General features: G+C 65.4%; 51 protein-coding genes, 2 tRNA genes and 4 pseudogenes (2 of these 57 only partly in view). 39 read left to right on the top strand and 18 right to left on the bottom strand.

Annotated features, from left to right (window positions below; all coding sequences use genetic code 11):
- Together QM741_RS02970 and QM741_RS02965 are read right to left on the bottom strand one after the other, a co-directional pair.
- On the bottom strand, window positions 1-4 hold the 5' end (the start) of the coding sequence (locus tag QM741_RS02970) for a peroxiredoxin (protein ID WP_415206248.1). The gene continues 461 nt to the left of window position 1, outside the view; 4 of the gene's 465 nt are visible here — the first part of the coding sequence; the start codon lies at window positions 2-4; its stop codon lies beyond the left edge, outside the window.
- A 15-nt stretch (window positions 5-19) separates the two neighbouring features.
- Window positions 20-586, bottom strand: coding sequence for a glycine cleavage system protein R (locus QM741_RS02965; protein ID WP_415209068.1), 567 nt, complete (start codon window positions 584-586; stop codon window positions 20-22).
- Between the two features lie 112 nt (window positions 587-698).
- Here QM741_RS02965 and dapA point away from each other — a divergent pair, with 112 nt between their 5' ends.
- Entirely contained in the window at window positions 699-1,616 is a 918-nt protein-coding gene (gene dapA, locus QM741_RS02960) for a 4-hydroxy-tetrahydrodipicolinate synthase (RefSeq protein WP_415206247.1), read from the top strand.
- A gap of 31 nt (window positions 1,617-1,647) precedes the next feature.
- Complete coding sequence (locus tag QM741_RS02955) at window positions 1,648-2,280, top strand: hypothetical protein (protein ID WP_415206246.1); 633 nt, start codon at window positions 1,648-1,650, stop codon at window positions 2,278-2,280.
- A gap of 96 nt (window positions 2,281-2,376) precedes the next feature.
- On the opposite strand, the gene fdxA is transcribed toward QM741_RS02955, so the two are convergent.
- Window positions 2,377-2,700 carry a ferredoxin FdxA gene (gene fdxA, locus QM741_RS02950; protein ID WP_415206245.1) on the bottom strand — a complete coding sequence of 108 codons (324 nt, stop codon included), beginning with the start codon at window positions 2,698-2,700 and terminating at the stop codon, window positions 2,377-2,379.
- Between the two features lie 263 nt (window positions 2,701-2,963).
- A tRNA-Glu gene (locus QM741_RS02945) sits at window positions 2,964-3,039 on the bottom strand.
- A 103-nt stretch (window positions 3,040-3,142) separates the two neighbouring features.
- Here QM741_RS02945 and pcnB point away from each other — a divergent pair.
- From pcnB to panD, 5 genes are all read left to right on the top strand, one after another.
- Window positions 3,143-4,531 (top strand): polynucleotide adenylyltransferase PcnB, encoded by a 1,389-nt coding sequence (gene pcnB / locus QM741_RS02940; protein WP_415206244.1) that lies wholly within the window; start codon window positions 3,143-3,145, stop codon window positions 4,529-4,531.
- Between the two features lie 10 nt (window positions 4,532-4,541).
- Window positions 4,542-5,033, top strand: a complete 492-nt coding sequence (folK, locus tag QM741_RS02935) for a 2-amino-4-hydroxy-6-hydroxymethyldihydropteridine diphosphokinase (RefSeq protein ID WP_415206243.1) — start codon at window positions 4,542-4,544, stop codon at window positions 5,031-5,033.
- Window positions 5,034-5,100: 67 nt separating this feature from the next.
- Complete coding sequence (panB, locus tag QM741_RS02930; RefSeq protein WP_415206242.1) at window positions 5,101-5,922, top strand: 3-methyl-2-oxobutanoate hydroxymethyltransferase; 822 nt, start codon at window positions 5,101-5,103, stop codon at window positions 5,920-5,922.
- A gap of 5 nt (window positions 5,923-5,927) precedes the next feature.
- Window positions 5,928-6,854, top strand: a complete 927-nt coding sequence (panC, locus tag QM741_RS02925) for a pantoate--beta-alanine ligase (RefSeq protein ID WP_415206241.1) — start codon at window positions 5,928-5,930, stop codon at window positions 6,852-6,854.
- Window positions 6,855-7,219: 365 nt separating this feature from the next.
- On the top strand, window positions 7,220-7,600 hold the full coding sequence (gene panD / locus QM741_RS02920; RefSeq protein WP_415206240.1) for an aspartate 1-decarboxylase: 381 nt from the start codon (window positions 7,220-7,222) through the stop codon (window positions 7,598-7,600).
- A gap of 132 nt (window positions 7,601-7,732) precedes the next feature.
- Here panD and QM741_RS02915 read toward each other — a convergent pair whose 3' ends face one another.
- Together QM741_RS02915 and queG are read right to left on the bottom strand one after the other, a co-directional pair.
- Entirely contained in the window at window positions 7,733-9,436 is a 1,704-nt protein-coding gene (locus QM741_RS02915) for a hypothetical protein (protein WP_415206239.1), read from the bottom strand.
- Between the two features lie 151 nt (window positions 9,437-9,587).
- Window positions 9,588-10,676 carry a tRNA epoxyqueuosine(34) reductase QueG gene (gene queG, locus QM741_RS02910; protein ID WP_415206238.1) on the bottom strand — a complete coding sequence of 363 codons (1,089 nt, stop codon included), beginning with the start codon at window positions 10,674-10,676 and terminating at the stop codon, window positions 9,588-9,590.
- A gap of 21 nt (window positions 10,677-10,697) precedes the next feature.
- Between queG and QM741_RS02905 the strand changes: the two genes are divergently transcribed.
- The 5 genes from QM741_RS02905 to QM741_RS02885 all read left to right on the top strand — a co-directional run bounded on the left by QM741_RS02905 (window position 10,698) and on the right by QM741_RS02885 (window position 17,019).
- Window positions 10,698-12,179 (top strand): NAD(P)H-hydrate dehydratase, encoded by a 1,482-nt coding sequence (locus tag QM741_RS02905; RefSeq protein WP_415206237.1) that lies wholly within the window; start codon window positions 10,698-10,700, stop codon window positions 12,177-12,179.
- Window positions 12,176-12,649 (top strand): tRNA (adenosine(37)-N6)-threonylcarbamoyltransferase complex ATPase subunit type 1 TsaE, encoded by a 474-nt coding sequence (tsaE, locus tag QM741_RS02900; protein ID WP_415206236.1) that lies wholly within the window; start codon window positions 12,176-12,178, stop codon window positions 12,647-12,649. The genes QM741_RS02905 and tsaE overlap by 4 nt, the downstream gene beginning before the upstream one ends.
- 99 nt (window positions 12,650-12,748) lie before the next feature.
- Window positions 12,749-14,020 carry an N-acetylmuramoyl-L-alanine amidase gene (locus QM741_RS02895; protein ID WP_415206235.1) on the top strand — a complete coding sequence of 424 codons (1,272 nt, stop codon included), beginning with the start codon at window positions 12,749-12,751 and terminating at the stop codon, window positions 14,018-14,020.
- Between the two features lie 183 nt (window positions 14,021-14,203).
- Complete coding sequence (gene mutL, locus QM741_RS02890) at window positions 14,204-16,072, top strand: DNA mismatch repair endonuclease MutL (protein WP_415206234.1); 1,869 nt, start codon at window positions 14,204-14,206, stop codon at window positions 16,070-16,072.
- 41 nt (window positions 16,073-16,113) lie between these two features.
- Window positions 16,114-17,019 (top strand): DUF1684 domain-containing protein, encoded by a 906-nt coding sequence (locus QM741_RS02885; RefSeq protein ID WP_415206233.1) that lies wholly within the window; start codon window positions 16,114-16,116, stop codon window positions 17,017-17,019.
- Between the two features lie 153 nt (window positions 17,020-17,172).
- Here the strand turns inward: QM741_RS02885 and QM741_RS02880 are convergent, their stop codons facing one another.
- A complete protein-coding gene (locus tag QM741_RS02880; RefSeq protein ID WP_415206232.1) occupies window positions 17,173-17,955 on the bottom strand; it encodes an enoyl-CoA hydratase/isomerase family protein in 783 nt (260 codons plus the stop codon).
- Between QM741_RS02880 and QM741_RS02875 the strand changes: the two genes are divergently transcribed.
- The 4 genes and pseudogenes from QM741_RS02875 to QM741_RS02860 all read left to right on the top strand — a co-directional run bounded on the left by QM741_RS02875 (window position 17,954) and on the right by QM741_RS02860 (window position 20,854).
- Entirely contained in the window at window positions 17,954-18,184 is a 231-nt protein-coding gene (locus QM741_RS02875; RefSeq protein ID WP_415206231.1) for a hypothetical protein, read from the top strand. The genes QM741_RS02880 and QM741_RS02875 overlap by 2 nt on opposite strands.
- Before the next feature lie 113 nt (window positions 18,185-18,297).
- Window positions 18,298-19,044 (top strand): FKBP-type peptidyl-prolyl cis-trans isomerase, encoded by a 747-nt coding sequence (locus QM741_RS02870; protein ID WP_415206230.1) that lies wholly within the window; start codon window positions 18,298-18,300, stop codon window positions 19,042-19,044.
- A 135-nt stretch (window positions 19,045-19,179) separates the two neighbouring features.
- A pseudogene (locus QM741_RS02865) lies at window positions 19,180-20,009 on the top strand (CoA pyrophosphatase).
- Window positions 20,006-20,854, top strand: a complete 849-nt coding sequence (locus QM741_RS02860) for a sulfurtransferase (RefSeq protein ID WP_415206229.1) — start codon at window positions 20,006-20,008, stop codon at window positions 20,852-20,854. Before QM741_RS02865 ends, QM741_RS02860 begins: the two are co-directional and overlap by 4 nt.
- Window positions 20,855-20,902: 48 nt before the next feature.
- Here the strand turns inward: QM741_RS02860 and QM741_RS02855 are convergent, their stop codons facing one another.
- The gene (locus QM741_RS02855; protein ID WP_415206228.1) at window positions 20,903-21,679 is read right to left on the bottom strand and encodes an enoyl-CoA hydratase/isomerase family protein; all 777 of its coding nucleotides are present in this window, start codon (window positions 21,677-21,679) and stop codon (window positions 20,903-20,905) included.
- A gap of 41 nt (window positions 21,680-21,720) precedes the next feature.
- Between QM741_RS02855 and QM741_RS02850 the strand changes: the two genes are divergently transcribed.
- Complete coding sequence (locus QM741_RS02850; RefSeq protein WP_415206227.1) at window positions 21,721-22,152, top strand: copper chaperone PCu(A)C; 432 nt, start codon at window positions 21,721-21,723, stop codon at window positions 22,150-22,152.
- Window positions 22,153-22,298: 146 nt separating this feature from the next.
- Here the strand turns inward: QM741_RS02850 and QM741_RS02845 are convergent, their stop codons facing one another.
- Window positions 22,299-22,730, bottom strand: coding sequence for an acyl-CoA thioesterase (locus QM741_RS02845; RefSeq protein ID WP_415206226.1), 432 nt, complete (start codon window positions 22,728-22,730; stop codon window positions 22,299-22,301).
- Window positions 22,727-25,582, bottom strand: coding sequence for an excinuclease ABC subunit UvrA (uvrA, locus tag QM741_RS02840; protein ID WP_415206225.1), 2,856 nt, complete (start codon window positions 25,580-25,582; stop codon window positions 22,727-22,729). The genes QM741_RS02845 and uvrA overlap by 4 nt, the downstream gene beginning before the upstream one ends.
- Window positions 25,583-25,838: 256 nt before the next feature.
- Here uvrA and QM741_RS02835 point away from each other — a divergent pair, with 256 nt between their 5' ends.
- From QM741_RS02835 to cgtA, 4 genes are all read left to right on the top strand, one after another.
- Complete coding sequence (locus QM741_RS02835) at window positions 25,839-26,117, top strand: hypothetical protein (RefSeq protein ID WP_415206224.1); 279 nt, start codon at window positions 25,839-25,841, stop codon at window positions 26,115-26,117.
- 100 nt (window positions 26,118-26,217) lie between these two features.
- Complete coding sequence (gene rplU / locus QM741_RS02830) at window positions 26,218-26,529, top strand: 50S ribosomal protein L21 (RefSeq protein ID WP_415206223.1); 312 nt, start codon at window positions 26,218-26,220, stop codon at window positions 26,527-26,529.
- Window positions 26,530-26,544: 15 nt separating this feature from the next.
- Complete coding sequence (gene rpmA / locus QM741_RS02825; RefSeq protein WP_415206222.1) at window positions 26,545-26,802, top strand: 50S ribosomal protein L27; 258 nt, start codon at window positions 26,545-26,547, stop codon at window positions 26,800-26,802.
- Between the two features lie 177 nt (window positions 26,803-26,979).
- Window positions 26,980-28,029, top strand: a complete 1,050-nt coding sequence (cgtA, locus tag QM741_RS02820; protein ID WP_415206221.1) for an Obg family GTPase CgtA — start codon at window positions 26,980-26,982, stop codon at window positions 28,027-28,029.
- Between the two features lie 179 nt (window positions 28,030-28,208).
- Here cgtA and rpsT read toward each other — a convergent pair whose 3' ends face one another.
- Window positions 28,209-28,472, bottom strand: coding sequence for a 30S ribosomal protein S20 (gene rpsT / locus QM741_RS02815; RefSeq protein WP_415206220.1), 264 nt, complete (start codon window positions 28,470-28,472; stop codon window positions 28,209-28,211).
- 251 nt (window positions 28,473-28,723) lie between these two features.
- On the opposite strand from rpsT, the gene murJ reads away from it, so the two are divergent.
- The 12 genes and pseudogenes from murJ to rhuM all read left to right on the top strand — a co-directional run bounded on the left by murJ (window position 28,724) and on the right by rhuM (window position 47,269).
- Window positions 28,724-30,331, top strand: coding sequence for a murein biosynthesis integral membrane protein MurJ (murJ, locus tag QM741_RS02810; protein ID WP_415206219.1), 1,608 nt, complete (start codon window positions 28,724-28,726; stop codon window positions 30,329-30,331).
- A gap of 87 nt (window positions 30,332-30,418) precedes the next feature.
- Window positions 30,419-31,354, top strand: a complete 936-nt coding sequence (locus tag QM741_RS02805; protein ID WP_415206218.1) for a bifunctional riboflavin kinase/FAD synthetase — start codon at window positions 30,419-30,421, stop codon at window positions 31,352-31,354.
- A gap of 79 nt (window positions 31,355-31,433) precedes the next feature.
- A pseudogene (ileS, locus tag QM741_RS02800) lies at window positions 31,434-34,182 on the top strand (isoleucine--tRNA ligase); the annotation flags it as partial.
- Between the two features lie 41 nt (window positions 34,183-34,223).
- Window positions 34,224-34,415 (top strand): zinc finger domain-containing protein, encoded by a 192-nt coding sequence (locus tag QM741_RS02795; RefSeq protein ID WP_415209067.1) that lies wholly within the window; start codon window positions 34,224-34,226, stop codon window positions 34,413-34,415.
- Window positions 34,415-34,912 (top strand): signal peptidase II, encoded by a 498-nt coding sequence (lspA, locus tag QM741_RS02790; protein ID WP_415206217.1) that lies wholly within the window; start codon window positions 34,415-34,417, stop codon window positions 34,910-34,912. The genes QM741_RS02795 and lspA overlap by 1 nt, the downstream gene beginning before the upstream one ends.
- 164 nt (window positions 34,913-35,076) lie before the next feature.
- Complete coding sequence (gene ispH / locus QM741_RS02785; protein WP_415206216.1) at window positions 35,077-36,039, top strand: 4-hydroxy-3-methylbut-2-enyl diphosphate reductase; 963 nt, start codon at window positions 35,077-35,079, stop codon at window positions 36,037-36,039.
- A 66-nt stretch (window positions 36,040-36,105) separates the two neighbouring features.
- The gene (locus tag QM741_RS02780; RefSeq protein ID WP_415206215.1) at window positions 36,106-37,713 is read left to right on the top strand and encodes a carboxyl transferase domain-containing protein; all 1,608 of its coding nucleotides are present in this window, start codon (window positions 36,106-36,108) and stop codon (window positions 37,711-37,713) included.
- A 7-nt stretch (window positions 37,714-37,720) separates the two neighbouring features.
- Window positions 37,721-39,712: an acetyl/propionyl/methylcrotonyl-CoA carboxylase subunit alpha gene (locus tag QM741_RS02775; RefSeq protein ID WP_415206214.1), complete on the top strand. Its 1,992-nt coding sequence runs from the start codon at window positions 37,721-37,723 to the stop codon at window positions 39,710-39,712.
- A gap of 37 nt (window positions 39,713-39,749) precedes the next feature.
- A complete protein-coding gene (locus QM741_RS02770; protein ID WP_415206213.1) occupies window positions 39,750-43,361 on the top strand; it encodes a methylmalonyl-CoA mutase family protein in 3,612 nt (1,203 codons plus the stop codon).
- A gap of 3 nt (window positions 43,362-43,364) precedes the next feature.
- A complete protein-coding gene (locus tag QM741_RS02765; RefSeq protein ID WP_415206212.1) occupies window positions 43,365-44,060 on the top strand; it encodes a hypothetical protein in 696 nt (231 codons plus the stop codon).
- Between the two features lie 129 nt (window positions 44,061-44,189).
- On the top strand, window positions 44,190-45,206 hold the full coding sequence (locus QM741_RS02760; protein WP_415205730.1) for an IS110 family transposase: 1,017 nt from the start codon (window positions 44,190-44,192) through the stop codon (window positions 45,204-45,206).
- A 425-nt stretch (window positions 45,207-45,631) separates the two neighbouring features.
- On the top strand, window positions 45,632-47,269 hold the full coding sequence (gene rhuM / locus QM741_RS02755) for a RhuM family protein (protein WP_415206211.1): 1,638 nt from the start codon (window positions 45,632-45,634) through the stop codon (window positions 47,267-47,269).
- On the opposite strand, the gene QM741_RS02750 is transcribed toward rhuM, so the two are convergent.
- Together QM741_RS02750 and QM741_RS02745 are read right to left on the bottom strand one after the other, a co-directional pair.
- Window positions 47,222-47,524 carry a helix-turn-helix domain-containing protein gene (locus QM741_RS02750; protein ID WP_415206210.1) on the bottom strand — a complete coding sequence of 101 codons (303 nt, stop codon included), beginning with the start codon at window positions 47,522-47,524 and terminating at the stop codon, window positions 47,222-47,224. The genes rhuM and QM741_RS02750 overlap by 48 nt on opposite strands.
- 3 nt (window positions 47,525-47,527) lie before the next feature.
- Entirely contained in the window at window positions 47,528-47,854 is a 327-nt protein-coding gene (locus QM741_RS02745) for a type II toxin-antitoxin system RelE/ParE family toxin (protein WP_415206209.1), read from the bottom strand.
- A 41-nt stretch (window positions 47,855-47,895) separates the two neighbouring features.
- On the opposite strand from QM741_RS02745, the pseudogene QM741_RS02740 reads away from it, so the two are divergent.
- Window positions 47,896-48,309 (top strand): annotated as a pseudogene (locus QM741_RS02740) (integrase core domain-containing protein); the annotation flags it as partial.
- Window positions 48,310-48,821: 512 nt separating this feature from the next.
- On the opposite strand, the gene QM741_RS02735 reads toward QM741_RS02740, so the two are convergent.
- Together QM741_RS02735 and QM741_RS02730 are read right to left on the bottom strand one after the other, a co-directional pair.
- Window positions 48,822-49,838, bottom strand: a complete 1,017-nt coding sequence (locus tag QM741_RS02735; protein WP_415205730.1) for an IS110 family transposase — start codon at window positions 49,836-49,838, stop codon at window positions 48,822-48,824.
- Between the two features lie 84 nt (window positions 49,839-49,922).
- Entirely contained in the window at window positions 49,923-50,207 is a 285-nt protein-coding gene (locus QM741_RS02730) for a hypothetical protein (RefSeq protein WP_415206208.1), read from the bottom strand.
- Between QM741_RS02730 and QM741_RS02725 the strand changes: the two genes are divergently transcribed.
- The 5 genes from QM741_RS02725 (at window position 50,206) to QM741_RS02705 (ending at window position 54,082) form a co-directional block, all read left to right on the top strand.
- The gene (locus tag QM741_RS02725) at window positions 50,206-52,407 is read left to right on the top strand and encodes a M28 family metallopeptidase (RefSeq protein ID WP_415206207.1); all 2,202 of its coding nucleotides are present in this window, start codon (window positions 50,206-50,208) and stop codon (window positions 52,405-52,407) included. The two genes, QM741_RS02730 and QM741_RS02725, sit on opposite strands and share 2 nt — an antisense overlap.
- A 51-nt stretch (window positions 52,408-52,458) precedes the next feature.
- Window positions 52,459-52,806: a hypothetical protein gene (locus tag QM741_RS02720; protein WP_415206206.1), complete on the top strand. Its 348-nt coding sequence runs from the start codon at window positions 52,459-52,461 to the stop codon at window positions 52,804-52,806.
- Entirely contained in the window at window positions 52,785-53,075 is a 291-nt protein-coding gene (locus QM741_RS02715; RefSeq protein ID WP_415206205.1) for a hypothetical protein, read from the top strand. Before QM741_RS02720 ends, QM741_RS02715 begins: the two co-directional genes overlap by 22 nt.
- A gap of 166 nt (window positions 53,076-53,241) precedes the next feature.
- A complete protein-coding gene (locus tag QM741_RS02710; protein ID WP_415206204.1) occupies window positions 53,242-53,604 on the top strand; it encodes an ArsR/SmtB family transcription factor in 363 nt (120 codons plus the stop codon).
- A gap of 10 nt (window positions 53,605-53,614) precedes the next feature.
- Entirely contained in the window at window positions 53,615-54,082 is a 468-nt protein-coding gene (locus QM741_RS02705) for an SRPBCC family protein (RefSeq protein WP_415206203.1), read from the top strand.
- Between the two features lie 179 nt (window positions 54,083-54,261).
- Here the strand turns inward: QM741_RS02705 and QM741_RS02700 are convergent.
- From QM741_RS02700 to QM741_RS02690, 3 genes and pseudogenes are all read right to left on the bottom strand, one after another.
- Window positions 54,262-54,338: transfer RNA gene (locus tag QM741_RS02700), tRNA-Met, on the bottom strand.
- Window positions 54,339-54,350: 12 nt separating this feature from the next.
- Window positions 54,351-54,931 (bottom strand): annotated as a pseudogene (locus QM741_RS02695) (methylated-DNA--[protein]-cysteine S-methyltransferase).
- Window positions 54,932-54,945: 14 nt separating this feature from the next.
- On the bottom strand, window positions 54,946-55,727 hold the 3' portion of the coding sequence (locus tag QM741_RS02690) for a 3-deoxy-7-phosphoheptulonate synthase (protein ID WP_415206202.1). 298 nt of this gene lie beyond the right edge of the window; the window shows 782 of its 1,080 coding nt (coding positions 299-1,080); the start codon falls outside the window, past its right edge; it ends in the stop codon at window positions 54,946-54,948.

The following is a 55,727-nucleotide window of genomic DNA, read 5'->3' as shown; positions in this document are numbered from 1 at the left end:
TCATGCGTGGCCCATCACTTCAGAATTTCATCGGATCCATGATCGCGTCGAGGTTGAGCCCGTCGCAGAACTCGAGGAAATCGTCGCGCAGCCCGGCGATGTGCGTGTCGGACGGAATGCCGATCGTGATCTGCGCCGAGAACATGTCCGCGCCGGTCTGCATCGCGCGGTAACGCGTGGACTGCAACTGCTCGATGCTGATCTGGTGGCGCTGGAAGAACTCGGCGAGCTGGTAGAGAATGCCCGGCTTGTCCGCCGCCACGACCTCGACGACGTAGGGCAGCAGGTTCGTCTGCACCGGCTTGGCGCCGGTGCGCGAACAGGACAGGCGCATGCGCATGCGCTCGTCGCGTTCGAGGCGGGCGAGGGCGGATTCGAGCTTGGCGATGGCGTCCCACGGACCTTGCGCGAGTACGAGCACGGCGACCTCCTGGCCGAGCATCGCCACGCGCGATTCGGCGAGGGCGCAGTTGCTGTCGGCGATGCGTTTGGCGATGGCGACCAGCGGCGACTTGGCGTGCTCGGCGAACGCGCTGATCAACAGATGGTTTTCGTTCGCGGCGGGGCGTTGCGCAGTGTCGGTCAATGTCGACTCGGCGAGGAGGTTCCTGGGTGCCGCGAGAATACTTGCCACGCCCCGTACCCGCAAGTAACATCGCCCCTCCCCGAGAATGCCCCATTCTGGCAACGAGTTCGCCTTGAAGAATATCGCCGGCAGCATTTGCGCGCTCGCCACTCCGTTCCGCGGAGGAGGCGCGGTCGATTTCGAGGCGTTCGCGAGGCTGATCGATTTCCAGTTGGAAGGCGGTACCCAGGCGCTCGTCGTCGCCGGTTCGACCGGCGAGGCGCACGCACTCGAGCAGGCCGAATACGACCAACTCTTGCGCCACGCCGTCGCGCGCGTCGGCGGCCGCGTGACCGTGATCGCCGGCACCGGCACCGCGAATACGCGCAAGACGGTCGAGTTGACGAAACGCGCACAGGGTCTTGGCGCCGATGCGGCGCTCGTCGTCACGCCGTACTACGTGCGCCCGACCCAGGAAGGCCTGCTGCGCCACTACGTCGAAGTCGCCGATCACGGCGGCCTTCCGGTTGTGGTGTACAACGTGCCTGGCCGCACCGGTTGCGATCTCAAGCCGGAAACCGCGGCGAAGTTGGCCCTGCACGACCGCATCGTCGGCATCAAGGAGGCGGTCGGCGATCCCGCACGCGTAGCGGCGCTGGCCGCGCTGCAAGGTTCCGGTTTCGTTTTCCTGAGCGGAGACGATCCCACTGGCATGGCCGCGATGCTGGCCGGCGCCAAAGGGGTGGTATCGGTCGTCGCCAACGTCGCCCCGTTGCCGTTCCGTGCGCTGTGTGACGCGGCGCTTGCCGGTGACCATGCACAGGCGCAGGCCCTGCACGACGCGTTGATTCCGCTGTTCGACCTGGCCGGTGTCGAACCCAACCCGATTCCGGTCAAATGGTGTCTCGCCCGACTTGGCATCGGTTCGAGCGAATTGCGCCTGCCGCTGACCACGCTGTCGGCCCGGCATCGCGAGCACGCAGCCGCCGTGATCGACGCAGTGTCGCGGCTGGCCGCCTCGATTCAGCCGCGGCACAGCAGTGCCGCTTAGAATTCCTTTTCCCCATTTCAGGATCGCAACCGTGAAGCGCCATTTTCTCGTCCGTGGATTCGTTCCGACGCTGATCGTTGCCACCGCCTTGCTCAGCGGCTGCGGCTGGTTCCATCGCGATCGCACCGAGTACTACAAGGGCACGCAGGAAACCCGCCCGCTCGAAGTTCCACCCGACCTCGACACGCCGGTGACGACGCGCGAGCTTGTCGTTCCCGGTGCCACTGCCCCGGCTGGCGCGGCGGCGACCGCTGCCGGCGCTTCGCCTCCGTCCGCCGCCGTCGCGGAGTCGGGTCCGGTCGATCTGCACGTCGCCGACACGGTCGACAACACCTACCAGCGCGTCGGCCTCGCGCTCGAGCGCGCGCAACTCGGCAAGGTCGCGGGCAAGGACGATGCGGCGCACAGCTATTCCTACGATTTCGACGGCACGGTCACGACCCGGCCCGCTGCTCGGGAACATCACTGGTATTCGCGTGTCCTGCATCCGTTCGGTGGCGGTGACGACAAGGCGCAGACGCAGAACGTCAAGGCGGCGCTGCGCGTCAACGTCAGCGAGGACGCGGGCGGCGCACGCATCAGCATCATTCCGGCGCCGGGCGACAAGTCGGGCGCAGCGGCGGCGCAGCGCGTGATCGCGGCATTGCGCGAGCGCTTGTCGTAGACCAGGTACCCGGTTCGCGCATTTTGTGCGAAGACGAACGGGCTCGATGAATCGAGCCCGTATGCGACGGGCCCGTCAATGCCCGGGCTTGCCCGGTCAGCGTTCGAGCAACGGCAGCTTGTCCGGCTTGCCGTCCCATTCTTTCGCATCCGCCGGCGCGTCCTTGCGCACGGTCAACACCGGCCACGACTTCGAAAGCTCGGCGTTGAGCTGGACGAACTGTTCCTGACCCGCCGGCACGTCGTCCTCCGGATAGATCGCGTTGGCCGGGCACTCCGGCTCGCACAACGTGCAGTCGATGCACTCTTCCGGGTCGATCACGAGAAAGTTCGGTCCTTCGTGGAAACAATCCACCGGACACACTTCCACGCAGTCGGTGTACTTACACTTGATGCAGTTTTCGGTGACGACGAAGGGCATTGCGCACAGGCTCGCAGAACAGTTGGAAAAAGCCTCGTGTGAGACTGCCGAATGGAACTCGATTGTCGAAAAACGCTGCGGGAGCAGCGTATTTTCTTGAGAAGTGCGGCCACGGATGGCCGCTTTTTGATTCTCGCGATCAGGGATGATCGCACAGGTACATCGCACGGAGCGCAGGAACCGGAGTGTACTTGGGGTACATGAGGATTCCGAGCGCGGTACGCGCGTCATCCGTCGAGCGCAGCAGCTTTTCGCCGAAATACTGGCGCTCCCAAGGGGATTCGAACCCCTGTTTAGGCCTTGAGAGGGCCCCGTCCTAGGCCTCTAGACGATGGGAGCGGATTGGGCAAACGCCGCAAGCGCGTTAGTATATCGTTTTGGCCGGCCGCAACATAGATGCCGTAAGCGTCCGCGGCCGTCCGCTCCACGACTACAACAACGAATGACCGAAGCTGTCCCTAACGCCGCCAGCGCCGCCGTGTCGGTGAGCTTGCGCATCATCCCGCGCGAGCAGCACACGATTTCGCGCAAGAACATTTCCGCGGGCGCCTTGCGCGTGCTTTACCGTCTCAACGAAGCCGGTTTTTCCGCATTCCTCGTCGGTGGCGCGGTGCGCGACTTGTTGCTCGGAGGGCGCCCGAAGGATTTCGACGTCGCCACCAACGCCACGCCCGAGGACGTCAAGCGCCTGTTCCGCAATTGCCGCCTGATCGGCCGGCGCTTCCGCCTCGCCCACGTCGTGTTCGGCAACGAGATCGTCGAGGTCGCCACGTTCCGCGGTTCGAGCGACGACGGCAGCGGCGACCGCCACGTCGTCGACGGCCGCATCGTGCGCGACAACGTCTACGGCACGATCGAGGAAGACGCGGTGCGCCGCGACTTCACCGTCAACGCGCTCTATTACGACATCGCCGATTTCTCCGTGCGCGACTACGTCGGCGGCTACGAGGACTTGCAGCGGCGCGAACTGCGCCTGATCGGCGATCCGGTGCAGCGCTATCGCGAAGACCCGGTACGCATGCTGCGCGCGGTGCGCCTCGCGGCCAAACTCGACTTCAGGATCGCGGATGACGCGCGCGCGCCATTCGACGAACTGGGCGAACTGCTGCTGCAAGCGCCGCCGGCGCGGCTGTTCGACGAGTCGTTGAAAATGTTCATGGCCGGCAGCGGCCTCAAGAGTTTCCGCGCGCTCGACGCCTCCGGGCTGCTTGCCGACGTCTATCCGCTGACCGCGCGTGCGCTGGCGATCCGCAGCGGCGGCACATTCCGCGCGATGATCGAGCAGGGCATGGCGAACACCGACGCGCGCGTCGTCGAGGGCAAGCCGGTGACGCCGGCGTTCCTGTTCGCGATCCTGCTCTGGGGGCCGGTGCGCGCGCAGGTCGAGAAGGAAATCGCGCGCGGCACCGATATGAACCTGGCTTGGATTCGCATCGGCCATCTCGTGATGAACGAGCAGTCGAAGCATGTCGCCATACCGCGCCGGTTCGCGATCGTGATCCAGGAAATCTGGTCGCTGCAGCCGCGTTTCGAGCAGACGCAGAAGAAGCGCGTGTTTCGCCTGCTTGCGCATCCGCGTTTCCGCGCGGCCTACGATTTCCTGCTGCTGCGCGCGGGAGAAGGCACCGAAATCGCCGCAATCGGCGAACGGTGGACGCGGGCGCAGGGCGCATCGCACGACGAACTCGCAGCGCAGTTGAACACGGCGGCGGTGCCGGTAGCGGTTGCGCCCGTTGCCGCGGACGAATCCGGCGCCGTGGCGACGGCGCCGAAAAAGCGTCCGCGCCGTCGCCGCAAGCGAACGGCCGCCACGCCGACTTCCGCCGAGTAGATTGGCGGAAATGGTCGCCGCCTACGTCGGGCTCGGCAGCAATCTCGATGCGCCGGGCGAGCAGGTCGAGCGCGCGTTGCGCGAATTGCAGGCGTTGCCGCGCACTCGCCTCGCCGCACGCTCGCGCCTCTATCGCACGGCGCCGTGGGGCGGCATCGTGCAGCCCGACTTCATCAATGCGGTTGCGCGACTCGAAACCGGCCTTGCCGCGCACGACTTGATGCGCGCGCTGCTCGCGATCGAGCACCGCGCCGGTCGGCGCCGCGACGGCGAACGCAACGGTCCGCGCGTGCTCGACCTCGACCTTTTGCTCTACGGCGACGAACGTATCGCCGATTCCGGCCTGCACGTGCCGCATCCGCGCCTGCACGAGCGCGCCTTCGTGCTCGTGCCGCTGGCCGAGATCGCGCCCGATCTCGACGTGCCGGCGCGAGGGCCGGTGCGCGAACTGCTGGCACGAGCCGATGTCGGCGGCGTCGCCCTGGCCGATCCTTCGGCTTGAATTGCGGCGCCGCACCACGCGCTCGGACGATTGGATACACTACGCCGCCCGCATTCGCCGAGTTGTCATGCCTGCCTACCTCAAATCCGCCGCCAAGCCGCCCGTCACCGCGCCGCGACTCGTCGAAATGAAGGCCGCCGGCGAGAAGATCGTCGTGCTGACCGCCTATGACGCCGGCTTCGCCGCGCAGTGCGAAGCGGCGGGCGTCGACGTCGTGCTCGTCGGCGATTCGCTCGGCAATGTCGTGCAGGGGCGCGAGAGCACCTTGCCGGTGACGCTTGACGACATGGTCTACCACACGGCCGCCGTGAAGCGCGGGCTGGCCACGCCGCTGCTCATCGCGGACCTGCCGTTCATGACCTACCTCGACGTCGACACCGCGTTGCGCTCGTCCGCACGCCTCGTTGCCGAGGGCGGCGCGGCGATGGTCAAGCTCGAAGGCGCCGACTATGTGCTCGACGCGATTCATGCGCTCGATCGTCGCCAGGTGCCGGTGTGCGCGCATCTGGGCCTGACCCCGCAGTCGGTGCACAAGTTCGGCGGCTACCGCGTGCAAGGCAAGACCCGGTCGGCCGCGGAGCGCCTGCTTGCCGACGCGCACGCGGTCGAGGATGCGGGCGCGTCGCTGCTCGTGCTCGAATGCGTGCCGGCGGCGCTGGCCAAGGCGATCACGGCCGCGCTGCGCATCCCCACGATCGGCATCGGCGCCGGCGTGGCCTGCGACGGCCAGGTGCTCGTGCTCTACGACATGCTCGGCATCACGCCGGGCAAGCGACCGAAATTTTCGAAGAACTTCCTCGCCGGTCGCGGCTCGGTCGCGGCAGCGATCGCGGCCTACGCGGCCGACGTGCGCAACGGCGCATTTCCGGGCCCCGAGCATTCGTTCTGAGCGACATGGATATCGTAACGACCGCAGCGGAACTGCGTGCGCGCGTCGCCGCCTGGCGCCGTGACGGCGCGCGCGTCGGTTTCGTGCCGACGATGGGAAATTTACACAACGGGCATTTTTCTCTTATTACACTTTGTCGTAGCGCCATGGGCGGCCGCGCCGACCGCGTCGTCGCGAGCATTTTCGTCAACCCGACCCAGTTCGGGCCGAACGAGGATTACGCGCGCTATCCGCGCACGCCGGCACAGGACCAGGCGGGGCTCGCCGCGCACGGTTGCGACCTGCTGTTCGCGCCAGCGGTCGAGGAAATGTATCCGTTCGGCATCGGGCAGAGCGTGCGCGTCGAGGTGCCGATCGTGTCGGTGCCGCTCGAAGGCGAACATCGCCCCGGCCATTTCGTCGGCGTCGCCAGCGTGGTGACCAAGCTGTTCAACCTCGTCCAGCCCGACGTCGCCGTGTTCGGACGCAAGGACTATCAGCAACTGCTCGTCGTCGAACGCCTCCTGCGCGACCTGCGCCTGCCGATCGAGATCGTCGGCGCGCCGATCGTGCGCGAGGCGAACGGGCTGGCGATGAGTTCGCGCAATCAGTACCTGTCCCCAGCGGAGCGCGAGCGCGCCGGTCTGATCCACGTCGCGCTGCTCGCCATGCAGGATGGAGTCAATGCCGGGACGCCGTTCGCGGACGTTGAGCGGATCGCCGTGGCAATGCTCGAAAAAGCGCGCTTCGTCACGGATTATGCGGTCGTGCGTTCAGCGCAAACCCTGCTCGAGCCGGAGCCCGGGCAGCGCTGCGGTCTGATCGCGTTGATCGCGGCCAAGCTCGGTGGAACGCGTCTCATAGACAACCTTCCCATCGACGAAAATGCCGCGGTCCGGAGATTGTTTGAAACAAATCACGTTTCTTTTGCAAATCCGCTCACGAACCTGTAGCAAAAAAGTTTTTCGTGTGGTAAAGTCACCACCGTCATTGGGATTTTCGCAACGCGAGCTCGTTGCCCCAGTGCACGCAGGGCGCATGTTTGGTAATCGTCACTCTGACTTACAAACCCTCACTGGATTCAGTCGAGGGTTTTTTTTCGCCTCTGCCATAGTCGTATCCGGTTGAAAATATTGGGATCACCGGTGAATTGTTGCTATGCACCCAAATAGCGCGAGACAATTGGGGTTATTGCTGACGGGCTGCGCCTACAGCAATAACTGTCGGCGTTGAAGCTGACCGCTACGCGGCAGCTTGACGCCGACGAGCAGGCCGGCGAAGCCTACTAAATTTGTTGTTTTTTCGCGACGGTGATGTCATGCAGCTCAATATGCTCAAGGCGAAGATCCACCGGGCGACGGTGACGCACGCCGAACTGCACTATGAAGGATCTTGCGCGATCGACGGCCGTCTGCTCGACGTTTCCGGCATCCGTGAATACGAGCAGATCCACATCTACAACGTCAACAACGGCGAGCGCTTCTCGACCTACGCGATCCGCGCGGACGAGGGTTCGGGCATCATCTCGATCAACGGCGCCGCCGCGCACCGCGCCGCGCCCGGCGACATCATCATCATTTGCGCCTACGGCGTGCTGAGCGAAGCCGAAATGGCCAGCTTCAAGCCGACGCTGGTCTATGTCGACCGGCAGAACAAGCTCAGCCACACGAAGAATTCGATTCCGAAGCAGGCGGCGTAGCCCGCCGATGAAGCGTGTGCTCACGCAGCACGCTCGCCGAAGGATACCGGTATGTTGCAGCTTGTCGACAGGCCGTGGCTGCGCGGCTTACCATCTCGATGCAAGCGTGAGTGAATCGCGGTCGGCCCTTCCTCAGGTCTTCGTCGTCGCGCCTGCCGCGTGCGCACGCAGGTAGGCGCGCGCATGCGCGACATCGGTGCGTGAGGCGTCGGCGGTGCCGGTCTGATTCACGAATTGCGTGAAGTAGCCGCTCGCGCGAGGGCCATCGCCGGCCTGCTCGGCGGCAAGTCCCGCGCCGTACAGTCCGCGCAGGCGCGCCGGATAGATCTTGAGCGCCGCCTCGTAGGCTGTGAGTGCCTCGCGGGGCCGCTTCAGTTCCAGCAGCAACGCGCCGAGCTGCTCGCGCAGCGGCATGAGCGCGCCCGGCGATACCGGGTGCTTGCCGAGCGCGTCCTCGGTATCCGCACCTGCTTCGAGCTGCGCGAGCGCTTGCGCATCGTGGCCTTCGGCATGCGCGAGCCAAGCCTCCGCTGCTTGCGCTTGCACGTCGAGATGGCGGCGGAAATAGTCGAACTTCACGTCCGTGGTCGCTTCGCGCAGCGCGCGCATGCGCTCGATCGCGGTGCGTGCGCCGGCGAGGTCGCCGGTGTGGATGCGGCCGAGCGCGTGGGCATACTCGAACATCGCCTCGGTGAACGGATAGCGCGCCCACTGCGCGCGCGGCGGAATCGGCGCGGTCGCCGCCTCCCGCCAGGCTTCGCGCTCGAGCGCATAGCGTACAGGCACGGCGGCCAGCGAATAGACGCCGGCGAACTCCAGTGGCGGGAAGGTTTCCTTGACGTTGGCGATGCGGTCCAACACGGCGCGTGCGTCCGCGTCGCGGCCCTCCTGCAGGTACGAGTAGGCGAGGTAGTCGAGCGCGTGCAATTCTTCGCTCTCGGTCGCCGTGCGGCCGCGCTGCGCGGCATAGGCGCGCGAAGCCTGGGCGGATGCGAGGTTGCTGGACACCGAATCGTCCCACATGCCGAGCCGCGTGAAGATGTGCGACGGCATGTGCAGCGCATGCGGCACCCAAGGGGCAATCTTGGCATAGGCCCGCGCCGCCTCCAACGCGCGCGAGGCCAGCGGGGGATAGTCGTAGCTGTGGATGATGTAGTGCGCGACGCCGGGATGCCTCGGGTTCTGCTTCCACATCCGCTCGAGCAGCTCGCCCGCTTGCTTCTGTCGGGCCAGCGTCGTGTCGGCCGGCGTCGCATAGCCGACGGCGAGCACCGCGAGCGCGTGGAACGCCTGCACCTCGAAATCGTCGGGGTAGCGCTCGTGCAACGCGCGCATCGACGCCTCGTAGGCGACTACCCGCGCCGGCGTGCCGACCGGGCCGTGGCAGGACTGCCCGACCGGCGCGGCTGCCGGTGTCGTATCGGGCGTGACGAAGTAGGCGTGGATCGCCTCGATGAAGCCATGCTCGCGTGACGTCGCCTGCAGCGCCATGGCCTTGGCGGCCGCCGCTTCGCCGGCCGCGAACTCCTCGGGCAACGGCGGAGCCCAAATCGGATGCCACCAGGTCTGTGCGATGCCCCAGTACGCCATCGCGCAGCCCGGATCGTGCTCGGCGATCGAGGTAAAGAGTCGGCGCGACTCTTCGTAGAAGAACGAATGCAGCAGCGCGACCGCGCGGTTGAATTCGGGCTGTACCTCCGCTTCGCAGGAAATCGGGAACGATACCGCGCCCGCTGAGCGCAGATCACCCGGCGCGGGCGTTGCGGCGGCCAGAGCCGGGCCGGGATGCAGGCCGGGAGCGCAGAGCAGGACGACAAGCCAACGGCAGCGACGCATGAGGCACCTCTTCGAATTCTTCGAAGTTGCGATGCATATATCTACGCAGAACAGCGCAATCCTCCATCAGCGGGTCGGACGATGCAACCTGCGATGCTTTGGCGTACGTCGATGCAGAACCCGAAACGGGCCCGATCGACCACCCGAGCCGTCACATTGCGGCATTCACGTCGGAACGCTCGTTGCCTGCATGGCGTGCAAGCGCCCAGTGCACATGCTCGCGTACCAGTTCCGAGACATGTTCCGTTTGCGCCGAGAGCGCATCGATGACGTCCTGGCTGCGCGGCGCGTTGCCCAGCGCCACCGCGATGTTGCGCAGCCAGCATTCGTGGCCGATGCGGCGGATCGCCGAACCTTCGGTATTTTTCAGGAATTCCTCCTCGCTCCATGCGAACAGTTCGATCAGCGACGCGCTGTCGAGGCCGTGTCGCGCGACGAAGTCGGCCTCGGCGCTTTTCTTCGCGAACTTGTTCCACGGGCAGACGAGCTGGCAATCGTCGCAACCGTAGATGCGGTTGCCGATCGCGCGGCGGAATTCGATCGGAATGCTGCCGCGCAGCTCGATCGTCAGATACGAAATGCAGCGGCGCGCGTCGAGCTGGTTCGGCGCGACGATGGCCTGGGTCGGGCAGACGTCGATGCAGCGCGTGCAGGTGCCGCAGTGCTCGCTCGCGGGCGTGTCCGTCGGCAGCGGCAGGTCGGTGAACAGTTCGCCGAGGAAGAACCACGATCCCGTGCTCTTGTTGATCAGGTTGGTGTGCTTGCCGATCCAGCCGAGTCCCGCATTGCGCGCGAGGGCTTTCTCCATCACCGGCGCGGAGTCGACGAAGGCGCGATAACCAAACGGGCCGATCTCCAGGGCGATGCGCTCGGCGAGCCTTTGCAGGCGCGAGCGCAGCAGTTTGTGATAGTCGCGGCCGAGCGCATAGCGCGAGACGTAGGCGAGGGCGGGATCGTCGAGCACCTCCCACGCGTCGCGCGCCTGCGGCGGATCGTAGTCCATGCGCACCGAGATCACGCGCAGCGTGCCGGCGTGCAACTCGGCCGGGCGGCTGCGCTTGCTGCCGTGGCGTTGCATGTAGTCCATCTCGCCGTGGCGTTCCGCGGCCAGCCAGTCGAGCAGGTGGGCTTCGTCCGCGGCGAGATCGGTCGCGCTGATGCCGACCTGTTGGAAGCCGAGTTCCGCGCCCCAGCGCTTGATTTGCGCGGCGAGTTGCGAATAGTCGGGGAGGTGTTCCATGCCGCAAAGTATAATTGCGCGATGAACGGCAATTCGCTCTACAGCGTGGCGCAGGTGCGCGAGCTGGAACGCGCGGCGATCGAACGCTTGCGCATTCCCGGCGACGAACTGATGCGTCGCTCCGGCAGCGCGGCGTTCGCGTTGCTGCGCGCGCGCTGGCCCGATGCGCGGCGCGTCGTCGTGCTGTGCGGTGGCGGCAACAATGGCGGCGACGGCTATGTCCTCGCGAAGCTGGCGCGCGCAGCCGGGCTCGACGTTGCCGTGCTGGCCTCGAACCCGCCACGCGAGGGCAGCGAAGCCGCGCGTGCCGCCGCGGAGTGGTGTGCGGGGGGCGGCGAGGTGTTGCCCGCCGGCGGCGACTGGCCGCAGGCCGATGTCCGGGTCGATGCGTTGTTCGGCATCGGCCTGGCGCGCCCGCCCGAGGGCGGCGCGCGCGAAGCGATCGAAAGGCTGAATGCGACGGCACGCCCGGTGCTGGCGCTCGATGTGCCGTCGGGACTCGACGCCGACACGGGCTTCGCGCCGGGAGTCGTCGTGCGCGCCGACGCGACGCTCACGTTCATCGCCGACAAGCGCGGGCTGCACACCGGCACCGCGGCCGATTTCGCCGGCGAGGTTGCCGTCGATGCGCTCGGCCTGCCCGATGAAATTTATGCGAATACACTTTGCGACGCGCGGCTGCTCGACGCCGGCGAGATCGTCGCCCGGTTGCCGCGACGCGATCGCGACGGGCACAAGGGTCGCTACGGCCACGTACTCGCGATCGGCGGCGACTGCGGCATGGGCGGTGCGATCCGCATCGCGGGCGAAGCTGCGCTGCGCACCGGTGCGGGACTGGTCAGCGTCGCGACCCGGGCCGAGCACGTCATCGCCCTGAACGCGGCGCGTCCGGAGCTGATGGCGCATGCGGTGTCCGGCATCCAGGAGTTGCAGGCGTTGCTCGAACGCGCGAGCGTCATCGCGCTCGGACCCGGTCTCGGCCAGCGCGCCTGGGGGCACGCGCTGTGGCACGCGGCGATCGCGGCCGGCAAGCCGCTCGTTCTCGATGCCGACGGGCTCAATCTGCTGGCACGGGATACGATCGCGCTGCCGGCGCAGACGGTGTTGACCCCGCATCCGGGCGAGGCGGCGCGCCTGCTCGGCGTCGATACCGCGGCGGTCGCGCGCGATCGTTTCGCCGCGGCGCGCGAGCTGGCGCGGCGCCATCACGCCTGCGTCGCGCTCAAGGGCGCGGGCTCGCTGATCGCGAATCCGCACGGCGAAGTCGCCGTGTGCCCGTGGGGCAATCCCGGCATGGCGACGGGCGGCATGGGCGACCTGCTGACCGGCGTGATCGCGGCGCTGTTCGCGCAGGGTTTCGAAGCGTGGGATGCGGCGCGCTTCGGCGTCGCGCTGCACGCGCGCGCGGGCGACGCGGCGGCGCGCGAAGGCGAGGCCGGTCTCGTGGCGAGCGACCTGTTCGCGCCGCTGCGCCGCTTGCGCAACGATCCGGGCGCGAAATGAGCGTGCGGTTCGAAGCCGAGCTGGACGAAGCGAGCCTCGTCGCACTCGCGCGCAGGTCCGCCGCGCAACTCGGCGCCGGCGGCGTGATCCACCTGCGCGGCGACCTCGGCGCCGGCAAGACCACGTTCGCGCGCGCATTGCTGGCCGCGCTTGGCGTCGGTGCGCGCGTCAAGAGCCCGACCTACAGCCTGATCGAGTCGTACGAAGTCGACGGCCTGCGCATCCACCATCTCGACCTGTACAGGATCGCCGCACCGGACGAGCTGGAGTTCCTCGGCCTGTCCGACCTCGCGACGGGGCATTTCCTGCTGCTTGCCGAGTGGCCCGAGCACGGCGGCGGCGCGTTGCCGCCGCCCGATCTGGTCGTCCATCTGGCGCATGCGGGAACGAAGCGACGGCTGCGGCTGGAGCCGCGCACGACGCGCGCGCGGTGTTGGCTCGCCACCCTTGGTGGTTTTTCCAAGGCCTGAACACAACCTCTGGTATTCGTTCAGAAACATGACCTAGATGGCGGATTTGTAAAGAAAAACTCTTGATTTTTTCCTTGCGCTGGGATTCAATTCTCGGCCATGTGGGGAAAATCGCGCCAAGTTCTGCGTCAGCTGATCGTCGGCGGATTGCTGCTGGCGCTGGCGTCGTTTTCTTCCGCGGCGGAACTGAAGACCGCGAAGATTTCGGCCGAGGCCGATCGCACGCGCGTCTTCCTTGACCTCGCCGGGCCGGTTGACTACAAGTTGTTCGAGATCGCCAATCCGGGCCGCATCGTGCTCGACATGCGCGATTCCGCCGCAACCGAAAGTTTCGCCGCGCCCGCAGGCAAGGGCCTGCTCAAGTCGCTGCGCACCGGTGCGCAGAACAAGACCGACCTGCGCGTCGTGCTCGATCTCGCCGCCGACGCGCGGCCGAAGAGTTTCCTGATGCCGCCGGAGAGTGGGCAGGGCTATCGCCTCATCGTCGATCTGTATCCGAAAGGCAAGGGCGGCAAGGCCGAAGTGGTCAAGAGCGCGCGCGCGGCGCCCGCGAAGACGCGCGACGTCGTCGTCATGATCGATCCCGGCCACGGCGGCAACGATCCGGGCGCACACGGCAGCGCCGGCACCTGGGAAAAGAACATCACGCTGATGGTGGCGCGCGAACTCAAGCGCCAGATGGACAAGACGCCCGGCATGCGCGCCGTGCTGACGCGCGACGGCGACTACTACGTCGGTCTCGAGGACCGCTACCGCAAGGCGCGCGAGGCGAAGGCCGACCTGTTCGTCTCGATCCACGCCGATGCGTTTACGTCGAGCGACGCGCGCGGTTCGTCGGTGTGGATGCTGTCGCCGCGCGGCGCGACCAGCGAGGCGGCGCGCTTCCTCGCCGACCGCGAAAACAACGCCGATCTCGTCGGCGGCGTCAAGCTCGACAGGAAGGACAACACGCTCGCCGCGGTGCTGCTCGACCTTTCGCAGAGTTCGACGATCGAGGCCAGCGGCGCCGTCGCGCAGCAGGTGCTGCGCGCGATCGCCAAGCTCGGCCCCACGCATCGCGGCTACGTCGAGAAGGCGAACTTCGTCGTGCTGCGTTCGCCCGACGTGCCCTCGATCCTGGTCGAGACGGCGTTCATCACCAATCCCGAAGAGGAGCGCCGCCTCAACAATCCCGAGCAGCGCGAGCTGCTTGCGACCGCGATCCTTAACGGCATGCGCAACTACCTTCAGGCGGCGCCGCCGCCGGGTACGCAGTTCGCGGTCGCCGCCGAGAAGAACAGGCCGGAGCGACTCGCCTCGCGCAAGGCGACAAGCGAGGACGAGGGGGATTCCGGCGACGGCATTGCGCTCGCACGCGCGCCGCGTTCGTAGTTTTTTTTTGCTTCCCTTCTCCCATCGGGAGAAGGTGGCGCGAAGCGCCGGATGAGGGAACGGCATTCACATTTCTCGCGAGACGACAGCCGTGCAAGGCTCTCCCCTCATCCGCCCTTCGGGCACCTTCTCCCGATGGGAGAAGGGGGCAGCTGCGTTGGAGACCTGCGTTAGAATGCGCGCATGCCGCGCATCCGCCAGCTTCCGCAGGAACTCGTCAATCAGATCGCCGCGGGCGAAGTCATCGAGCGGCCCGCTTCCGTGGTCAAGGAACTCGTCGAGAACAGCGTCGATGCGGGCGCGATGCGCGTGGAGATCGACATCGAGGACGGCGGCTCGCGCCTGATCCGCGTGCGCGACGACGGCGGCGGCATGACGGCTGACGAATTGCCGCTCGCCGTGTCGCCGCATGCGACCAGCAAGATCGCCTCGCTCGAGGATCTCGAGCGCGTGCGCACGCTCGGCTTCCGCGGCGAGGCGCTGCCATCGATCGCCTCGGTGTCGCGATTTTCGCTGACGTCGAGGGCGCGCGATGCCGACGCAGCGGCGCGCATTGAAGTCGAAGCGGGGCAGACCACGCCGCCGCGCCCGGCGCAGCATCCGTGCGGCACGACGATCGAAGTGCGCGACCTGTTCCACAACGTGCCCGTGCGGCGCAAGTTCCTGCGCGCCGAGCGCACCGAATTCGGCCATATCGACGAGCTGGTGAAATCGCTCGCGCTGGCGCGGCCGCAGATCGAATTCCGGGTGACGAACAACGGCAAGCCGGCGCGCCTGATGCGTCCCGCGGAGAGCGACGCGGCGATGGCGGCGCGCCTCGCGGAAATACTCGGCGCAGACTTCCCTGCGCAGAGCCTGCGCGTCGATCACGAAGGCGCGGGCTTGCGTCTTTCCGGCTGGGTCGGCCTGCCGACCGCCTCGCGCAGCCAGGCCGACCAGCAATACTTCTACGTCAACGGCCGCCTCGTGCGCGACAAGGTCGTGAGCCACGCGGTGCGCCAGGCCTACGCCGACGTGCTCTATCACGGGCGCCATCCGGCCTACGTGCTGTTCCTCGAACTCGATCCGGCGATCGTCGACGTCAACGTGCATCCCGCCAAGTCCGAAGTGCGCTTCCGCGAAAGCCGGCTCGTGCACGATTTTCTCTATCGTACGTTGCACGAAGCGCTGGCGCAGACGCGGGCGGGCTTGGTCGCCTCGGTGATCGCGGGCACGTCGCCGATTCCGGCCGGGACGGATCCGCCGGCATCGTCGTTCGACGCCGCGATGCAGGCCGCGCAGGCGGCGAACTATGCGCCTGCCGCAGCGCCGGTCTGGCGCGGTCAGGCCGGATTGAATCTCGGCGTGCGCGAACCGCGCGTCGACTATCTCGCCCTGCTCGGCGGCGAAAGAAAATCGCGCGGCGAACAAGATGCGCGGGAGACGGTTGCAGCCAACGACATGTCGTTGCCGGCATCGGCCGACGACGTGCCGCCGCTCGGCTACGCGCTGGCGCAACTCGCCGGCATCTACGTGCTCGCCGAGAACGCGCAGGGCCTGATCCTCGTCGACATGCACGCCGCGCACGAGCGCATCACCTACGAGAAGCTCAAGGCCGCGCAGGCGACCGACGGCATCCGCGCGCAGCAGCTGCTCGTGCCGATGTCGCTCGCGGTCAGCGCGCGCGAGGCGGCCGTGGCCGAAGACCATGCGGACGAACTTGCGGCGCTCGGTTTCGAGATCGTGCGCTCGGGCCCGCAGAGCGTGACGATCAAGCGCTATCCCGGCCTGCTCGAAGGCGCGGACGTCGGCGCGCTCGTGCGCGACGTGCTCGCCGACTTCGCCGCGCATGGCACGACGCGGCGCATGCAGGAAGCGCATAACGATATGCTGTCGACGATGGCCTGCCACGGCTCGGTGCGCGCGCACCGGCGCTTGACTCTGCCCGAAATGAACGCATTGTTGCGCGAAATGGAAGCGACCGAGCGCTCGGGGCAATGCAATCACGGCCGACCGACATGGGTGCAGCTTTCGATCGCCGACCTGGACCGGATGTTCCTGCGCGGACGCTAGCTCGCGCCGGCGACGACATTCTAACGAACCGGAATTTTGCGATGCGCTATTTGGGAATCGTGTTGACGACCGCCATTCTGACGACCGGCGCGACAGCCGCGCCTGCCACCGGTGACCCAGCTTATCGCAAGGAAATCGAAACCTGGCGCGCCAAGCGTGTCGAACGCCTCAAGGCGCCGAACGGCTGGCTCAGCCTGGTCGGCCTGGAATGGCTCAAAGAGGGCGCGAACACGATCGGTTCGGCCAAGGACAATGCGATCGTCATCGCCAAGGCGCCGGCGCATCTCGGCAACATCGTGCTCGACCGCGGCCGCGCGACGTTCTCGCTCGACTCGCGTGCGGTGACGCAGGCGAAGATCGACGGCACGAACAAGATCGGCGCCGAGCTTCTCGACGACAGCCACGAGAAACCGACCCTCGTCAGTTTCGGCACGGCGAATTTCTACCTGATCCATCGCGGCGACCAGTTCGGCCTGCGCATCAAGGACAGCGCGGCGCCGACGCGCACGCACTTCCTCGGCATCGACAGTTTCGCGGTCGATCCTTCGTGGCGCATCGAGGCGAAGTGGGAGGCCTACAATCCGCCGCGCGAAGTCGAGGAGGGCAACATCCTCGGCCAGATCGACAAGGTCGTCGTGCCGGGCGCGGCCACGTTCGAGCGCGACGGCAAGACGTACAAGGTCGAACCGATCATCGAGAATCCCGGCGATACCGAACTGTTCCTCGTCTTCGCCGACCGCACGAGCGGCAAGGAAACCTACGGCGCCGCGCGTTTCCTCTACGCCGATCCGCCGAAGGACGGCAAGCTGATCCTCGATTTCAACAAGGCGTACAACCCGCCGTGCGCGTTCACGCCCTATGCAACCTGCCCGCTGCCGACGCCGCAGAACCGATTGGACATGCGTGTGACGGCCGGCGAGAAGAAGTATCGCGACGGGCACGAGTGACCGTTTTCCTTCTCCCCCGGGAGAAGGTGCCCGAAGGGCGGATGAGGGAAAAGCCTTGCACGAACGACCGATATTTCATCATTGCAGCGTCTTTCCCTCATCCGGCGCTGCGCGCCACCTTCTCCCGATGGGAGAAGGGAGGCAGATGTACTCTTACGCGCCGGTGAAATTCGGCTTGCGCCGCTCGAGGAACGCCTTCGTGCCTTCGCGCATGTCCCCTGTCGAGAAGGCGAGGCCGAACGCCTGCGCTTCGTAGTCGAGGCCGGCTTCGATGCCGCACTCGCCGCCTATCAGGATCGCGTCGAGGATGCTGCGCTGGGCATGCGGCGCACTCGATGCAAGCTGGTCGGCAAGCTTGTCGATTTCCGCGTCGAGCGCATCGTGCGCGACCACGCGCGTAAGCACGCCGAGCGCCTGCGCGCGCGTGGCGTCGATCGGCGCGCCGGTCAGGCAAAGGTCGAGCGCGGCACCGCGCCCGGCGAGACGCAGCAGGCGTTGGGTGCCCCCGAAGCCGGGAATGACGCCGAGGTTGATTTCGGGCTGGCCGACCTTGGCCTTGTCGCTGGCGATGCGCAGGTGGCAGCACATCGCCAGTTCCAGGCCGCCGCCGAGCGCGAAGCCCTGGATGCGCGCGATCACGGGTTTGCCGAGGCGCTCGATGCCGAGCATCATCGCTTGGCCGCGGCGCGCGGTTTCCTGCGCCTGCAGGGGCGTGAGCGTGGCGAGTTCGGCGATGTCGGCGCCGGCGACGAAGGCTTTTTCGCCGCTGCCGGCGAGAACCACCACGCGCACCGCGTCTTCGGCCTTGGCCTGCCCGAACGCGATCGCCAGTTCGTTGATCGTCTCGCGATTGAGCGCGTTGAGCTTGTCCGGGCGGTTGATCGTGATGCGGCGGATCGCGCCGCGGTCGTCAACGAGCAGATTGCGATAAGCCATGAAATTCTCTCCTTTGAGAAGTGCCGCCAAGGACGGCGGCTTTGTGATTCTCGCGCTCAAGGACGAACGCACTGGTAAACCGAGGTGCGGTCAGGATGGCCGCCTCGTGATTTCGCGATCATGGGTGACCGCGAAGATGAACCGAAGTGCGGCCAGGAATGACCGCTTCGTGATTTTCGCATTCATGGGCGAATGCATAAATAACCTCCGGTTCAGTCTGTCGTCGTAGTATCGCTGGCCGGGGCGGGTCGGCTCGGGTAGAATGCCCGGCTTTCGCACGGTTTTGCCGCGGACGCTGCGGTTCCTGCGCCCGCTTGGAACAGGTACTTTCTGGAGGTTTGCATGAAGTTGCATCTGGGTCTCATCGCGGCGGGCGTGCTCGTCGCCGGTTCGGCGTTTTCCGCACAGGAAAGCAAGCCCGCAGCGGCTCCGGCCGCCGCGCAGCAACAAAAGCCGCCGCCGCCGCTGACCGCGGCCGACCGGCCGAATCTTTCCTACGCGATCGGCTTCCAGGTCGGCGACAGCCTGGTCAACAACAAGACCGACGTCGATATCAACCAGGTGGTCAGGGCGCTGCAGGATGCTTACGCCAAGCGCCAGCCCACGGTGAACGTCGACACGATGCGCGACGTGCTGGGCCGCTATCAGTACGAACAGTACAGCAAGGCTCAGGCCGAGTTCACCAAGCTTTCCGCGGAGAACAAGGCCAAGGCTCAGCGTTTCTTCGCCGAAAACCGCAGCAAGCCCAATGTGAAGACGCTGCCCAGCGGCGTGCAGTACGTCGTCATCGAGGACGGCACCGGCAACAAGCACCCGACCCTGCAGAGCGAAGTGACGGCGAACTTCCGTCTGTCGCTGCTCAACGGTCAGGAACTCGATTCCTCGTTCGCGCGCGGCCAGCCGTTCAAGTTCAAGGTCAGCGAAGTGCTCAAGGGCTGGCAGGAAGTGCTGCCGCTGATGAAGATCGGCGACTACTGGCGCGTCTATGTGCCGTCCGAACTCGCCTACGGCGAACGCGGCGACGGCCGCCGCATCGGTCCGGACGAGGCGCTGGTGTTCGAGCTGAAGCTCATGGACGTGAGTCCGTAATCGGGCTTCGGACTGCGCTGCCTGGCAGACTTGAAACGTGCGGCCCGGGACGGCCGCGTCGTGGTTCACGCCGTCCCGGACGATCACAGGAACAGCGCCGCACTCGTTGCGGCGTTGTCGTTTGAAGAAGAGCGAATGTTCTCCTGGAAAAACCCACCGCCGAAACCGATCCTGACGCCGTGCATCGGCGTCTGCGTGCTCGACGCGACGGGCTATTGCGAGGGCTGCCATCGCACGCTCGATGAAATCGCGCAATGGGGCTCGCTCGGCGACGCGGAACGAGCGCGCCTGATGGACGACGTACTGCCGCAACGCGCGACGCAGCGGCCCGCGGCATGATCGTGCCGGCGACCACGGCGGAGTTGCGCAGGCGCGTGCTGCACAGCGTGCGCCCGCTCGGCGCGCAACCGGACGCGCAAGGCTGGAACCATGCGGACATGCGCGTGCTGCTCGGCGCCGGGGCGCGCAGGCCGGCCGCAGTGCTCGTCGCCCTGATCGACCGCGCCGACGGCCTCAACGTGTTGTTCACGCAACGCACCGACGGCCTGAGCCATCACGCCGGTCAGGTCAGCTTTCCGGGCGGCGCGATCGATGCCGAAGACGCCGACGCGATCGCCGCCGCGTTGCGCGAGACGCGCGAGGAGATCGGCGTCGGCGGCGAATTGATCGAGCCGATCGGTTATCTCGACACGTTCGAGACGATCTCGGACTATCGCGTCACGCCGGTCGTCGCCTGGCTCGACGCGGCCTACCAGGCCGTGCCCAATCCGGGCGAGGTCGCCGAAGTGTTCGAGGTGCCGCTCGCGCATTTCCTCGACCCCGCGAACAAGCGCAGCGTGCGCATGAAGTTCCGGGAACATGAGCGCGACATCCATGAATTCGTGTATGCCGGCCAGCGCATCTGGGGCGCGACGGCGGCGATGCTGCTCAACTTTGCGAAACGACTGGAAGCCGCTGCGCCATGACGACCTCACCGCTGGTTTCGGCAAGCGATCTCGCCGCGCAACTGGGCGCCGCGAATCTGTTGATCGTCGATTGCCGTTTCGATCTCGCCGATCCGGCGCGCGGCGAACGCGAGTACGCGCAGGCGCACGTTCCCGGCGCGACCTACGCCGATCTCGACCGCGATCTGTCCGATTTGTCGAAGGCCGGCCTCGGCCGCCATCCGTTGCCCGACGCGGCGACGTTTTCCGCCACGCTCGCGCGCTGGGGCTGGGCGCCGCAAACGCGCGTCGTCGCCTACGACGATGCCGGCGGCGCGCTCGCCGCGGCGCGGCTGTGGTGGATGCTGCGGCTCGTCGGCGCGCGCAACGTCGCCGTGCTCGACGGCGGTTGGGGCGCGTGGAAACGGGCCGGGCTGCCGCTCGAAGCGAAAACCACGCCACGCGCGGCAACCGCCGTCGCCGTCGAATTCGCAAAAAGTGAAATTGTATACACGGGCGAATTGCGTGCCCTGCGCGAGCGCGATGAGGTCCTGGTCCTCGACGCGCGGGGCGCGCCGCGCTTCCGTGGCGAGGTCGAGCCGATCGATCCGGTCGCAGGCCACATTCCCGGCGCCCGCAATCGCCCGGTCACCGAGAACCTCGCGGCCGACGGCCGCTTCAAGCCCGCCGCCGGGCTGCGCGCGGAACTGCTCGCCGCGATCGGCGCCCATGCGCCGGGTACGGTGGTCCACAGTTGCGGCTCCGGCGTCAGCGCCTGTCAGAATCTCCTCGCGTTCGAGGCCGCCGGTCTGCACGGCTCGCGCGTCTACGCACCGTCGTGGAGCGGCTGGACCGCCGATCCGGCCAATCCCATCGCGCGCGGCTGATACGGTCCGTCGTTCCGGCAATCCCTGCCGGGACGATGATTTTGCGAGTCACTTGCCGGATTTCAGGCGCGCCAGCACGACCTTGAGCGTCGCGCGCGATTCGTCGCCGAACCAGTCGCGCACGAAATCCTCGATATCGTCGGCGCGATACGCGGCGTCGAACGCCGCAACGAGGTCCGCGCGCGCGATCGCGCGCGTTCGCGACATGGCTTGCGGCGGCAGCGCGAGCAGAGCGCGCAGCCACGCGATCGCGCGCGGCGCGACTTCGTCCGGTCTGGCCAGTTCGTCGACGAAGCCGATGCGCAGGGCCTCCTCGGAATCGACCATCGTGCCGGCCGTCATCAGGCGTTCGGCGCGGTGGGCGCCGACGAGGCGGCGCAGCCCGGTCTGGATCTCGGGCGGCACCGACAGGCCGACCTGGACTTCGTTGAGGCCGAGGCGAAAGGGTTTGGCGGGATCGGCGCTGCGCGCCATCACGCGATAGTCGCAGAATGTGGCGAGCACCGCGCCGCCCGCCGGCGCGTGGCCGCCGATCGCGGCGACGATCGGCACGGTCGAGGCGGCGATCGCACGGCACAGTCCGGAGTATTCGCGCCAGAGTTCGGCCATGCGTCCGGCCGCGTCGAGCTCGAGCACGGCGGCCACGTCGAGCCCGGCGCTGAACATGCCGGGGCGGCCCGAAAGCACGATACCCCGCGCGCCATTGTCCGGCGCGGCGATGATCGCTTCGCGCAATGCGCGGCTCAGGGCAAGGTCGAAAGCGTTGACCGGCGGTCGCGCGAGTCGCAGTTCGAGGATGTCGTCGTGGCGGATGGGTTCGAGCATGCGCGCTATCATAGCGGCAAATTCCACGGCGAATGTTTTCGATGTCGCGACCGATTGTCTTGCTTGTGTTGGCCTTGGCCGCTTGTCAGGCTGCGTTCGCGGCGGGGCGCCTCGAAATCGCCGGCGCGTGGATCCGCACCGCGCCGCCGGGTGCGATGATGCTTGCCGGCTATGCGACGCTGCGCAACACCGGCGATGCGCCGCTGATCGTGACTGGCGCGGGCAGCGATGCGTTCGGCGACGTATCGCTGCACGGGAGCGTTTCGGTCGATGGCGTCGAGCGCATGCAGGCGCTAGGCGAGGTGGAGATCGCACCGGGTGCGAGCGTCGTGCTTGCGCCCGGCGGCAAGCATCTCATGTTGATGCGGCCCAAGGGCGGGATCGAGGTCGGCGAAAGTATAAAAATCCATTTTGCAACGAAGTCGGGCGAGGGTGTGGCCGCCGATTTCGTCGTGCACGATTCGGCGCCGTAGTTTTTGCTCCCCTTCTCCCATCGGGAGAAGGTGCCGGAAGGGCGGATGAGGGAGAGGCGCCACAAATTGCGGCGTCGATGATGCGTGGAATGCACTTCCCTCATCCGGCGCTTCGCGCCACCTTCTCCCGATGGGAGAAGGGAAGCCTATGCGCAGGCGGCGCGTATCGCTTCCGGCAGCGGCACCGATTTCCCGTTCGCCGGATCGATCCACACCATCACCACGTTGCCGTCGAGATAGAGGATCGACGGGTCGTCGGCATCGACGATGCGATGGCCGATCGTCACCGAGCTGTTGCCGAGCCGCTCGCAGAACAGCTGCACGAGGATGTCCGCCGGCCACTTCATCGGGCGCCGATAGTTGGCCTGGACGGCGGCCATGATCGGAGAGGCGTCGTCGGCGCGGTCCCAGTTCGCGATGTGCTCGGCGAGCCAACGCACGCGCGCCTCCTGCAGATAGACGAGATAGGCGGCGTTGTTGACGTGGTCGAGCGCGTCGTGGTCGCCCCAGCGCAGCGGCATGCGCAGTTCGTACAGTTTGCGCATCGTCTGTTGGTTTGCCGTCGCCGGGTCGTTCATGCCGCTTTCCTTTTCCTGCCGTTATTGGCGGTGCCGAGCACGCGCGCAAGGAAGCGGCCCGTGTGCGAGGCTTCGTTCTTCGCGATATCCTCGGGCGTGCCGGTGGCGATGATCTCACCGCCGCGGTGGCCGCCCTCGGGGCCGAGGTCGACCACCCAGTCGGCGGTCTTGATCACGTCGAGGTTGTGCTCGATCACGACCACGGTATTGCCGTCGTCACGCAGGCGGTGCAGCACCTTGAGCAACTGCTCGATGTCGTGGAAATGCAGGCCCGTGGTCGGCTCGTCGAGGATGTAGAGCGTGCGGCCGGTGTCGCGCTTGGACAGTTCGCGCGACAGCTTGACGCGCTGCGCTTCGCCGCCCGACAGCGTCGTCGCGCTCTGGCCGAGCTTGATGTAGGACAGGCCCACGTCCATCAGCGTTTCGAGCTTGCGCGCGAGCGCGGGCACGGGTTCGAAGAGCTTCAGTGCGTCCTCGACCGTCATGTCGAGCACGTCGGAAATCGTGTGGCCCTTGTAGGTGATTTCGAGCGTCTCGCGGTTGTAGCGCTTGCCGTGGCAGACGTCGCAGGGCACGTAGACGTCGGGCAGGAAGTGCATCTCGACTTTGATCATGCCGTCGCCTTCGCAGGCTTCGCAGCGGCCGCCCTTGACGTTGAACGAGAAGCGCCCCGGCTGGTAGCCGCGCGCGCGCGCCTCGGGCACCTGCGCGTAGAGCTCGCGCAGCGGCGTGAACAGTCCGGTGTACGTGGCCGGGTTCGAGCGCGGCGTGCGCCCGATCGGCGACTGGTCGATGTCGACGACCTTGTCGAACAATTCGAGGCCCTCGACCTTCTCGAACGGCGCGGGCTTTTCGTTGGCGCCGTTGAGCTCGGCCGCGGTATGGCGGAACAGCGTGTCGTTGATCAAGGTCGACTTGCCCGAGCCCGACACGCCGGTGATCGCGACGAACAAGCCCGCGGGAATTTCGAGGTCGACGTTCTTGAGGTTGTTGCCCGAGGCGCCCTTGATGCGCAACACGACCTGCGAATCGAAGGCGTGGCGCTTCTTCGGCACTTCGATGCCGCGCTTGCCGGACAGGTATTGTCCGGTGAGCGAACGCTTCGATTCGAGCACGTTCTTGAGCTTGCCCTCCGCGACGACCTCGCCGCCGTGCACGCCCGCGCCGGGGCCGATGTCGACGATATGGTCGGCGATGCGGATCGCGTCCTCGTCGTGCTCGACGACGATCACCGTATTGCCGAGATCGCGCAGGCGCGTCAGCGTGCCGAGCAGGCGCTCGTTGTCGCGCTGGTGCAGGCCGATCGAAGGTTCGTCTAGCACGTACATCACGCCGACGAGGCCCGCGCCGATCTGCGAGGCGAGTCGAATGCGCTGCGCTTCGCCGCCCGAGAGCGAATCGGCCTGGCGGTCGAGGGTCAGATAATCCAAGCCGACGTCGACGAGGAATTTCAGCCGCTCGCGGATTTCCTTGACGATCTTCGCCGCGATCTCGCCGCGCCAGCCGGCGAGCTTGAGCGCATCGAAGAACGTCTGCGTCTGATCGATCGGCAGCGCGGTCAGCGCGGGCAGGTTGCTGTCGCCGACGAAGACGTTGCGCGCGCTGCGGTTGAGGCGCTGGCCGTGGCAGTCGGGGCAGGGCCGCTCGCTGATGAACTTGGCGAGCTCTTCGCGCACGGCGGGCGATTCGGTCTCCTTGTAGCGCCGCTCGAGGTTCGGCACGATGCCCTCGAACTTGTGCTTGCGCGTCACCGCGCCGCCGGTTTCGGTCAGGTAGCGGAACGTGATCTGCTCGTCGCCCGAGCCGAACAGCACGGCCTTGCGGATATTTTCGGACAGCGATTCCCACGGCGCATCGATGTCGAAGCCATAGTGCTTGGCCAGCGACAGGATCATCTGGAAGTAGTACATGTTGCGCCGGTCCCAGCCGCGCACCGCGCCGGCGGCGAGCGACAAGTTCGGATGCACGACCACGCGCGCGGGATCGAACACCTGGGTCACGCCGAGGCCGTCGCAGGCGGGGCAGGCGCCGACCGGCGAGTTGAACGAGAACAGGCGCGGTTCGAGTTCAGGCAGCGAGTAGTCGCAGACCGGGCAGGAGTAGCGCGAGGAGAAGATCGTCGGGTTGGCCTTGTCGTCGTCGAGATCGATCACGAGCACGATGCCGTCGCCGAGACGCAGCGCGGTCTCGAACGACTCGGCGAGGCGCTGCTTGATCTCGGCGCTCGGGCGGAAGCGGTCGATCACCGCTTCGATCGTGTGCTTCTGGCGCAGCGCGAGCGCGGGCACCGCGTCGAGCTCGTGCAGCACGCCGTCGACGCGCGCGCGCACGAAGCCCTGCGCGCGCAGTTGTTCGAACACCTGCAGGTGCTCGCCCTTGCGCTCGCGCACGATCGGCGCGAGCAGCATGTAGCGGCGCTCGGGATTCATCGCCAGCGTCGCGTCGACCATTTGGCTCACGGTCTGCGCTTCGAGCGGAATGCCGTGGTCCGGGCAGCGCGGCGTGCCGACGCGCGCGAACAGCAGGCGCAGGTAATCGTAGATCTCGGTGATCGTGCCGACCGTCGAGCGCGGGTTGTGCGAGGTCGACTTCTGCTCGATCGAGATCGCCGGCGACAGGCCTTCGATGTGGTCGACGTCGGGCTTCTCCATCACCGACAGGAACTGGCGCGCGTACGCCGACAGCGACTCGACGTAGCGGCGCTGGCCCTCGGCGTAGATCGTGTCGAAAGCGAGCGAGGACTTGCCGGAACCCGACAGGCCGGTGATCACGATCAGGCTGTCGCGCGGCAGGTCGAGGTCGATGTTCTTGAGGTTGTTCGTGCGTGCGCCGCGGATGCGGATCGTGTCCATGATTTGCGGGAAATTCAGAACGACTGGGTACTATAACGCGCCGGTCAAGTCGCGGCACGGTCGACTTCAGCGAACCGCCGTCTCGGCGAACGAGACGCGCGTGCGCGTGCGTTGAATATTGCCGGTTCGTCCGCGATTCAAGGCTGCGGCGGGGCAAGTCTGCTGACGTCCTGTGTCAGCAGACGTTGCGCCCGTTATGGATCGACGCTAACGTGACGCCGTTGCGCGTACATCCTTTTCTTGCTGGGGAGCGGACATGGTCATCAAACGCATCAACGTTCTGAAACTCGCGATCTTCCAGGGTGCCCTCATGGCGGCCTTTGGTCTGCTTGCCGGATTGTTCTTTCTGCTGTTCGGCTCGATGTTCGCCGGTTTCGGCGGCCATTCCGGTGCCGGCTTGATCGGCGGCATCGGTGCGCTGATTTTCCTCCCGATCCTGTACGCCATTTTCGGCTTCATTGCCGGCGCGATCGGCGCATTCGTCTACAATCTCGTCGCCGGCGTGGTAGGCGGCATCGAGATCGAAGTCGAATAAATCCGGCTATACAGCCGGTTGACGGTAATCCTCTGAAAAGGTTAAACTTAGCGGCTGTCTTTGCACGGCAGAAGCCAGAATAACTACAGAGGAATGCCCAATGTACGCAGTCATCGTCACCGGCGGTAAGCAATACCGCGTCGCGCAGGGAGAAACCCTGCGCGTGGAAAAACTCGAGGCCGACGTCGGCGCCGCGGTCAATTTCGACCAGGTCCTGCTCGTCGGTTCGGGCGACGGCATCCAGGTCGGTGCGCCGACCGTCAGCGGTGCCTCGGTCGCGGCCAAGGTCGTCAAGCACGGCCGTCTCGACAAGGTCCGCATCATCAAGTTCCGCCGCCGCAAGCACCACATGAAGCAGCAAGGTCACCGGCAGCATTACACCGAAATCGAAATCACCGGCATTTCGGGTTAAGAGGAGTTATCAGTCATGGCACATAAAAAGGCAGGCGGCAGTACCCGTAACGGCCGCGACTCGAACCCGAAGTACCTCGGCGTGAAGATCTACGGCGGCCAGGCCGTCGAAGCTGGCAACATCATCGTGCGCCAGCGCGGCACCCAGTTCCATCCGGGCGCCGGTGTCGGCATCGGCCGAGACCACACGCTGTTCGCGCTCGTGGACGGCAAGGTCGACTTTGCGGTCAAGGGGGCGAGGAGCCGCCGCACGGTCAGCGTCGTCGCGGGCTGAGCCTCGCGCGTCAGCGATTCGACAGAGCCCGGCCTCGCGCCGGGCTTTGTTTTTGGGTAGACGAGAATCGGGAATCGTTAGAATCAAAAGCGGCGTCCGTTGCCATTGGATCGTCGATTCCCGGAACCCGTCCTTGACGATTTCCGATTCCCCATTCTCGATTCCCGGCTCCATCCCATGAAATTCGTCGACGAAGCTGAAATTACCGTTCATGCCGGCAACGGCGGCAGCGGCTGCGTGAGTTTCCGGCGCGAAAAATTCATCCCGTTCGGCGGTCCCGATGGCGGCAACGGCGGGGATGGCGGCAGCGTGTTCCTCGTCGCCGACGAGGGTCTCAATACGCTGGTCGACTTCCGTCATGAGCGCACGTTCCGCGCCCAGCGCGGCGAAAACGGCATGGGCCGGCAGATGGCCGGCAAGGCGGGCGAGGACAGGATCATCCGCGTGCCGGTCGGCACGGCGGTGATCAACGTCGATACCGAGGAGACGATCGGCGATCTGACCCATCACGGCCAAGTCATCAAGGTCGCCCAAGGCGGCCGCGGCGGCGCCGGTAACGTCAACTTCAAGAGCTCGACCAACCGTGCGCCGCGCAAGGCGACGCCGGGCACCGAGGGCGAAACCCGCGAACTGCGCCTAGAGCTGAAGGTGCTCGCCGACGTCGGCCTGCTCGGTTTCCCGAACGCGGGCAAATCGACGTTCATCCGTGCGGTTTCCGCGGCGACACCGCGCGTGGCCGATTACCCGTTCACGACCCTGCAACCGCATCTCGGCGTGGTGCGCATTGGCACCGACCAGAGCTTCGTCATCGCCGACATCCCGGGCCTGATCGAAGGCGCGGCGGACGGCGCCGGCCTTGGCGTCCAGTTCCTCAAGCATGTCTCGCGCACGCGCCTGCTGCTGCATCTGGTCGACATCGCGCCACTCGACGAAGAGACCGATCCGGTCGAGCAGGTGCGTGCCATCGAAGCGGAACTGGAGAAGTTCGACGAGGAATTGCTCGAACGTCCACGCTGGCTCGTGTTCAACAAGGCCGACCTGATCCCCGAAGACGAGCGCCAGACGTTCGCCGAAGCGCTGGTAAAAAAGCTCAAATGGAAGCAGCCGTGGTTTCTCGTCTCCGCGATCGCGCGCGAGGGCACCTGGGAAGTCGCGTTGAAGATCCAGGACTTCTTCGACCGCCTCAGGGCCGAGGCCGCGGAGGAGTTGCGGAGCGAGGACGCGTGAGCGCAGATCGCAGGCGCATTGATTCCGTAGGGGCGCGATTCATCGCGCCCGGCTCTTGCTCTTGCCGTCATTCCAGCTTTCGCTGGAATGACGAATGGGGCGGGTGCGATGACGTGCGCCCCCGCGCAACAAAAAAGCCGGCGTCGGCCGGCTTTTTCGCGAGGCATCGATCGAAGAACTCAGGCCAGCGCCTTGATGTGCGCGCTCAGGCGGCTCTTGTGGCGCGCGGCCTTGTTCTTGTGGATCAGGCCGCGGCTCGACTCGCGGTCGAGGATCGGTTCGGCGGTCTTGTAGGCCGCCTCGGCGGCGGCCTTGTCTTTCGCGGCGATCGCGTTGACGACCTTCTTGACGGCGGTGCGCAGCGCGGAACGCGCGCTGGAATTGCGGGCGTTGCGCTGGACGGCCTGGCGCGCACGCTTCTTCGCGGATTTGATGTTGGCCAAGGTAAAACTCCGGTAGTTGTGGCGCTGTCCGACGCGGACGACGCGGGAATCGGGGGTGGAAAAAGGGGCGGAATTGTAAGCGTTGCGAGGAGTTGCGTCAACGTTTCTTCCCTTCTCCCGCCGGGAGAAGGTGGCGCGAAGCGCCGGATGAGGCAAGCGCGTCGCGCGGTGGGGCGGCGATGTTTCATGCGAGGCTCTTCCCTCATCCGCCCTGCGGGCACCTTCTCCCGGTGGGAGAAGGGGAGCAAGGCATGAAAACCCCCAGCCTGCTGCGTTCGATGTTCTCGTTCAGCGCGATGACGTTCGTCTCGCGCATCCTCGGTCTCGTGCGCGACCAGTCGATCAGCGCCGTGTTCGGCGTGAGCTGGATGACCGACGCGTTCTGGGTCGCTTTCCGCATCCCGAACTTCATGCGCCGGCTGTTCGCCGAAGGCTCGTTCAGCACGGCCTTCGTGCCGGTGTTTACCGAGGTCAAGGAAAAACGTTCGCACGCGGAACTGAAGACGCTCGTGGCGAAGACCGGCGGCACGCTCGGCGGCGTGTTGCTGATCGTCACGGCGCTCGGGGTGCTCGGCTCGGACCAGGTCGCCGCGCTGTTCTCGTTCGGTGCGCTCGACGCGCCGGAGAAGGCGCGCCTGACCTCGGACCTGCTGCGCATCACCTTCCCGTTCCTGCTGTTCGTCTCGCTGACCGCGCTTGCCGGCGGCGTGCTCAACAGCTTCCACCGCTTCGCGCTGCCGGCGCTTACGCCGGTGATTCTCAACCTGTGCATGATCGCCGGCGCGCTGTGGTGGAGCCGATACTTCGAGGTGCCGATCGAGGCGTTGGCCTGGTCCATCCTGCTCGCCGGCATCCTGCAACTGCTGTTCCAGTTTCCCGCGTTGCACCGGCTCGATCTGCTCGCGTGGCCAAGCTGGGGCTGGTCGCATCCCGAGGTGCGGCGGATCATGCGCCTGATGATCCCGACCCTGTTCGGCTCGTCGGTCGCGCAGGTCAACCTGCTGCTCGATACGGTGATCGCCTCGCTGCTGATCACGGGCTCGCAGACCTGGCTGCAGACGGGCGACCGCCTGCTCGAACTGCCGCTCGGCATCTTCGGCGTCGCGCTCGGCACGGTGATCCTGCCGAGCCTTTCGCGTCATCACGTCAACACCGACCACGAAGGATTTTCGCGCACGCTCGACTGGGGGCTGCACACGACGCTGCTGATCGCCGTTCCGGCGATGCTCGGCCTGGTCATGCTCGGCAAGCCGATCGTCGCGACGCTGTTCCAGCGCGGCCGCTTCACCGCGAGCGATGCGGACATGGTGAGCTTGAGCCTGTCCGCGCTGAGCGTCGGCCTGCCGGCGTTCGCCCTGGTCAAGGTGCTCGTGCCGGCGTTCTACGCGCGCCAGGACACGAAGACGCCGGTGCGTGCAGGCATCGCTGCGATGGTCGCGAACATGGGGCTCAACGTGCTGCTGGTCGGCGCTTTGTATCTGCTCTGGCGCGGCGCGGAGACGCCGGACGACGGCCTGCTTGCGCGCATCGCGAACGTGCGCGGCCTGCACGTGGCGGTCGCGCTGGCGTCGAGTCTGGCGAGCTATCTGAACCTGCTGCTGCTGTGGCGCGCGCTGCGCCGAGAAGCGGTCTATCGGCGCGAGCCGGGCTGGGGCAGGCATCTGCTGCGGCTCGCAGTGGCCTGTGCATCGATGGTCGCTGTGATCTTGGCGGGCTTGGCGATCTGGCCCGAGTGGAGCGCGGCGAGTGTGGTCCAGCGCACTTGGCGGCTCGGCACGATCATCGCCGTGGCAGGTGGAGTCTACGTGGCGGTGCTTTACGTCGGCGGGCTGCGCTTGCGTGATTTGCGCGCGCATTGAGTTTTTGCCCGTCATTCCGGCGAAAGCCGGAATGACGGGCAAAGGCCTAACCGGCGGCGTCGCAGCATTCTTCGCTATAATCGCGTGATGCGTATGTTGTTCCGGGATATCGTCGGCGGCCCTGTCGCCGCGCGAGGCAGTGTCGTCTGTATCGGTGCGTTCGATGGTGTCCATCTGGGCCATCGCGCCGTGCTAGCGCGCGTGCGCGAACGGGCGCGCGAGTTGAATCTCGATGCAGTCGTCACCAGTTTCGAACCGCTGCCGCGCGAGTTCTTCGCGCATGGGCGGCCGGTGCCGCGGCTGAGCAACGTGCGCGAGAAGATCGAGCAGTTTCGCGATGCTCAGGTCGATCGTGCGCTGCTGCTGCGATTCAACGCCGTGCTCGCGGCGATGAGTGCGCAGGAATTCGTCGAACGCGTGCTCGTGCGCCGACTCAACGCGCGCGAGGTCTGGGTCGGCGAGGGCTTCCGCTTCGGCCATGCGCGTGGCGGCGATGTCGATCTGTTGCGGCGTCTCGGTCGCGAGCACGGTTTCACGGCGCATGCGCTCGAGCCGGTCGTGATCGAGGGCGAGCGCATTTCGAGCTCGGCGATCCGCGAGGCGCTTGCCGGCGGCAGTTTCGCGCTCGCGGCGCGCTGGCTCGGCCGGCCGTTCGCGATCGGCGGCCATGTCGTGCGCGGCCAGCAACTCGGGCGCAAGCTCGGCTATCCGACCGCGAACATCCGGCTCGGTCGGCGCGTGTCGCCGGTGGACGGCATCTTCGCGGTGAAAGTGCATGGCATCGATGATTCGGTGCATCCGGGCGTGGCCAGCCTCGGCGTGCGGCCCACCGTGAACGGCAGGGAGCCGCTGCTCGAGGCGTACGTGTTCGATTTCGACGGCGACCTGTACGGTCGTCGTATACAAGTGGAATTTGTGGAAAAATTGCGCGACGAGGAAAAGTTCGCCGACCTCGACGCGATGGTGAAGCAGATCGATCGCGATGCGGCACAGGCGCGGGAGATTCTGGGCGTGGCGCGATGAGCGCCTTTGCTCGTCATTCCGGCAGTCCTGCCGGAATGGCACAACTTTAGAGTCGCACGACGGCGACCGGAGTGAAGAAGTGAGTATCGACTACAAGTCCACGATCAACCTGCCGCAGACCGATTTCGCGATGAAGGCCGATCTTGCCAAGCGCGAGCCGGCGATGCTCGCCGAATGGGAGAAGGTCGACCGCTACAACGAGATCCAGATTCGCACCGCCGGGCGCGAGCGCGCCTTCATCCTGCACGACGGTCCGCCGTACGCGAACGGCGCGATCCATCTCGGTCACGCGGTCAACAAGATCCTCAAGGACATCGTGGTCAAGTCCAAGCTCATGGCCGGCCTGCGCGCGCCGTACGTGCCGGGCTGGGACTGCCACGGCTTGCCGATCGAAGTCGCGGTCGAGAAGAAGGTCGGCAAGGTCGGCGTCAAGGTCGATGCGGCCGAATTCCGCAAGCTCTGCCGCGAATACGCGACCAAGCAGATCGATCTGCAGCGCACCGACTTCAAACGCCTCGGCGTGCTCGGCGACTGGAGCCGTCCGTACGAGACGCTGGCGTTCAAGTTCGAAGCCGACGAAATCCGCGCGTTGGCGAAGGTGATCGCGAACGGCCATCTCGTGCGCGGCGAAAAACCTGTGTACTGGTGCTTCGACTGCGGCTCGGCGCTGGCCGAGGCCGAGATCGAATATCAGGACAAGCAGTCGTGGGCGATCGATGTCGCCTACGACGCGCTCGATCCGAAGGCGCTCGCGGCGAAGTTCGGCGTGACCGTGAACGACGGCGACATCGTCGCCGTGCCGATCTGGACGACGACGCCGTGGACGCTGCCGGCCAGCGTCGCGGTCACGCTCGGCCCGGACATCGACTACGTGCTGATCGAAGGCCCGGCGCGGAACGGCCAGCGCGTACTGCTCGTCGTCGCGGAGCTGCTGCTGGAAAAAATCGCCAAGCGTTACGGTCTCGAAAATCCCGTCGCGCTTGGCCACATCAAGGGCGCCGGACTGGAATCCCTTCTCCCCCCGGGAGAAGGTGCCCGAAGGGCGGATGAGGGAAGAGCTTCGCATGATGCAATTTCGCATCAAACGGGTGAGGCTCTTCCCTCACCCCAACCCCTCTCCCGTCGGGAGAGGGGCTTGAAGCATCCGTTCTACGACCGCGAAATCGCGATCATCTGCGGCGACCACGTCACCACCGAAGACGGCACGGGCGCCGTGCACACCGCGCCGAGCCACGGCATGGAGGACTTCGTCGTGGCGCGCGAGTACGGCATCGCCGGCGTCAATCCGCTCGGTCCGAACGGCGTCTACACGCCGGACACGGAACTGTTCGCCGGCCAGTTCATCTGGAAGGCCAACGACGCGATCGTCGACCTGCTGCGCGAGAACGGTCATCTGCTCGCCGCCGAAAAGATCACGCACAGTTATCCGCATTGCTGGCGGCATCGCACGCCGGTGGTGTTCCGCGCCACGCCGCAGTGGTTCATCGGCATGGAGACGAAAGGCCTGCGCGCCGATGCGCTCAAGGCGATCCGCGACGACGTCGACTGGTATCCGGCCTGGGGCGAAGAGCGCATCTACGGCATGATCGCCGGCCGTCCGGACTGGTGCATCTCGCGCCAGCGCACCTGGGGCGTGCCGATCGCGCTGTTCATCCACAAGTCCACGGGCGAGCCGCATCCGCGCAGCGTCGAGCTGATGGAGCAGGTGGCGCAGCGCGTCGAGAAGGCGGGCGCCGACGCGTGGTATGCGCTCGACGCACGCGAACTGCTCGGCGACGAGGCCGAGCAGTACGACAAGGTCACCGACATCCTCGACGTCTGGTTCGACTCGGGCACGACGCACTACTGCGTACTCGACCAGCGCCCCGAACTCGCGCGCCAGCCCGGCGACAAGGTGATGTATCTCGAAGGCTCGGACCAGCACCGCGGCTGGTTCCATTCCTCGCTGTTGACAAGCGTCGCGATGCACGGCAAGGCGCCGTACGACGAAGTGCTCACGCACGGCTTCACCGTCGATGCGCAGGGCCGCAAGATGTCGAAGTCGCTCGGCAACGGCATCGAACCGCAGGACGTGATGAAGAACTACGGCGCGGACATCCTGCGCCTGTGGATCGCCTCGGCCGACTACCGCAACGAGATGGCGCTGTCGGACGAGATCTTGAAGCGCGTCGCCGATGCGTACCGCCGCATCCGCAACACCGCGCGCTTCCTGCTCGGCAATCTGCATGGCTTCGATCCGGCGAAGGACTTGGTGCCGGTTGAGAAATCGCTGCTGCTCGATCAGTGGGCCGTGCAGCAGGCCCACGACACGCAGCAGGCGGTGATCGCCGCGTATGCGCGCTACGACTTCCCCGAGGTCGTGCAACGCGTGCAGAACTTCTGCACGAACGAGATGGGCTCGCTCTATCTCGACATCACCAAGGACCGCCTCTACACGATGCAGGCCGACAGCCTCGGCCGGCGCAGCGCGCAGAGCGCGATGTACCGCATCGTCGAGGCGATGGTGCACTGGCTCGCGCCGATCCTCTCGTTCACTGCGGAGGAAATCTGGCCGCTGATTCCCGGCAAGCGCGATGCGTCGGTGTTGTTCGAGACGTTCTACGACGGCCTCGCCGCCGCGCAGGGCAAACCGGAGCAGCGCGCGTTCTGGAACGACCTGCTGACGATCCGCGCGGCCGTCGCCAAACTGCTCGAAGGCATGCGCAACGCGGGCGAGATCGGCGCGGCGCTCGAAGCCGACGTCACCCTGCATGCCGACGCGGCGCTGCATGCGCGCCTCGCGCCGGTCGCCGACGAACTGCGCTTCTTCTTCATCACCTCGGGCCTGCTTCTCGCCGACGAGAAGAGCGCCCCGGCGAATGCGCAGAAGGTGGACGTGGCAGGAGCCGGATCGGAGCCGGCGGCATTGTGGATTTCAGCGAAGGTCGCCGACAGGAAGAAGTGCATTCGCTGCTGGCATCGCCGGCCCGATGTCGGCGTCTATCCCGAGCACCCGGAAATCTGCGGCCGCTGCGTCTCCAATCTGCCGGATGCTCCGGGCGAGCAGCGGCGGTATTTCTGATGGACAAACCCGTGTCGTGGAAGGCCAGCGGATTGCCATGGCTGCTGCTTTCCTTGCTTTTGATCGCGCTCGACCAAGCGACCAAGGCGATCGTGCTCGCGGAGTTGCAGCCGTTGCAACCCCATGCGGTGATTCCAGGCCTGCTCAACTGGACGCTCGCGTTCAACACCGGCGCAGCGTTCAGTTTTCTGGATGTCGGCCCGGGTCCGCAACGCTGGCTGTTCAGCGCACTCGCGGTCGTCGTCAGCGGCGTGCTCGTGCGTTGGCTTGCGACGATTCCGCGCGGCGACTGGCGCAACGCGCTGCCGCTGTCGCTCGTCGTCGGCGGCGCGCTAGGCAATCTGATCGACCGCGTGCGCTTCGGTCAGGTTACGGACTTCATCGACGTGTATTGGCGCGATGCGCATTTCCCCGCGTTCAACGTCGCCGACTCGGCGATCACCGTCGGCGCGGTGCTGCTGATAGGGTTTGGATTGTTTGCCACGAAAAAATCGTAGGACTTCTTCCCTTCTCCCACCGGGAGAAGGTGCCTGAAGGGCGGATGAGGGAAAAGCCTTGCGTGTTTGCGGTGTCTTCCGGAATTGCAGTGCTTTTCCCTCATCCGGCGCTTCGCGCCACCTTCCCCCGGAGGGGGAAGGGAAGAAAATGCGATAATCGCGCCATGCAAATCCTCCTCGCCAACCCCCGCGGTTTCTGCGCCGGCGTCGACCGCGCGATCGAGATCGTCGAGCGCGCGCTCGAAGCGTTCGGCGCGCCGATCTACGTGCGTCACGAGGTCGTGCACAACAAGTTCGTCGTCGACGGCCTGCGCGCGCGAGGCGCGGTCTTCGTCGACGAGATCGCCGAGGTGCCCGACGGCGCTACCGTGATCTTCAGCGCGCACGGCGTCTCGCAGAAGGTGCGCACCGAAGCCGCCGTACGCGACCTGCGCGTGTTCGATGCGACCTGCCCGCTCGTGACCAAGGTGCACATCGAGGTGGCGCGTTATGCGAAGAGCGGATTCGACGTCGTGCTGATCGGCCATGCCGGGCATCCCGAGGTCGAAGGCACGCTCGGGCAATGGGACAGGGCCGGCGCGAGCGGCGAAATCCATCTCGTCGAAACGCCGGAGGACGTGGCCACGCTCAGGCGGAAGAATCCCGAGCAGATCGCCTACGTCACCCAGACCACGTTGTCGGTCGACGACACCAAGGCCGTCATCGACGCGCTGCGCGCGCATTTCCCCGCCATCGTCGGACCCAGGCACGACGACATCTGCTACGCCACGCAGAACCGCCAGGACGCGGTGCGCAAGCTCGGTCAGCAGTGCGATCTCGTCCTCGTCGTCGGCTCGCCGAACAGTTCCAACTCCAACCGCCTGCGCGAACTCGCGCAGAAACAGGGCGTGCCGGCCTACCTGATCGACGGCGCCGACGACATCGACCGCGCCTGGCTCGACGGCAAGTCGCGCATCGGCGTCACCGCCGGCGCATCCGCGCCCGAAGGCCTGGTCCAGGGCGTCGTCGCGCGCCTGCGCGAATGGGGCGGAACGCAGGCGGCGGAACTCTCGGGCGACCCCGAAAACGTCACCTTCGCCCTGCCGAAGGAACTGCGCATCCGGCTCGTGGGTCCGGAGCTTGCGTGAACGGTCGCGAATTGTCCGCGGAAGCGGCATGATGCGCGGGGTCGAATCGGCACACCGGACAAATCCATGAGCGTGATCGCCTCGAAGCTGCGCGTCGATTCACCTGAATTCCAGGCCAATCGCGATGCGCTGCAAGCTCAGGTCGAGACGTTGCGCGAACGCACGACACAGGTCGCGCTGGGCGGCAGCGAGGCGGCTCGGGTCAGGCACACCTCGCGCGGCAAGCTGCTGGCGCGCGAGCGCATCGATACGCTGATCGATCCGGGCGCGCCGTTCCTCGAATTTTCGCCGCTCGCGGCGTTCGGCATGTACGACGACCAGGTGCCGTGCGCGGGCGTGGTCGCCGGCATCGGCCGCGTGCAGGGACGCGAATGCGTGATCGTCGCTAACGACGCGACGGTGAAAGGCGGCACGTACTATCCGATCACCGTGAAGAAGCATCTGCGCGCGCAGGAGATCGCGTTGCAGAATCGCCTGCCGTGCGTCTATCTGGTCGATTCCGGCGGCGCCTTCCTGCCGATGCAGGACCAGGTGTTTGCGGACAAGGAGCACTTCGGGCGCATTTTTTTCAACCAGGCCAATCTTTCCGCGCGAGGCATCGCGCAGATCGCCTGCGTGATGGGCAGTTGCACCGCCGGCGGCGCCTACGTGCCGGCGATGAGCGACGAGACGGTGATCGTGAAGGAGCAGGGCACGATTTTCCTCGGCGGCCCGCCGCTGGTGAAGGCGGCCACCGGCGAAGTGGTGAGCGCCGAGGACCTCGGCGGCGCCGACGTGCACACGCGCATTTCGGGCGTGGCCGATCATCTGGCCGAGAACGATCATCATGCGTTGTCGCTGGTGCGACGCATCGTCTCCAACCTCGGCCCGCGCAGCGCGGCGAACGTCGCCCTGCAATCGCCCGAGGAACCGCGCTACGACCCGCGCGAACTGTACGGCGTGATTCCGTCCGACACGCGCCGGCCCTACGACGTGCGCGAGGTGATCGCACGCATCGTCGACGGCTCGCGGCTGGACGAGTTCAAGTCGCGCTACGGCAATACGCTGGTGACCGGATTCGCCCACATCCACGGTTATCCGGTCGGCATCGTCGCCAACAACGGCATCCTGTTTTCCGAAAGCGCGCTCAAGGGCGCGCACTTCGTCGAACTGTGCAGCCAGCGCGGCATCCCCCTGCTGTTTCTGCAGAACATCACCGGCTTCATGGTCGGCCGCAAGTACGAGAACGGCGGCATCGCCAAGGACGGAGCCAAGCTGGTCACGGCCGTGGCGACGACGGCGGTGCCGAAATTCACCGTGCTGATCGGCGGCTCTTATGGCGCGGGCAACTACGGCATGTGCGGGCGTGCGTATTCGCCGCGTTTCCTGTGGAGCTGGCCGAACTCGCGCATTTCGGTGATGGGCGGCGAGCAGGCGGCGAGCGTGCTCGCCACGGTGCGCCGCGATGCGCTGGAGGCGCAGGGCGAGGCGTGGAGCGCCGAGGAAGAAGATACGTTCAAGGCGCCGACGCGCGCGCAGTTCGAACGGCAGTCCGATCCGTACTACGCCACGGCGCGGCTATGGGACGACGGCATCGTCGATCCCGCGCAGACGCGGCGGCTGTTGGGGCTGGGCCTGTCGGCGGCGCTCAACGCGCCGATCGAGCCGACGCGGTTCGGGGTATTCCGCATGTGAGGAAGACATGTTCGACAAGATCCTGATCGCGAACCGCGGCGAAATCGCCTGCCGCATCATCGCCACCTGCCGCCGTCTCGGCGTGGCCACGGTCGCGGTGTATTCCGAAGCGGACGTCGATGCGCGCCACGTACGGCTGGCCGACGAAGCGGTGTGCATCGGCCCGGCCGCATCCGCCGAAAGCTATCTTCGCGCCGACAAGGTCGTCGCCGCGGCGAAGGCCGCCGGTGCGCAGGCGATCCATCCCGGGTACGGCTTCCTGTCCGAGAACGAAGGATTCGCCGAAGCCTGCGCCGCGGCCGGTATCGTCTTCATCGGACCGCCGGTGGCCGCGATCCGCGCGATGGGTTCCAAGTCCGCGGCGAAGGCCTTGATGGGAAACGCCGGCGTGCCGCTGGTGCCCGGCTATCACGGCGAGGAACAGACGTCGGCGCGCCTGCGCGCAGAAGCCGATCGCATCGGTTACCCGGTGCTGATCAAGGCATCGGCCGGCGGCGGCGGCAAGGGCATGCGCGTGGTCGACAGCGGAGCGGGATTCGAGGCGGCACTCGCCTCGTGCCAGCGCGAGGCCAAAGCGAGCTTCGGCGACGACCGCGTCCTGATCGAGAAATACCTGCAGCGCCCCCGCCACATCGAAGTGCAGGTGTTCGGCGATGCGCACGGCAACGTCGTGCACTTGCACGAACGCGATTGTTCCGCGCAGCGCCGCCACCAGAAAGTCGTCGAGGAAGCGCCCGCGCCGGGCATCGGCGACGACTTCCGCCATGCCATCGGCAAGGCCGCGGTGGACGCCACGAAGGCGGTCGGCTATGTCGGCGCCGGCACGGTGGAATTCATCGTCGACCACGATGGAACGTTCTATTTCATGGAGATGAACACGCGCCTGCAAGTCGAGCATCCGGTCACCGAGATGATCACCGGGCAGGACCTGGTCGAATGGCAGTTGCGCGTCGCCGCGGGCGAACCGTTGCAGTTGCCCCAGAGCGGGATTCCGCTGCGCGGCCATGCGATCGAAGTGCGCATCTATGCCGAGCAGCCGGAAAAGGGCTTTCTGCCGTCGATCGGCACGCTGCGCTACCTGCACATGCCCAGGCCGACAGCGCAGGTACGCATCGACAGCGGGGTCGAACAAGGCGACGCGATCAGTCCGTACTACGACCCGATGATCGCCAAGCTGATCGTCCACGGCGACGATCGCGACGAGGCGGTCGAACGCATGCTGCGCGCGCTGCACGAATTCCGCATCGTCGGCGTCGGCAACAACCTCGGATTCTTGTCCAGGCTGATCGACCACGCCGAATTCCGCGCCGGCGGTTTCGACACTGGCCTGATCGGGCGCGAGCTGGATGCGCTCGTCGCGGTCGATGCGCTGCCGCCCGACGCCGTGCCGGCCGCCGCGTTGTGGACGCTGCACGCGCAGGCGCAGGCTGCCGTCGCGTCGACGGCGGGTTCGGCGGATCCGCACAGCCCCTGGGGCAGGCCGGATGGCTGGCGCATCAACGGGGCTGCCACCCGCCGGATCGAATTCCTCGCGCCGGACGGTGCGACGCACGGCGTGGAAGTCGTCTACGATGCGGACGGCACGTACCGGATCGACGGCGTCGCGGCCGCGATCCGCCGCGGTCGCGATGCCTTGCGTTGCCGGCTTGACGGGCGGCAGTTCGACGCCGACGTCGTCGCGGACGAATCGGGCGCGCTGCACGTGTTCACCGCAACCGGCAACGCCGTGCTCGCTCCGGTCGACCGTCTGGCGCATGCCGGCGGCGACGGCGAAGCCCACGGCGGCCTCGTTGCGCCGATGCCCGGCCGCATCATCGCCGTGGCGGTGGCCGATGGCGCCAAGGTCGACAAGGGCGCGCCGCTCCTGGTGATGGAGGCGATGAAGATGGAATACACCATCAGCGCGCCGTCGAACGGCACGGTGGCGAAGCTGTTGTGCCGGGTCGGCGATCTCGTGGCCGAGAAGGCGCCGTTGGTCGAGTTCGAGGCCGCGCGTTGAGAAGATACGGCGTGTGAAGTCGTAAAGGCATCTCGTCATGAACACCGCAGCAACCTCCATCCGGGACACCGTTTCTTCGCCCGATCGCGCGCCCTTGCGCTTCGTCACCGCGGCGAGCCTGTTCGACGGCCACGACGCGGCGATCAACATCATGCGCCGCCTGATCCAGGCGCAGGGCGCGGAAGTCATCCATCTCGGCCACAACCGCAGCGTCGAGGACGTGGTGCGCGCGGCGCTGCAGGAAGATGCCGACGCGATCGCGCTGTCGAGCTACCAGGGCGGCCACGTCGAGTACTTCAAGTACATGGTCGACATGCTCAAGGAACGCGGCGCGTCGCACATCAAGGTGTTCGGCGGCGGCGGCGGCACGATCACGCCCGAGGAAATCGCCGAGCTGCAGGCCTACGGCGTCGAGCGCATCTATCATCCGAACGACGGCATGCACCTGGGCCTCGTCCACATGATCGAGGACGTGGTCGCGCGTGCGCGCAAGGCCGCAGACGCGCGCCTGAGCGGCGAGGCCGAGGCGCACGCAACCGTGAAGGCCAAGGTCGCGATTGACGATGAGATCGCCGTCGGCCACGCGCTGACCGCGATCGAGGAAGGCCGCCACGACGAAGCCGAACTCGCGCGCCTGCGCAAGGAGTGGCAGCTCGCCGGCGGCAAGACGCCCGTCGTCGGCATCACCGGCACCGGTGGCGCCGGCAAGTCGAGCGCGGTGGACGAGCTCGTGCTGCGCTTCCTGCATGCGTTCCCGCAGATGCGCATCGCCGTGCTCGCGGTCGATCCGACGCGGCGCAGGTCGGGCGGCGCGCTGCTCGGCGACCGCATCCGCATGAACTCGCTGCGCTCCAGGCGCGTGTTCATGCGCTCGATGGCCACGCGCCGCCAGCACGCCGCGACCAGCGCCGTGCTCAAGGACAGCATCGCGTTCCTCAAAGGGCAGGGCTACGACCTCGTCATCGTCGAGACCGCGGGCATCGGCCAGTCCGATTCGGAGATCGTCGATCTCGTCGATTTCCCGATCTACGTGATGACCAGCGACTACGGCGCGGCGAGCCAGCTCGAGAAGATCGACATGCTCGACTTCGCCGAACTCGTCGTGCTCAACAAGTACGACAAGCGCGGCGCCGAGGATGCGCTGCGCGACGTGCGCAAGCAGTGGAAGCGCAACCGCGTCGCGTTCCAGTTGAAAGACGAGGACGTGCCCGTCTACCCGACCATCGCCAGCCAGTTCAACGACCCGGGCGTGACCTGGATGTTCGTCAACCTGTGCCGTCTGCTGCGCGAGAAGCTGCCGGGCATCGCCTCGAAGCATTGCGACTTCGCTCCGCAACTCGACACCTCGCTCAAAGAACCGCGCGCGACCGTGCTGATTCCCGGTGCGCGCGTGCGTTACCTCGCCGAAATTGCCGAAGGTGGCCGCGGCATCAACATGCAGATCGTACGCCAAGCCGAAATCGCCGACCGCGCACAGGCGTTGTGGACCGCGCTCAAGGAACTCGGCGACCCACATCTGCCGAAGGCGCTCGATCTCTATGCTCCTGATTCCCTTCTCCCTCCGGGAGAAGGTGCCCGAAGGGCGGATGAGGGAAGGGCCTCGCAAGATGCCATTCCACACCAAACGGGCGAGGCTCTTCCCTCATCCGGCGCTTTAGTGACGCGGCTTCTCCCGGTGGGAGAAGGGGAGCCGAGCGACCACGCGCTCGTCCCGCTGCGCCAGCACTACAACGACGCGATCAAGGCGCTCAGCAGCGACGCGATCAACCTGCTGCGCGAATGGCCCGCGCGACTGAAGTCGATCACCGACGAGCACTACACCTATCTCGTGCGCGGCAAGCCGGTCGACGGCGACAACTACGTCGAATCGCTCTCGCACCAGAAAGTGCCGAAGGTTGCCGCGCCGACCTACAAGAGCTGGGGCGAACTCGTCACCTTCCTGATGAAGGAAAACCTGTCCGGCGCGTATCCGTACACGGGCGGCATCTACCCGTACCGGCGCACCTTTGAGGACCCGCTGCGCATGTTCGCGGGCGAGGGCACGCCCGAGCGCACCAACCGTCGCTTCCACTATCTTTCGCAGGGGCAGAAGGCGACGCGCCTCTCCACCGCGTTCGACTCGGTCACGCTGTACGGCGAAGACCCGCATCGGCGCCCCGACATCTACGGCAAGATCGGCAACTCGGGCGTCAACATCCCCACGCTCGACGACATGAAGAAGCTGTACTCCGGCTTCGACCTGGCCGCGCCGAGCACCTCGGTGTCGATGACGATCAACGGCCCCGCGCCGATCATCCTCGCGATGTTCATGAACACCGCGATCGACCAGCAGGTCGAGAAATACCTCAAGGCCGATGCCGCGCGCTGGGCCGAAGCAGAAAAGAGAATCGCCGAACTCTACCAAGGCAAGACGCGCCCGACCTACGGCGGCGACCTGCCGGCCGGAAACAATGGCCTTGGTCTGGGCCTGCTCGGCGTCACCGGCGACCAACTCGTCGATACCGAAACCTACGCACGCATCAAGGCGGAAACGCTTGGCCAAGTGCGCGGCACCGTGCAGGCCGACATCCTCAAGGAAGACCAGGCGCAGAACACCTGCATCTTCTCGACCGAATTCGCCCTGCGCATGATGGGCGACATCCAGCAGTATTTCGTCGACCACAAGGTACGCAACTTCTACTCGGTGTCGATCTCGGGCTACCACATTGCCGAGGCCGGCGCGAACCCGATCTCGCAGCTCGCGTTCACGCTGTCGAACGGCTTCACCATCGTCGAGTACTACCTTGCGCGCGGCATGCGCATCGACGACTTCGCCCCGAACCTGTCGTTCTTCTTCTCCAACGGCATGGACCCGGAATACAGCGTCATCGGCCGCGTCGCGCGGCGCATCTGGGCGCGCGCCATGCGCGAGCGCTACGGCGCCAACGAGCGCAGCCAGATGATGAAGTACCACATCCAGACGAGCGGACGTTCGCTGCACGCGCAGGAAATCCAGTTCAACGACATCCGCACCACCTTGCAGGCGCTCTACGCGCTGTTCGACAACTGCAACAGCCTGCACACCAACGCCTACGACGAAGCGATCACCACGCCGACCGAAGAATCCGTGCGCCGCGCCGTCGCCATCCAGCTCATCATCAACCGCGAGCTCGGCCTCAACTTCTGCGAGAACCCGTGGCAGGGCAGCTTCATCATCGACAAGCTCACCGACATCGTCGAAGAAGCCGTCTACAAGGAGTTCGAGGCCATCAGCGAACGCGGCGGCGTGCTCGGCGCGATGGACACCATGTACCAGCGCGGCAAGATCCAGGAAGAAAGCCTCTACTACGAGCACAAGAAACACGACGGCAGCCTGCCGCTGATCGGCGTCAACACCTTCCTGCCCAAGGAGCACGGCGGCGACATCACCACCACGATCGAGCTGATTCGGTCGACGGAAGAAGAGAAGGGGCAGCAGATCGCCAACATCGAAGCCTATCGCGGCAACCGCAACGGTTTTATGCCCGAAGGTCTGCGCGCGTTGCAACAGACCGCGCGCGACCGCAAGAATGTGTTCGCGCAGCTGATCGAGGCGGTGAAGTACTACTCGCTAGGCCAGATCAGCCATGCGTTGTATGAGGTGGGTGGGGAGTATCGGCGGAATATGTGATTCATGGCGCGCCTCGTTGATCAAATCAAGGAAGCTTTGGCCGCATTTACGCGCCTAAAGACGCCTCCAGCGTTGATTGGCGGTTTGGCGCTCGCCGCGCATAACGTCGTCCGCGCTACGCAAGATGTGGATTTTCTCGCCGACGCAGCCGATGCCGACGCGCTCGACGCGATCCTGCTCGACCTCGGTTATCGCCGCTTGCACCGGAGCGAGGACGCGGCCAACTACCTGCGTGGGGACGAGGGAATGGACTTCCTCTTTGCACATCGACCCAGCGCCACCAACCTGCTGCACAGTGCAGAGGAAAGAGAAACCACACTCGGGCGCTTGCGCGTTGTATCTGCCGAAGGCTTGATCGGATTCAGGCTGCAGGCTTACGTCAACAACCCGAAGCGCGCCCAGGATATCGAAGACATCCGCTCCTTGTTGCGCGCCAACCACCGCTCGCTCAATATGGACGAAGTGCGCGGTATTTCCGCCTGTTCGATCGCGATACGCTGCTTGATGAAATCATCACGGACATCGATGGCTGATTCCGCGCCGGACGCGTTACTTGTACGCGAAGCAGGCGTTCCTTACCGGTTGGCGCCCGCGCGCGATCCGTTCGAGGCGTGGATTGCGCTGATGGAGGCAGTCGAAGCGCTGTGTCCGCGTTGGCCTGCGCGCGAACATCGAATGGCGGGGAAATTTGAGTTATGAGCAAGCGGTGAATTGAATCTGCGCCCCGGCAAAAGGCTACTCTGAAGACTCATGTCGCCGCCGCCTGCGCGTGGCGGTATGTTCGGACTTGCGAAGTTCTGAACATCCCCCCCGCGACAGGAGGCAGCCATGTCACTTTACGCAGCCATCGATCTGCATTCCAGCAATAGCGTGCTGGCCGTGATCGACGAAACCGATCGGCCCTTGCGGCAATGCCGCTTACCCAATGAATTGCCGGCAATCCTCAAAACGCTGGAGCCTTTTCGAGAGGAGATTGCCGGTCTGGTTGTCGAATCGACCTACAACTGGTATTGGCTCGTCGATGGCCTGAAGGATCATGGCTATCGTGTGCACTTGGCCAACACCGCGGCCGTGCCGCAGTACGACGGACTCAAGTACAGCGGTGACGAATCCGATGCCCGGCACTTGGCGCATCTGTTGCGTCTGGGGATTCTGCCCGAAGGGTATATCTACCCGCGCGATCAGCGTGCGATTCGCGACCTGCTGCGTCGCCGCTTCCAGTTGGTGCGCATGGCCGTCGGTCTGATGTTGTCGGTGCAATCGAGCTGGGCCAGACATACCGGACAGCGCATCTCGGCCAATGCGGTGCGCCAGCTCTCGGGCGAAGTCATCGAGCGGGCCTTGCCCGATCCGTCGGTGCGCTATGGCGTGCTGGCTCAGTTGCAGGTCTGGTTGCACGTGGAAGAGCAGATTCGGCAGGTGGAAAAGTGGGTCCTCGCCTCGCCCGTCCGCCATAGCGAACAGCGCGTATTGCGTTCGATACCGGGCGTCGGTTCGATTCTGTCCATGACGATCGCGCTGGAAACCGGAGACGTCGCGCGCTTCGCCGAGGTGGGCGACTATGCTTCGTATTGCCGCATGGTCAAGAGTGAGCGCATTTCCAACGGCAAGAAGAAAGGCCACGGCAACCGCAAGTGCGGCAATCGCTACCTGGCTTGGGCATGGATCGAAGCGGCGAACTTTGCCACGCGATTCAGCCCGCCCATCCAGCGCTGGTTCGATCGCAAGGCCAGTCGATGCCATAAGGTCGTCGCCCGCAAGGCCGTAGCGCACAAGCTCGCACGAGCCGGCTACTTCCTGATGCGCGACGGCGGCCGCTTCGACGTGCAGCGCGCGTTCGGATGATCCGATCATGCCGGCGGCGATCCGCTCGCAACGGGGTTGGCGTCCAGCCCGGACTCTGAATAGCGATCCTCGCCGGCGCCCGTGTTGGAGGAAACCGCCCATCGTCCGAGCCCTCTTGGGTTGATCCCCTTCGGGTGAGATCAGGCATCTGTGCGCCGCATCGCGGGCACCTGGACGGCACGATGGCAACCGACGAGTGTTTGGGAGCGCAGCTCAGGGGCGAGAAGCCTTGATCCAGAACGGTGACTGGACGGAATCCTTCCGCATCCACCCGACAACACCGGGCAGCGGTTCATTCACGACACGGCATTACCGTTCCTCTTCCGCTCTTCCGAGCGGAGTGGATATCTTGTTGCCTATTGACGGAGGCGGCGAAATGGTGACACCGTTCCTGAGGAATCCCAATTGGCGAAGGCATCGCATACATGAGCTTGATGGCAGCGCTGGCCAGCGCCAGGACGGAAGAAGACGTCAAGGACGCCTACATCAAGGCGCTCGGGCTGAAGAAATACAACAAGGGCCTGATCGACATCCGAACCGACGAAATCTGGTTCGAAGCCAAGGAAACGTCGACGCCTGCGATCCTGATGTTCGCGCAGTTGCTCTGCTACGTGCGCGACGCCCGCAAGAAGGGCGAGCACGTTCCCCCGTTCCTTGCAGTCATCGACCGCGAAAAAGCCGCGCTCATGGAAACGGCGAAGGCGCTTCCCATCCTTGCCGACAAATCGATCAAGTGGCCGAAGTCGGGTTCCGCCGTGGACAAGGCGATGGCGGCGCAGATGGCGCCCTACATCGAAACGCATTTCGTGGTCTACAAGCTCGACAGCCACGAGAAGGAATTCATCGCGGCGGTCAGCTTCAAGGGAGCGTTCTACACGCCGCTGCACATCGTGGACAAGGCGTACGACTTGCTCGCGAACACATTGGGCAAGAACTGGCAACAGAATTACATCGTGTGGGACATGTGCTGCGGTGTCGGCAATCTGGAGGTGAAACACTCCAACCATCGCAACATCTACATGAGCACGCTGGATCAGGCCGATATCGACGTGATGCGGGCCAGCCATACCTGCGTGGCGGCGACCAAGTTCCAGTACGACTATCTGAACGACGACATCGACGATTTCGGCCAGATCGACTATTCGCTGACGAACAAGATGACCGCGCTCTTTTCATCCGTGCATTCGATTGGACATGCCGGCGGTTATTTCATTACACCTGAGAACCTGTGGAAGGTTGGCGTGATGTTCGGCGTGCGCCGCTTGGTCAAGCCGACCTGGCTCAACGACCGCGATCAGTTTTTGCAACCTGCGCGTGAATTGAGCGACGAATTCAAATCCGATTGCCTGATCTGGATGCTGTTCAACGGCTCCAATTTGTCTGCCGGCGCGAATGGTCTGGAATGGAACGACCGCACGTGGTCGCTGGTCAACCACTTCATTCCCTACACGGAACAGGAAGTGGGCGCTTGCGGGCGTTTCGAATCCGATTTCATGTCCAACACCATCGCCGATCTTGATCTGTCGCGGGAAGCCACAGCCGTGCTCAACGAAGGCCGCAGGCTCTGGAACCTGCCACAAACATGTCACCTGCGCGTGCGCGAAGTGTTCACGCTGGCGGCCGACTATCGGCCCTCCCTGGCGGAAACCACTCGCTTCTTCCAGATCATGCAGAACAAGCTCCACTATGCCGTTACGGGCCTGACCGCCCCGGAAATCATCGCCAGCCGCATCAATCATCGGCTGCCGAACGCAGGCTTGACCGCATGGACTGGCGCGACGGTGCGAAAGGGCGACGTGACCATTGCCAAGAACTATTTGCAAGAAGACGAAATCCGGGAACTCAATCGTATCGTCACGATGTGGCTGGACTTCGCCGAGGATCAGGCTGAGCGCCGCAAACAGGTGTTCATGGTCGATTGGAAAACCAAATTGGACGAGTTTCTTCGCTTCAATGACCGCAAGGTGCTGCCGGGCGCGGGCAAACGCACGCGCAAGGAAGTCCAGTGTGACGGTTCAGGCCGCCAGCCGCAGCGTGGGCTTCAAGCCGGCGCGCGCGGCTAGACGCACGAGCAGGTCGAGGCTGAATGTGTTGATCTTGCCGCGTTTAATGTCAGAAACGCGCGCCTGCGTTACACCGAGCACTTTCGCCGCCGCCGCTTGCGTGCCGGCGGTCTTGAGCCAACGTTCGAGGCCACGCAGGAGTTCAGCGCGCATGTGGAGTTCCGCCCCGCGCGCTGGCTCAAACAAGGCTGGATCGAGAAACACGCTGCCCTTCGTGACGTGACCGATGATGGGTTCGAGTTTGGCTTTGCTCATGACTTACCTCGAAATCGACTTGAAGCGTTCTTGCGCGGTGCGGATATCTTGCAGGCTGGTCGCCCGCGTTTTCTTCTGGAAGGCGTGCAGTACATAGACGCCTTCTGGCCGTGCCGCAAGGTAGATCGCGCGGAACGCGCCGGCCTCGTCACGGATGCGTAGTTCGCATACACCGGGGCCGACGGTAGACATGGGCTTCCAGTCCGACGGTTCCTCACCGCGCTGCACCTTGTCCAATTGATAGCCGGCTTGATCCTGCGCGGACGCCGGGAACGTATCCCAATCTGCCTTGCTGCTGCCGAGCCAGATCACGCCTTTCATGATGGGCATTATGCAGGACCACGCATAGATTTGCACGAAGCCATAAGACGCGGCCCAGCCGCTCGGCGCGCACGGACTTCGTGCTCGACGCGCTGGAGCAGGCGCTGCACGATCGTCGACCCGCTCAGCAGGCCTTGATCCACCACTCCGACCGCGGTGTGCAGTACGTATCGATCCGCTATACCGAACGTCTGGCGCTGGCCGGCATCGAACCGTCGGTGGGCAGCGTGGGCGACTCCTACGACAATGCGCTGGCCGAGACGATCAACGGACTGTACAAAGCCGAGGTCATCCATCGGCGTTCCTGGCCGAACCTCGAAACGGTGGAACTGGCAACGCTGACGTGGGTGAACTGGTTCAATCATCACCGGCTGCTCTCCTCGATCGGACATCGACCGCCGGCGGAAGCCGAAGCGATATATCATCAGCAACAGCAACAACGTGAGATGCCGATGGGGGCGTGACTCACACCAAACAGCCTCCGATGTTCCCGGGGCGGTTCACTGCCTTCATCGTCAAGGACGTTGAGTCCTTGGCCATCGGCCAACGACGGCTTGAAGTCCTGCAGCTTGTACGCGCACTCAAAAACGGTGTCACCATTTCGCCGCCTCCGTCAATAGGCAACAAGATATCCACTCCGCTCGGAAGAGCGGAAGAGGAACGGTAATGCCGTGTCGTGAATGAACCGCTGCCTGGTGTTGTCGGGTGGATGCGGAAGGATTCCGCCCAGTCACCGTTCTGGATCAAGGCTTCTCGCCCCTGAGCTGCGCTCCCAAACACTCGTCGGTTGCCATCGTGCCGTCCAGGTGCCCGCGATGCGGCGCACAGATGCCTGATCTCACCCGAAGGGGATCAACCCAAGAGGGCTCGGACGATGGGCGGTTTCCTCCAACACGGGCGCCGGCGAGGATCGCTATTCAGAGTCCGGGCTGGACGCCAACCCCGTTGCGAGCGGATCGCCGCCGGCATGATCGGATCATCCGAACGCGCGCTGCACGTCGAAGCGGCCGCCGTCGCGCATCAGGAAGTAGCCGGCTCGTGCGAGCTTGTGCGCTACGGCCTTGCGGGCGACGACCTTATGGCATCGACTGGCCTTGCGATCGAACCAGCGCTGGATGGGCGGGCTGAATCGCGTGGCAAAGTTCGCCGCTTCGATCCATGCCCAAGCCAGGTAGCGATTGCCGCACTTGCGGTTGCCGTGGCCTTTCTTCTTGCCGTTGGAAATGCGCTCACTCTTGACCATGCGGCAATACGAAGCATAGTCGCCCACCTCGGCGAAGCGCGCGACGTCTCCGGTTTCCAGCGCGATCGTCATGGACAGAATCGAACCGACGCCCGGTATCGAACGCAATACGCGCTGTTCGCTATGGCGGACGGGCGAGGCGAGGACCCACTTTTCCACCTGCCGAATCTGCTCTTCCACGTGCAACCAGACCTGCAACTGAGCCAGCACGCCATAGCGCACCGACGGATCGGGCAAGGCCCGCTCGATGACTTCGCCCGAGAGCTGGCGCACCGCATTGGCCGAGATGCGCTGTCCGGTATGTCTGGCCCAGCTCGATTGCACCGACAACATCAGACCGACGGCCATGCGCACCAACTGGAAGCGGCGACGCAGCAGGTCGCGAATCGCACGCTGATCGCGCGGGTAGATATACCCTTCGGGCAGAATCCCCAGACGCAACAGATGCGCCAAGTGCCGGGCATCGGATTCGTCACCGCTGTACTTGAGTCCGTCGTACTGCGGCACGGCCGCGGTGTTGGCCAAGTGCACACGATAGCCATGATCCTTCAGGCCATCGACGAGCCAATACCAGTTGTAGGTCGATTCGACAACCAGACCGGCAATCTCCTCTCGAAAAGGCTCCAGCGTTTTGAGGATTGCCGGCAATTCATTGGGTAAGCGGCATTGCCGCAAGGGCCGATCGGTTTCGTCGATCACGGCCAGCACGCTATTGCTGGAATGCAGATCGATGGCTGCGTAAAGTGACATGGCTGCCTCCTGTCGCGGGGTGGATGTTCAGAACTTCGCAAGTCCGAACATACCGCCACGCGCAGGCGGCGGCGACATGAGTCTTCAGAGTGGACTTTGCTGATTGACGACAACTTCAGATTTCCGCCCCGGACCAATGTATTGCGCGATATCGGACAGGTCAAATTGAACAAGGCGCGGCACGCATCGACCCGCGGCACTTGACGCGCGCAGCATCCAGGTTCTCAATCGCGCTTCGTCCACGAAGCCGGGAATCGTCATGAGTCGGGTTGCGTTTCGTCCGCTGTCGGTCGCATTGTCGATGTTGGTTTGCGTTGCGGGGGCACCTTCGCCTTCCGCCGCGGCGCAAGGGGAGGGCGAGACGGCCATGCTCGGATTCACGGACGTGGGTTCGGCGGCGCAGCGGCAGCTCGAACAGCGTTTCGATGCGCAGTTGAGCGCGAGCGAAATGCGCGATTGGCTCAAGCGTCTGGCGGCGGAACCGAACCAGGTCGGGTCGCCGCACGACAAGGCCAATGCCGACTATCTGTTGTCGCTTTTCAAGCAATGGGGTTGGGATGCGCGCATCGAGACCTTCGACGTGCTGTATCCGACGCCGACGCAGGTGTCGGTCGAACTGGTCGCGCCGACCGCGTTCAAGGCCGCGCTGGACGAGCCGCCGGTCGAGGGCGACGCGAGCTCGGCCTTGTCCGGCGCGCTGCCGCCGTACAACGTCTACGGCGCCGACGGCGACATTACCGCGGAACTGGTCTACGTCAATCACGGCATGCCGGACGATTACAAGGAACTGGCGCGGCAGGGTGTCGACGTCAAGGGCAAGATCGCCATCGTGCGCTACGGTGGCGGCTGGCGCGGGCTGAAACCGGAACTCGCCTACGAGCACGGTGCGGTCGGCTGCCTGATCTATTCCGATCCGCGCGACGACGGCTACTTCGTCGGCGACACTTATCCCAAGGGTGGCTGGCGTCCGCCCGAGGGCGTGCAGCGTGGATCGGTGGCGAAGATGCAGCTCTATCCGGGCGACCCGACCACGCCGGGGTACGGGTCGGTGCCCGGCGCGAAACACGTCGCGGTCAAGGACGCGAAGACGCTGCTGAAGATTCCGGTGTTGCCGATTTCGTATGCGGACGCGACGCCGCTGCTCAAGGCGCTCGGCGGCCCGGTGGCGCCGGTCGGTTGGCGCGGCGCGCTGCCGTTCACCTACCACCTCGGCGCGGGTCCGGCCAAGGTGCACATGGTCGTGAAGTCGGACTGGACCCGGAAGCCGGTCTACGACGTGATCGCGACGATCAAGGGCTCGCAGGAGCCCGACCGCTGGATCGTGCGCGGCAATCATCACGACGGCTGGGTATTCGGCGCGTGGGATCCGCTGGCCGGCACCGTGGCGATGCTCGGCGAGGCCAAGGCGATCGGCGCATTGGTCAAGTCCGGCTGGAAGCCGAAGCGCACGCTGGTCTACGCGAGTTGGGACGGCGAGGAGCCGGGCCTGCTCGGATCGACCGAATGGGCGGAGACGCATGCGAAGGAATTGCAGCGCAACGCCGTGCTGTATCTCAATTCGGATACCAGTGCGCGCGGATTTCTCGAGGCCGAAGGTAGCCATTCGCTGCAGCATCTGATCAACCGCGCCGCCGCCGACGTGACCGATCCGGAGAAAGGGGTGAGCGTGCTCGATCGCCGCCGCGCCGCGATGCGCGTGGCGGCCGAGCATGCCGACGCGAAGCCGGAAACGAAGGAAAACGCGCAAATCGCGGCCAAGGGCGGCGACCTGCCGATCGGCGCGCTCGGTTCCGGGTCGGACTACAGCGCGTTCCTGCAGCATCTCGGCATCGCCTCGATCAACCTCGGCTTCGGCGGCGAGGACGATAACGGCGGCATTTACCACTCGCGCTACGACTCGTTCGAGCATTTCGACCGTTTCGGCGATCCGGGCTTCAAGTACGAAGTGGCGTTGGCCCAGGTCGCTGGCCGCGTCGTGCTGCGCACGGCCGCCGCCGACGTGCTGCCGATGCGCTTCGGCGATTTCAGTGCGACGCTCGATCGTTACGTCGTGCAACTGCACAAGCTGGCCGACGACGAGCGCAAGAAGGCCGACGCCCAGCATGCGCTGCTCGACGCGCATGCTTACGAGCTGGTGTCCGATCCGACGCGCCCGGTCGCGCCGCCGGAGCGCCTGTCCGACGTGCCGGCGATCGACTTCGCGCCGCTCGACGCCGCGGCGAAGAACCTGCATGCGAGCGCGCAGGCGTTCGATGCCGCCTATGCAACGCGTGCCGCCGCCGGCTTCAAGCTGAGTGCGGGCCAATCGGCGCAGATCGACGAATTGATGGGCCGTATGGAACAGTCGCTGACCGACCCGGTCGGCCTGTCGGGCCGCGAATGGTTCAAGCACATGATCTACGCGCCGGGCCTGCTCACCGGCTACGGCGTGAAAACCGTGCCGGGCGTGCGCGAGGCGCTGGAAGCGCGCGACTGGCAGGCTGCGGACAAGTATGCGGCGGTCACCGCGAAGGTGCTGGACGGCTATCGCGCGCAGCTCGACAAGCTGACGTCGTTGTTGAATCGCTAGGCTCGAAACGAACGAATTCGATTCCAAGATTGGTTCTGACCGGTCAACTTCATGCCCACGCCGAAGGACGTCGCGAAGGTGCTGATCGATGCGGTTGCGAAGCCGCCGATCGACCTTGCGACGATTCCCGAGGACGAACTGCTCGCGTTGCGCCTGTGCGAGCTGCCGCTGCGCATCGAGGGAACGTGGCTGCAGGCGCGCATCGCCCAGCTCTATCGCGAGCTCGATGCGCGCAACATCCCGTTCCAGGCCGCGCTGCTGCCGGTGCGAGTTCGAGCGCCGTGTTCCTGTGCAACGACAAGGGGCCGTGTAAGAAGATCCTGCGCTTCCATTGTGTGCGCACGCCGCGGTTACACACGTTCTATCGCGGCCACAAGGTGTGGCTGCCCAAACGGCTGAAGCTGCCGTGCATCGTCAAACCGCTGACCGAGGAAGCCTCGCGCGGCGTTTCGCAGGCGTCGATCGTCGACGACGAAGCCGGCTTTCTCGCGCGCATCAAGATGATCCAGGAGCGCATGGAGTTCGATGTGATCGCAGAAGAGTGCATCGAAGGGCGCGAGCTCTACGTCAGCGTCATCGGCGACCGCGCTTTGCGCATACTGCCCGCGCGCGAGATGACCTTCGGCGACATGGCCGAACCCAGGCAGACAGAAACAGGCCGACGATGACATAGCCAAGAGCGCCGAACTCGAACTGGCGGATTGCATCGAACACCGGCCCGTGCAAATCGAAGAGGCAAATCAGAACTTGCGCCAGCTCTAAGGTGCCGACCATTCGTTTGCAAATCGCCCATGCGTGCTCTACAGCGAGCCATCGTGCTCTACAGCGAGCCATATGGTTCACTATCAAACTCACCTCGACACAACGTTCGCCGCGCTCTCCGATGTCACCCGACGCGGCGTGTTGGAGCAGCTCGGGAGTTCAGACGCCTCGATCACCGACCTTGCCCGAAGGTTTCACATGAGCCTCACGGGCATGAAGAAGCACGTCGGCGTCCTGGAGCAGGCGGGGCTCGTGACCACGGAGAAGGTCGGACGCGTACGAACCTGCAAGCTCGGACTGCGCCGGCTGGAAGAAGAGGCCGCATGGATCGAGCGGCACCACCAACTCTGGAGCGCGCGCTTCGATACGCGGGACAAAATTGTCGAGCGCTTGAAACGCAAGGAGAAGACAAATGCCCACAAGAAAAGAAAGTAGTCCCGCCGCCATGCACCGCACCGCCGTAGAACGCAAGTCCGACCGCGAACTCGTCGTGACGCGAACGTTCAATGCCCCGGCGCACATCGTCTTCGAAGCGTGGAGCAAACCCGAATTGTTCAAGCGTTGGTGGATTCCGAAGTCGGCGGGCATGTCGCTGGTCTCGTGCGGCATGGATATTCGCACCGGAGGCACGTATCGCCTCGTGTTCCGCCATCCGGCCTTCGATCAACCGATGGCGTTCTTCGGCACGTACAGGGAAGTAACGCCGAACAAACGCATCGTATGGACGAACGAAGAAAGCGATCAGGGCGCCGTGACCACGGTGACGTTCGAAGAAGATGCCGGCAAGACGCTGGTCACCCTGCACGAACTCTATCCCACGGAAGCGGCCCTCGACGAAGCCCTCGCCGGTTCGGCGGAAGCCCTGCCCGAACAGTTCGCGCAGCTGGATGAGTTGCTCGCGGGCGGATGGTGACCTGACCAAACGTCCCTTCGACTGGCATGTCACAGACGAAATTCGTCGTGTACGCGATGAAGCGATGAGCCAGGCAGTACACGTGCAGATACTTGCCGATCTGTCACAATGATTGCCAGAAAAAAGACCGCCCAAGAGCAGCCTTTTCAAAGCGAAACCATTGATTCTTCGCATTAATTTGGTGGCGATGGGTGGGCTCGAACCACCGACCCCGGCATTATGAGTGCCGTGCTCTGACCAGCTGAGCTACATCGCCGCGAATCGAACATTATATCGCGATTGGGAGCTTGCGAGAACCTTTGCCCGGCGATGGCGTCCTTGGCTCGAAACGCGAAGCGAAAACGCTTCGCGATGTCAGCGCGAAGGCGCTGTGCCGTTGCTCGTGTTCGAGCAGCCAGCGCTTGATCGGCAGGCCGCCGCCGAAGCCGGTGAGGCTGCCGTCCGCGCCGATCACGCGGTGGCAGGGGACGATGATCGGCAGCGGATTGCGCCCGTTCGCCGCGCCGACGGCGCGCGTGGCGTTGGCGTCGCCGAGCGCGCGCGCGCGATCTCGCCGTAGCTCGTCGTCGCGCCGTAGGGGATTTCGAGCAGGGCCAGCCAGACCTGCTGCTGAAAATCGGTGCCCTGCGGAGCGAGCGGCAGGTCGAACTCGGTGAGCTTGCCGGCAAAGTAAGCCTTGAGCTGGGCGCGCGCCTCGTGCAGCGCGCCGGGCCCGCGCTCCCAATCCTCGCCGATCGTCGCCGGGTATTTCCCGTTTTCGAAATCGACATGGCGCAGGCCCCTGCCGTCGGCCGCGAGCATGAGGCGGCCGATCGGGGTTTGCAGGTAGTCGTAGTACACCGTCGACATCGCCGCAGTGTACCTCAGGCCGCGGACTTGACCTCCGCGCGCCGGCGCCGCGCGCGTACCGCCTGGGCGAGGCGATCGAGCGTGCGCACGGTCGTCTCCCAATCGATGCAGCCGTCGGTGATGCTCTGGCCGTACTTCAGCGGCTGGCCTTCGACGAGATCCTGGCGCCCGGCGACGAGGTGGCTTTCGATCATCGCGCCGAGGATGCGCGTCTCGCCCGCTTCGACCTGGCCGGCGATGTCGTCGATCACCTTGGGCTGGTTCTCGGGGTTCTTGGCCGAGTTGGCGTGGCTTGCGTCGATCATCACGCGCTCGTTGAGGCCGGCCTTGGCGATCGCCGCGCAGGCCGCGGCGACGCTCGCCGCGTCGTAGTTCGGCGCCTTGCCGCCACGCAGGATGACGTGGCAGTCGCGGTTGCCACGCGTGGCCGCGATCGCGGTGCGGCCATCTTTCGTGACGGCCATGAAATGGTGTGGGCTCGCCGCCGACAGCACCGCATCGACCGCGATCTTCACGTTGCCGTCGGTGCCGTTCTTGAAGCCGACCGGGCAGGACAGACCCGAGGCGAGCTCGCGGTGCACCTGGCTCTCGGTCGTGCGCGCGCCGATCGCGCCCCAGGCGACGAGATCGGAGATGTACTGCGGCGTGATCATGTCGAGATATTCGCAGCCGGCCGGCAGGCCGAGCGCGTTGATGTCGCGCAGCAGGCTGCGCGCGAGACGCAGGCCCTTGTCGATGTGGAAGCTGCCGTCGAGGTCGGGGTCGTTGATCAGGCCCTTCCAGCCGACCGTGGTGC

It is taken from the genome of Rudaea sp. (assembly GCF_047601565.1).
Taxonomy (GTDB): Bacteria; Pseudomonadota; Gammaproteobacteria; order Xanthomonadales; family Rhodanobacteraceae; genus Rudaea.
This window is presented reverse-complemented; position numbering and strand designations above follow the sequence as displayed.

What these genes read in the sequence shown, in the direction of transcription:
- fdxA (WP_415206245.1), bottom strand. Translation starts at nt 2,700, where the DNA reads ATGCCCTTCGTCGTCACCGAAAACTGCATCAAGTGTAAGTACACCGAC.
- pcnB (WP_415206244.1), top strand. Translation starts at nt 3,143, where the DNA reads ATGACCGAAGCTGTCCCTAACGCCGCCAGCGCCGCCGTGTCGGTGAGC.
- folK (WP_415206243.1), top strand. Translation starts at nt 4,542, where the DNA reads ATGGTCGCCGCCTACGTCGGGCTCGGCAGCAATCTCGATGCGCCGGGC.
- panB (WP_415206242.1), top strand. Translation starts at nt 5,101, where the DNA reads ATGCCTGCCTACCTCAAATCCGCCGCCAAGCCGCCCGTCACCGCGCCG.
- panC (WP_415206241.1), top strand. Translation starts at nt 5,928, where the DNA reads ATGGATATCGTAACGACCGCAGCGGAACTGCGTGCGCGCGTCGCCGCC.
- panD (WP_415206240.1), top strand. Translation starts at nt 7,220, where the DNA reads ATGCAGCTCAATATGCTCAAGGCGAAGATCCACCGGGCGACGGTGACG.
- QM741_RS02915 (WP_415206239.1), bottom strand. Translation starts at nt 9,436, where the DNA reads ATGCGTCGCTGCCGTTGGCTTGTCGTCCTGCTCTGCGCTCCCGGCCTG.
- queG (WP_415206238.1), bottom strand. Translation starts at nt 10,676, where the DNA reads ATGGAACACCTCCCCGACTATTCGCAACTCGCCGCGCAAATCAAGCGC.
- QM741_RS02905 (WP_415206237.1), top strand. Translation starts at nt 10,698, where the DNA reads ATGAACGGCAATTCGCTCTACAGCGTGGCGCAGGTGCGCGAGCTGGAA.
- tsaE (WP_415206236.1), top strand. Translation starts at nt 12,176, where the DNA reads ATGAGCGTGCGGTTCGAAGCCGAGCTGGACGAAGCGAGCCTCGTCGCA.
- QM741_RS02895 (WP_415206235.1), top strand. Translation starts at nt 12,749, where the DNA reads ATGTGGGGAAAATCGCGCCAAGTTCTGCGTCAGCTGATCGTCGGCGGA.
- mutL (WP_415206234.1), top strand. Translation starts at nt 14,204, where the DNA reads ATGCCGCGCATCCGCCAGCTTCCGCAGGAACTCGTCAATCAGATCGCC.
- QM741_RS02885 (WP_415206233.1), top strand. Translation starts at nt 16,114, where the DNA reads ATGCGCTATTTGGGAATCGTGTTGACGACCGCCATTCTGACGACCGGC.
- QM741_RS02875 (WP_415206231.1), top strand. Translation starts at nt 17,954, where the DNA reads ATGAAATTCTCTCCTTTGAGAAGTGCCGCCAAGGACGGCGGCTTTGTG.
- QM741_RS02880 (WP_415206232.1), bottom strand. Translation starts at nt 17,955, where the DNA reads ATGGCTTATCGCAATCTGCTCGTTGACGACCGCGGCGCGATCCGCCGC.
- QM741_RS02870 (WP_415206230.1), top strand. Translation starts at nt 18,298, where the DNA reads ATGAAGTTGCATCTGGGTCTCATCGCGGCGGGCGTGCTCGTCGCCGGT.
- QM741_RS02860 (WP_415206229.1), top strand. Translation starts at nt 20,006, where the DNA reads ATGACGACCTCACCGCTGGTTTCGGCAAGCGATCTCGCCGCGCAACTG.
- QM741_RS02855 (WP_415206228.1), bottom strand. Translation starts at nt 21,679, where the DNA reads ATGCTCGAACCCATCCGCCACGACGACATCCTCGAACTGCGACTCGCG.
- QM741_RS02850 (WP_415206227.1), top strand. Translation starts at nt 21,721, where the DNA reads ATGTCGCGACCGATTGTCTTGCTTGTGTTGGCCTTGGCCGCTTGTCAG.
- QM741_RS02845 (WP_415206226.1), bottom strand. Translation starts at nt 22,730, where the DNA reads ATGAACGACCCGGCGACGGCAAACCAACAGACGATGCGCAAACTGTAC.
- uvrA (WP_415206225.1), bottom strand. Translation starts at nt 25,582, where the DNA reads ATGGACACGATCCGCATCCGCGGCGCACGCACGAACAACCTCAAGAAC.
- QM741_RS02835 (WP_415206224.1), top strand. Translation starts at nt 25,839, where the DNA reads ATGGTCATCAAACGCATCAACGTTCTGAAACTCGCGATCTTCCAGGGT.
- rplU (WP_415206223.1), top strand. Translation starts at nt 26,218, where the DNA reads ATGTACGCAGTCATCGTCACCGGCGGTAAGCAATACCGCGTCGCGCAG.
- rpmA (WP_415206222.1), top strand. Translation starts at nt 26,545, where the DNA reads ATGGCACATAAAAAGGCAGGCGGCAGTACCCGTAACGGCCGCGACTCG.
- cgtA (WP_415206221.1), top strand. Translation starts at nt 26,980, where the DNA reads ATGAAATTCGTCGACGAAGCTGAAATTACCGTTCATGCCGGCAACGGC.
- murJ (WP_415206219.1), top strand. Translation starts at nt 28,724, where the DNA reads ATGAAAACCCCCAGCCTGCTGCGTTCGATGTTCTCGTTCAGCGCGATG.
- QM741_RS02805 (WP_415206218.1), top strand. Translation starts at nt 30,419, where the DNA reads ATGCGTATGTTGTTCCGGGATATCGTCGGCGGCCCTGTCGCCGCGCGA.
- lspA (WP_415206217.1), top strand. Translation starts at nt 34,415, where the DNA reads ATGGACAAACCCGTGTCGTGGAAGGCCAGCGGATTGCCATGGCTGCTG.
- ispH (WP_415206216.1), top strand. Translation starts at nt 35,077, where the DNA reads ATGCAAATCCTCCTCGCCAACCCCCGCGGTTTCTGCGCCGGCGTCGAC.
- QM741_RS02780 (WP_415206215.1), top strand. Translation starts at nt 36,106, where the DNA reads ATGAGCGTGATCGCCTCGAAGCTGCGCGTCGATTCACCTGAATTCCAG.
- QM741_RS02775 (WP_415206214.1), top strand. Translation starts at nt 37,721, where the DNA reads ATGTTCGACAAGATCCTGATCGCGAACCGCGGCGAAATCGCCTGCCGC.
- QM741_RS02770 (WP_415206213.1), top strand. Translation starts at nt 39,750, where the DNA reads ATGAACACCGCAGCAACCTCCATCCGGGACACCGTTTCTTCGCCCGAT.
- QM741_RS02765 (WP_415206212.1), top strand. Translation starts at nt 43,365, where the DNA reads ATGGCGCGCCTCGTTGATCAAATCAAGGAAGCTTTGGCCGCATTTACG.
- QM741_RS02760 (WP_415205730.1), top strand. Translation starts at nt 44,190, where the DNA reads ATGTCACTTTACGCAGCCATCGATCTGCATTCCAGCAATAGCGTGCTG.
- rhuM (WP_415206211.1), top strand. Translation starts at nt 45,632, where the DNA reads ATGAGCTTGATGGCAGCGCTGGCCAGCGCCAGGACGGAAGAAGACGTC.
- QM741_RS02750 (WP_415206210.1), bottom strand. Translation starts at nt 47,524, where the DNA reads ATGAGCAAAGCCAAACTCGAACCCATCATCGGTCACGTCACGAAGGGC.
- QM741_RS02745 (WP_415206209.1), bottom strand. Translation starts at nt 47,854, where the DNA reads ATGCCCATCATGAAAGGCGTGATCTGGCTCGGCAGCAGCAAGGCAGAT.
- QM741_RS02735 (WP_415205730.1), bottom strand. Translation starts at nt 49,838, where the DNA reads ATGTCACTTTACGCAGCCATCGATCTGCATTCCAGCAATAGCGTGCTG.
- QM741_RS02725 (WP_415206207.1), top strand. Translation starts at nt 50,206, where the DNA reads ATGCTCGGATTCACGGACGTGGGTTCGGCGGCGCAGCGGCAGCTCGAA.
- QM741_RS02730 (WP_415206208.1), bottom strand. Translation starts at nt 50,207, where the DNA reads ATGGCCGTCTCGCCCTCCCCTTGCGCCGCGGCGGAAGGCGAAGGTGCC.
- QM741_RS02720 (WP_415206206.1), top strand. Translation starts at nt 52,459, where the DNA reads ATGCCCACGCCGAAGGACGTCGCGAAGGTGCTGATCGATGCGGTTGCG.
- QM741_RS02710 (WP_415206204.1), top strand. Translation starts at nt 53,242, where the DNA reads ATGGTTCACTATCAAACTCACCTCGACACAACGTTCGCCGCGCTCTCC.
- QM741_RS02705 (WP_415206203.1), top strand. Translation starts at nt 53,615, where the DNA reads ATGCACCGCACCGCCGTAGAACGCAAGTCCGACCGCGAACTCGTCGTG.